This window comes from Shewanella profunda (assembly GCF_023283765.1).
In the GTDB taxonomy this organism is placed as follows: Bacteria; Pseudomonadota; Gammaproteobacteria; order Enterobacterales; family Shewanellaceae; genus Shewanella; species Shewanella profunda.
Map to the genome: position 1 here is coordinate 1 of NZ_JAKILG010000028.1, position 57,671 is coordinate 57,671.

At 45.2% G+C, this 57,671-nt stretch carries 50 protein-coding genes; 29 read left to right on the top strand and 21 right to left on the bottom strand.

Annotated features, from left to right (window positions below):
- Nucleotides 1–629: 629 nt before the first annotated feature.
- Together L2744_RS13535 and L2744_RS13540 are read right to left on the bottom strand one after the other, a co-directional pair.
- Entirely contained in the window at nucleotides 630–1,535 is a 906-nt protein-coding gene (locus tag L2744_RS13535) for a substrate-binding domain-containing protein (protein ID WP_248992402.1), read from the bottom strand.
- Between the two features lie 64 nt (nucleotides 1,536–1,599).
- Nucleotides 1,600–2,496 (bottom strand): formate dehydrogenase accessory sulfurtransferase FdhD, encoded by an 897-nt coding sequence (locus tag L2744_RS13540; protein ID WP_248992403.1) that lies wholly within the window; start codon nucleotides 2,494–2,496, stop codon nucleotides 1,600–1,602.
- Nucleotides 2,497–2,796: 300 nt separating this feature from the next.
- Between L2744_RS13540 and L2744_RS13545 the strand changes: the two genes are divergently transcribed.
- The 12 genes from L2744_RS13545 to L2744_RS13600 all read left to right on the top strand — a co-directional run bounded on the left by L2744_RS13545 (nucleotide 2,797) and on the right by L2744_RS13600 (nucleotide 16,501).
- On the top strand, nucleotides 2,797–3,261 hold the full coding sequence (locus L2744_RS13545) for a DUF3305 domain-containing protein (RefSeq protein WP_248992404.1): 465 nt from the start codon (nucleotides 2,797–2,799) through the stop codon (nucleotides 3,259–3,261).
- Nucleotides 3,261–3,923 carry a DUF3306 domain-containing protein gene (locus tag L2744_RS13550; RefSeq protein WP_248992405.1) on the top strand — a complete coding sequence of 221 codons (663 nt, stop codon included), beginning with the start codon at nucleotides 3,261–3,263 and terminating at the stop codon, nucleotides 3,921–3,923. The genes L2744_RS13545 and L2744_RS13550 overlap by 1 nt, the downstream gene beginning before the upstream one ends.
- 187 nt (nucleotides 3,924–4,110) lie before the next feature.
- Nucleotides 4,111–5,772 carry a 4Fe-4S binding protein gene (locus L2744_RS13555; protein WP_248992449.1) on the top strand — a complete coding sequence of 554 codons (1,662 nt, stop codon included), beginning with the start codon at nucleotides 4,111–4,113 and terminating at the stop codon, nucleotides 5,770–5,772.
- A 10-nt stretch (nucleotides 5,773–5,782) separates the two neighbouring features.
- Nucleotides 5,783–6,460: a TorD/DmsD family molecular chaperone gene (locus L2744_RS13560; protein ID WP_248992406.1), complete on the top strand. Its 678-nt coding sequence runs from the start codon at nucleotides 5,783–5,785 to the stop codon at nucleotides 6,458–6,460.
- Nucleotides 6,461–6,616: 156 nt separating this feature from the next.
- A complete protein-coding gene (locus tag L2744_RS13565; protein ID WP_248992407.1) occupies nucleotides 6,617–6,814 on the top strand; it encodes a twin-arginine translocation signal domain-containing protein in 198 nt (65 codons plus the stop codon).
- Between the two features lie 17 nt (nucleotides 6,815–6,831).
- Nucleotides 6,832–9,681 (top strand): molybdopterin-dependent oxidoreductase, encoded by a 2,850-nt coding sequence (locus L2744_RS13570; protein ID WP_248992408.1) that lies wholly within the window; start codon nucleotides 6,832–6,834, stop codon nucleotides 9,679–9,681.
- A gap of 26 nt (nucleotides 9,682–9,707) precedes the next feature.
- Entirely contained in the window at nucleotides 9,708–10,304 is a 597-nt protein-coding gene (fdh3B, locus tag L2744_RS13575) for a formate dehydrogenase FDH3 subunit beta (protein ID WP_248992409.1), read from the top strand.
- Between the two features lie 49 nt (nucleotides 10,305–10,353).
- Nucleotides 10,354–11,382 (top strand): formate dehydrogenase subunit gamma, encoded by a 1,029-nt coding sequence (locus L2744_RS13580; RefSeq protein WP_248992410.1) that lies wholly within the window; start codon nucleotides 10,354–10,356, stop codon nucleotides 11,380–11,382.
- Between the two features lie 386 nt (nucleotides 11,383–11,768).
- Entirely contained in the window at nucleotides 11,769–11,969 is a 201-nt protein-coding gene (locus tag L2744_RS13585; RefSeq protein WP_248992411.1) for a twin-arginine translocation signal domain-containing protein, read from the top strand.
- A gap of 17 nt (nucleotides 11,970–11,986) precedes the next feature.
- A complete protein-coding gene (locus tag L2744_RS13590; protein ID WP_248992412.1) occupies nucleotides 11,987–14,839 on the top strand; it encodes a molybdopterin-dependent oxidoreductase in 2,853 nt (950 codons plus the stop codon).
- Between the two features lie 29 nt (nucleotides 14,840–14,868).
- Nucleotides 14,869–15,438, top strand: a complete 570-nt coding sequence (gene fdh3B, locus L2744_RS13595) for a formate dehydrogenase FDH3 subunit beta (RefSeq protein WP_011791103.1) — start codon at nucleotides 14,869–14,871, stop codon at nucleotides 15,436–15,438.
- A 79-nt stretch (nucleotides 15,439–15,517) separates the two neighbouring features.
- Nucleotides 15,518–16,501 carry a formate dehydrogenase subunit gamma gene (locus L2744_RS13600; RefSeq protein ID WP_248992450.1) on the top strand — a complete coding sequence of 328 codons (984 nt, stop codon included), beginning with the start codon at nucleotides 15,518–15,520 and terminating at the stop codon, nucleotides 16,499–16,501.
- A 106-nt stretch (nucleotides 16,502–16,607) separates the two neighbouring features.
- Here the strand turns inward: L2744_RS13600 and L2744_RS13605 are convergent, their stop codons facing one another.
- From L2744_RS13605 to L2744_RS13615, 3 genes are all read right to left on the bottom strand, one after another.
- Nucleotides 16,608–18,665, bottom strand: a complete 2,058-nt coding sequence (locus L2744_RS13605) for a TonB-dependent receptor (protein WP_248992413.1) — start codon at nucleotides 18,663–18,665, stop codon at nucleotides 16,608–16,610.
- Nucleotides 18,666–18,972: 307 nt separating this feature from the next.
- Complete coding sequence (locus tag L2744_RS13610; RefSeq protein WP_248992414.1) at nucleotides 18,973–19,611, bottom strand: class I SAM-dependent methyltransferase; 639 nt, start codon at nucleotides 19,609–19,611, stop codon at nucleotides 18,973–18,975.
- Nucleotides 19,612–19,683: 72 nt separating this feature from the next.
- Nucleotides 19,684–20,037 carry a hypothetical protein gene (locus L2744_RS13615; RefSeq protein WP_248992451.1) on the bottom strand — a complete coding sequence of 118 codons (354 nt, stop codon included), beginning with the start codon at nucleotides 20,035–20,037 and terminating at the stop codon, nucleotides 19,684–19,686.
- Nucleotides 20,038–20,344: 307 nt separating this feature from the next.
- Between L2744_RS13615 and L2744_RS13620 the strand changes: the two genes are divergently transcribed.
- Nucleotides 20,345–22,465, top strand: a complete 2,121-nt coding sequence (locus L2744_RS13620; RefSeq protein WP_248992415.1) for a putative bifunctional diguanylate cyclase/phosphodiesterase — start codon at nucleotides 20,345–20,347, stop codon at nucleotides 22,463–22,465.
- Between the two features lie 362 nt (nucleotides 22,466–22,827).
- Here the strand turns inward: L2744_RS13620 and L2744_RS13625 are convergent, their stop codons facing one another.
- Together L2744_RS13625 and L2744_RS13630 are read right to left on the bottom strand one after the other, a co-directional pair.
- Complete coding sequence (locus L2744_RS13625) at nucleotides 22,828–23,433, bottom strand: tRNA-uridine aminocarboxypropyltransferase (protein WP_248992416.1); 606 nt, start codon at nucleotides 23,431–23,433, stop codon at nucleotides 22,828–22,830.
- A 120-nt stretch (nucleotides 23,434–23,553) separates the two neighbouring features.
- Nucleotides 23,554–24,762: a multidrug effflux MFS transporter gene (locus tag L2744_RS13630; protein ID WP_248992417.1), complete on the bottom strand. Its 1,209-nt coding sequence runs from the start codon at nucleotides 24,760–24,762 to the stop codon at nucleotides 23,554–23,556.
- 113 nt (nucleotides 24,763–24,875) lie between these two features.
- Here L2744_RS13630 and L2744_RS13635 point away from each other — a divergent pair, with 113 nt between their 5' ends.
- Nucleotides 24,876–25,847, top strand: a complete 972-nt coding sequence (locus L2744_RS13635) for a LysR family transcriptional regulator (protein WP_248992418.1) — start codon at nucleotides 24,876–24,878, stop codon at nucleotides 25,845–25,847.
- Between the two features lie 116 nt (nucleotides 25,848–25,963).
- Here the strand turns inward: L2744_RS13635 and L2744_RS13640 are convergent, their stop codons facing one another.
- A complete protein-coding gene (locus L2744_RS13640) occupies nucleotides 25,964–27,835 on the bottom strand; it encodes a methyl-accepting chemotaxis protein (protein WP_248992419.1) in 1,872 nt (623 codons plus the stop codon).
- A gap of 371 nt (nucleotides 27,836–28,206) precedes the next feature.
- Here L2744_RS13640 and L2744_RS13645 point away from each other — a divergent pair, with 371 nt between their 5' ends.
- Nucleotides 28,207–28,542, top strand: a complete 336-nt coding sequence (locus tag L2744_RS13645) for a hypothetical protein (protein ID WP_248992420.1) — start codon at nucleotides 28,207–28,209, stop codon at nucleotides 28,540–28,542.
- Nucleotides 28,543–28,555: 13 nt separating this feature from the next.
- Here L2744_RS13645 and L2744_RS13650 read toward each other — a convergent pair whose 3' ends face one another.
- On the bottom strand, nucleotides 28,556–30,010 hold the full coding sequence (locus L2744_RS13650) for a DUF4145 domain-containing protein (RefSeq protein ID WP_248992421.1): 1,455 nt from the start codon (nucleotides 30,008–30,010) through the stop codon (nucleotides 28,556–28,558).
- Nucleotides 30,011–30,044: 34 nt separating this feature from the next.
- Nucleotides 30,045–30,752: a hypothetical protein gene (locus tag L2744_RS13655; protein ID WP_248992422.1), complete on the bottom strand. Its 708-nt coding sequence runs from the start codon at nucleotides 30,750–30,752 to the stop codon at nucleotides 30,045–30,047.
- A gap of 188 nt (nucleotides 30,753–30,940) precedes the next feature.
- On the opposite strand from L2744_RS13655, the gene L2744_RS13660 reads away from it, so the two are divergent.
- Nucleotides 30,941–31,471 (top strand): DUF2780 domain-containing protein, encoded by a 531-nt coding sequence (locus tag L2744_RS13660; RefSeq protein WP_248992423.1) that lies wholly within the window; start codon nucleotides 30,941–30,943, stop codon nucleotides 31,469–31,471.
- Nucleotides 31,472–31,568: 97 nt separating this feature from the next.
- Complete coding sequence (locus L2744_RS13665; protein WP_248992424.1) at nucleotides 31,569–32,024, top strand: tellurite resistance TerB family protein; 456 nt, start codon at nucleotides 31,569–31,571, stop codon at nucleotides 32,022–32,024.
- 118 nt (nucleotides 32,025–32,142) lie between these two features.
- On the opposite strand, the gene yjeH is transcribed toward L2744_RS13665, so the two are convergent.
- A complete protein-coding gene (yjeH, locus tag L2744_RS13670; protein WP_248992425.1) occupies nucleotides 32,143–33,405 on the bottom strand; it encodes an L-methionine/branched-chain amino acid transporter in 1,263 nt (420 codons plus the stop codon).
- A 245-nt stretch (nucleotides 33,406–33,650) separates the two neighbouring features.
- Between yjeH and L2744_RS13675 the strand changes: the two genes are divergently transcribed.
- Nucleotides 33,651–34,082, top strand: coding sequence for an Lrp/AsnC family transcriptional regulator (locus L2744_RS13675; RefSeq protein ID WP_248992426.1), 432 nt, complete (start codon nucleotides 33,651–33,653; stop codon nucleotides 34,080–34,082).
- Between the two features lie 279 nt (nucleotides 34,083–34,361).
- Here L2744_RS13675 and nrfD read toward each other — a convergent pair whose 3' ends face one another.
- The 4 genes from nrfD to L2744_RS13695 all read right to left on the bottom strand — a co-directional run bounded on the left by nrfD (nucleotide 34,362) and on the right by L2744_RS13695 (nucleotide 37,009).
- Nucleotides 34,362–35,303, bottom strand: a complete 942-nt coding sequence (nrfD, locus tag L2744_RS13680; protein ID WP_248992427.1) for a cytochrome c nitrite reductase subunit NrfD — start codon at nucleotides 35,301–35,303, stop codon at nucleotides 34,362–34,364.
- On the bottom strand, nucleotides 35,300–35,986 hold the full coding sequence (locus tag L2744_RS13685; RefSeq protein ID WP_248992428.1) for a 4Fe-4S dicluster domain-containing protein: 687 nt from the start codon (nucleotides 35,984–35,986) through the stop codon (nucleotides 35,300–35,302). Before L2744_RS13685 ends, nrfD begins: the two co-directional genes overlap by 4 nt.
- Nucleotides 35,987–35,990: 4 nt before the next feature.
- Nucleotides 35,991–36,455 (bottom strand): cytochrome c3 family protein, encoded by a 465-nt coding sequence (locus tag L2744_RS13690; protein WP_248992429.1) that lies wholly within the window; start codon nucleotides 36,453–36,455, stop codon nucleotides 35,991–35,993.
- A gap of 77 nt (nucleotides 36,456–36,532) precedes the next feature.
- Nucleotides 36,533–37,009 (bottom strand): hypothetical protein, encoded by a 477-nt coding sequence (locus L2744_RS13695; RefSeq protein WP_248992430.1) that lies wholly within the window; start codon nucleotides 37,007–37,009, stop codon nucleotides 36,533–36,535.
- A gap of 411 nt (nucleotides 37,010–37,420) precedes the next feature.
- Here L2744_RS13695 and L2744_RS13700 point away from each other — a divergent pair, with 411 nt between their 5' ends.
- From L2744_RS13700 to menE, 5 genes are all read left to right on the top strand, one after another.
- Nucleotides 37,421–38,389: a LysR family transcriptional regulator gene (locus tag L2744_RS13700; RefSeq protein ID WP_248992431.1), complete on the top strand. Its 969-nt coding sequence runs from the start codon at nucleotides 37,421–37,423 to the stop codon at nucleotides 38,387–38,389.
- Between the two features lie 183 nt (nucleotides 38,390–38,572).
- A complete protein-coding gene (menD, locus tag L2744_RS13705) occupies nucleotides 38,573–40,294 on the top strand; it encodes a 2-succinyl-5-enolpyruvyl-6-hydroxy-3-cyclohexene-1-carboxylic-acid synthase (RefSeq protein WP_248992432.1) in 1,722 nt (573 codons plus the stop codon).
- Nucleotides 40,294–41,085: a 2-succinyl-6-hydroxy-2,4-cyclohexadiene-1-carboxylate synthase gene (gene menH, locus L2744_RS13710; protein ID WP_248992433.1), complete on the top strand. Its 792-nt coding sequence runs from the start codon at nucleotides 40,294–40,296 to the stop codon at nucleotides 41,083–41,085. The genes menD and menH overlap by 1 nt, the downstream gene beginning before the upstream one ends.
- Before the next feature lie 27 nt (nucleotides 41,086–41,112).
- A complete protein-coding gene (gene menC / locus L2744_RS13715; RefSeq protein WP_248992434.1) occupies nucleotides 41,113–42,207 on the top strand; it encodes an o-succinylbenzoate synthase in 1,095 nt (364 codons plus the stop codon).
- A gap of 1 nt (nucleotide 42,208) precedes the next feature.
- Nucleotides 42,209–43,624 carry an o-succinylbenzoate--CoA ligase gene (gene menE / locus L2744_RS13720; protein ID WP_248992435.1) on the top strand — a complete coding sequence of 472 codons (1,416 nt, stop codon included), beginning with the start codon at nucleotides 42,209–42,211 and terminating at the stop codon, nucleotides 43,622–43,624.
- A 150-nt stretch (nucleotides 43,625–43,774) separates the two neighbouring features.
- Here the strand turns inward: menE and rpoH are convergent, their stop codons facing one another.
- From rpoH to ftsY, 4 genes are all read right to left on the bottom strand, one after another.
- Nucleotides 43,775–44,632, bottom strand: a complete 858-nt coding sequence (gene rpoH / locus L2744_RS13725; protein WP_248992436.1) for an RNA polymerase sigma factor RpoH — start codon at nucleotides 44,630–44,632, stop codon at nucleotides 43,775–43,777.
- Nucleotides 44,633–44,867: 235 nt separating this feature from the next.
- A complete protein-coding gene (gene ftsX, locus L2744_RS13730) occupies nucleotides 44,868–45,833 on the bottom strand; it encodes a permease-like cell division protein FtsX (protein ID WP_248992437.1) in 966 nt (321 codons plus the stop codon).
- Entirely contained in the window at nucleotides 45,830–46,546 is a 717-nt protein-coding gene (gene ftsE, locus L2744_RS13735; protein WP_248992438.1) for a cell division ATP-binding protein FtsE, read from the bottom strand. Before ftsE ends, ftsX begins: the two co-directional genes overlap by 4 nt.
- Before the next feature lie 3 nt (nucleotides 46,547–46,549).
- Entirely contained in the window at nucleotides 46,550–47,995 is a 1,446-nt protein-coding gene (gene ftsY / locus L2744_RS13740; RefSeq protein WP_248992439.1) for a signal recognition particle-docking protein FtsY, read from the bottom strand.
- A gap of 216 nt (nucleotides 47,996–48,211) precedes the next feature.
- Here ftsY and rsmD point away from each other — a divergent pair, with 216 nt between their 5' ends.
- Entirely contained in the window at nucleotides 48,212–48,889 is a 678-nt protein-coding gene (gene rsmD / locus L2744_RS13745; protein WP_376711950.1) for a 16S rRNA (guanine(966)-N(2))-methyltransferase RsmD, read from the top strand.
- Complete coding sequence (locus L2744_RS13750) at nucleotides 48,873–49,169, top strand: DUF1145 domain-containing protein (RefSeq protein WP_248992440.1); 297 nt, start codon at nucleotides 48,873–48,875, stop codon at nucleotides 49,167–49,169. The genes rsmD and L2744_RS13750 overlap by 17 nt, the downstream gene beginning before the upstream one ends.
- Nucleotides 49,170–49,242: 73 nt before the next feature.
- On the opposite strand, the gene L2744_RS13755 is transcribed toward L2744_RS13750, so the two are convergent.
- Nucleotides 49,243–49,806, bottom strand: coding sequence for a NapC/NirT family cytochrome c (locus L2744_RS13755; protein WP_248992441.1), 564 nt, complete (start codon nucleotides 49,804–49,806; stop codon nucleotides 49,243–49,245).
- Between the two features lie 504 nt (nucleotides 49,807–50,310).
- Here L2744_RS13755 and L2744_RS13760 point away from each other — a divergent pair.
- The 4 genes from L2744_RS13760 to L2744_RS13775 all read left to right on the top strand — a co-directional run bounded on the left by L2744_RS13760 (nucleotide 50,311) and on the right by L2744_RS13775 (nucleotide 56,003).
- Nucleotides 50,311–50,751, top strand: a complete 441-nt coding sequence (locus L2744_RS13760) for a hypothetical protein (RefSeq protein ID WP_248992442.1) — start codon at nucleotides 50,311–50,313, stop codon at nucleotides 50,749–50,751.
- Nucleotides 50,752–51,020: 269 nt separating this feature from the next.
- The gene (locus L2744_RS13765) at nucleotides 51,021–51,281 is read left to right on the top strand and encodes a heavy metal-binding domain-containing protein (protein WP_248992443.1); all 261 of its coding nucleotides are present in this window, start codon (nucleotides 51,021–51,023) and stop codon (nucleotides 51,279–51,281) included.
- 21 nt (nucleotides 51,282–51,302) lie between these two features.
- Entirely contained in the window at nucleotides 51,303–52,844 is a 1,542-nt protein-coding gene (locus tag L2744_RS13770) for an efflux RND transporter periplasmic adaptor subunit (RefSeq protein ID WP_248992444.1), read from the top strand.
- 9 nt (nucleotides 52,845–52,853) lie between these two features.
- On the top strand, nucleotides 52,854–56,003 hold the full coding sequence (locus L2744_RS13775) for an efflux RND transporter permease subunit (protein ID WP_248992445.1): 3,150 nt from the start codon (nucleotides 52,854–52,856) through the stop codon (nucleotides 56,001–56,003).
- Nucleotides 56,004–56,096: 93 nt separating this feature from the next.
- On the opposite strand, the gene L2744_RS13780 is transcribed toward L2744_RS13775, so the two are convergent.
- Entirely contained in the window at nucleotides 56,097–57,668 is a 1,572-nt protein-coding gene (locus L2744_RS13780; protein ID WP_248992446.1) for a CehA/McbA family metallohydrolase domain-containing protein, read from the bottom strand.
- Between the last annotated feature and the right edge of the window lie 3 nt (nucleotides 57,669–57,671).

Sequence of the window (57,671 nt, forward strand, 5' to 3'; positions counted from 1 at the left end):
TCGTCAACTCAGGGCTGCGTATTCTACGCATTTCCCGTTTCGCGTCAAGGAGTTTTTAACAACTTCTTGCTGCAATTGAATTAAGTGCCATTCTCAACAGAGAGTAAGCTGTTTAATTCAACCTAACTCGTCAGCTTGCTTTCGCTGTCTGCCGTGTCAGTGGATGCGCATTATAGGCAGCAGAAGAATTTGTGCAAGCGCTTTTTAATGGTTTTTTGCATTTAATTTTTATACCTGAGCTAATCACATCATACCCACTAATTACTCACAAACTTATCCACAAAACTCACCTTTGATGAGATTCTTACCTTATATTTGTATAGCTGTCGTATCTAAAAGAGGCCGTACTTTTAGCAGGAAGCTAAATCCTTACCAAATAATAGTGTTAGCTAGCATAAGAATTTCTAAGATGATTACTTCCGGAGAAAGCAAGACTGAGATAGAACTTGAGTCGTACCTGAAAATGAAGGTGTTATCTCCTTTATATAAAGCGACAGACACCTTGGATGACATTTACTAAAATCGAAGTTTACTTAGAGCAGCCTTCCCACACCTTATTGACTAACGCTACTTATATATAAGTAGCGTGAAAGCCACTCGACTCATTCATCAGGGCTAAATTGAGTAGATTAACTGGCACTCCATAGTAGCTGCCCACAATCTGTAAGATCATAACCTCCGAGTAATGCAGCCATTTGCCTTGTATGGCCGCAGCTCAACATAGTAAAGAGTTGTTGCAACTGTCGACGGAAGTAAATACTTTGTGGCATAACAAAATCAAAGGACTCCTTCACTAAGGGGACAAAGCTTAAACCACTCTCCAAAGCTACTGACTGGCAACCAAAACCAATGTCAGCATCACCTCTGGCAATATACCCTGCAAGTTCACGCTCGCTATAAGCTGTTAGTAGAACATTGAGCTGATCTAATCGTGTACCTTGTTTTAACAACCAGTGCTCTAAATGCTGTTGACTTCCAGCTCCCCCCTGACGACTCACCCATCGCCACGGTAAGCTCACCACTTTATCTTCTTCTTGGCATCTGTGGTGCATATCTGCACGCATAATAAGCCCTTGTTGGCGAGAATAACCATGCACCATTATCCACTGCTGATGATTGTTATAACCTTTTAATAGCGCAGGATGGCGGATATTTCTATCTTCCATACTCCCCCAATGTAAGGTACAAACGTCAGCATAACCCTTAGCGAGCAACTCTAAGCCTAGGCGTGACCCTGTTGCGCTGTAGCTGATTAATTCACGGCTGCCGACCTGTGCCATCAAACGTGCCACTAGCATAGATAATAGTGGGTCGTCACTACCCGTAATAAGCAATCTATCAGTGAGCATACCGCTGTGGCATGAATCCATCACCCAACGGTCAATCAACACCTTAGGAAACAGCCATTTACCTGTGATTTTTGTAGCCGGTAGAATTCGGTCATTCGCCATGGCGTAGACTTTCTTCTCGTTAAGATCCAAATACTCGGCTACTTGCTTAGCGCTCATATAGACCAATTCACTGGCAGATGTCATCTTATATCCTTGTATCTAAATATCCGCTCTTTGTTGAAATACTGTATTTGTTAGAACGCCGAACTCAAGTTACTGGGTCAGAGTTCACATCAAATTGTAAATTTTCACTGCCGTGATATACCAAAAAATGACGTCCCTTCGCACGAGCTATGATAGTGATACCTAATTGCTGTGCGAGTTCTAAGCCCATTTGAGTCACGCCACTGCGCGACAGCAAAACTGGAATTCCCATCTTGGCAACCTTGATCACCATCTCTGAAGTAAGCCGGCCTGTGGTATAAAAAATCTTGTCGCCGCCTGGGTTTTGTCCAAGCCACATATCACCAGCGAGTGTGTCTACCGCATTATGGCGACCAACGTCTTCGACGAAGGCCATAATTTGGTCATCTTCGCACAGGCCACAGCCATGTACCGCACCTGCATTTTTATAGGTTTCATTATATTCGTTGATATTTTTCAATAAGCTATAAAGAGTGCTTTGCTTGAGGCTAGGTGTTGGTAACTTAATACCCTCAAGATCCTGCATAAAACTCCCGTAAACAGTCCCTTGACCACAGCCAGAAGTAACTGTTTTTTCAGAGAGTTTTTCATCAAGATCCGCCGTTTGTTCACGGGTAATCACTGCCGCAGAGTTCACATCCCAGTCGACTATTACGGAGTCCAACATGCTTACATCAGAAATAAAACCTTGGTTTTTAAGATAACCTAGCGCCAATGACTCAGGTTTTGCTCCGAGTGTCATCAAAGTTACAATCGGGCGCCAGTTCAAATAAACCGTTAATGGCCGCTCACACGCCACAAACTTATCGAGCACTTCCCCAGCTTCATTTACGGCCTTAACTGCAATAGTTAGGGGCACTTCAGCTTGGGTTTTCACAAAAGTAAACGGACGCTTAGTCTGTAAACTGGTATTATCCGCCATCGAACTTTTACCTGTAATAGTGCTGTTATCAGAAATCATAATCTTACCGCTTAACGAATGATGACCAGAGCATAGCAATATTTATACCTAGGTATAAAAGAAGGGCTAAAATGCGTGATCCGTCGCAATTCGATTTTTCTTTTTGGACGTTAATGTCCCAGACAAAATAATCAACAGGACAAAATGTCCCACAAAAACACTCGTTTTGATGATCTACTTCAAACTTATCCCCTATGTTTACTGGCATTAATATTGCAAAGACCTTTTATTGCAATTTGTTGGTAACACCGATCCGCAAAGTAAAAAATCGTCCACCAGCACAGTTGAAACGGAGAGACAATGCAGCATACAACAAGTGTTTGGCCTATGTACGTTTCACTCAAAAAAGTAGAGAAACAAGTTGGCCGCTGGACCTCAGTTAAATGGGAAATTGATCATTTACTTCCCACTACCCACGAAGCCCCTGAAGGGGCAACCTTAGTCCTACTCGAGTTGCACAAAGACGAACGAGCGAGCTATCGCCTCAATATCGATCTAGATAACGCTATGCTGTATTTAGTATGCGATGAAATGCCCGACGGTACTTGGGTTCCAGCTTTACTCTCGGCTGACCAAAACGTTGCTGCGGGCTGCCTTGAGGGAAATACTCCAGTGCTCAATATGCTAATGCCTGAGGCTATCGCTTGTTGGATTGAAGCCTTTATCACCCAATACGGTGAAGTCGAAATTTCAGCCCACCGGCGTAAACATGTCGATGGACGCAACAATCAAGGCCCAAGTAGCGATCCATTACGGAGAGATTAATGGCTGATAATACCCACAAAATAAGCGGACTTTTTACTCGCTGGACCCAACGCCGTGAACAAGTCGCAGCCGAGGAAGCATTAGAGACTAAACAGATACAGGATGTTATCGAAGATGAACTTGTCGACGTCGACACACAAACGGTAACTACTCAAGCCGCCACAGTATCCCAACAGTCTGAAGTTGAACATCAATCGCCGGACAATCCTAACCGCATGTTAACTGCGGAGGATTTACCTAATCCTGAAGAAATTGAGATAGGAGGAAGTTTTGCCAGTTTTATGGCTACCAATGTCGATCCAGCGGCAAAAACGGCAGCCCTTCGTGCACTTTGGAAACAACCGCATTTCAATGAGATTGATGGTCTTTTGGAGTATGCACTCGACTATAGCAATCAAACCAAACTCAGTCCTGAAGTCTCAGCCGAACTGGCTAAAAAGGTGTTCCGCTTTATGACTAAGGACAATGAAGAGTCAGACAAAGAAGCAACCTTAGTGAAAAACGAGCTGAATTCCGTACCAGAAACAGCGATGGGATCAGACAACGAGATCGAAACCGAATTGGCAGCAAAACCTTCAACGGACAATTTGGATGGGGAGATTGATGACCTACCCCAAAATGCACCAGAGCTTTCCGCTCAAGTTCATACCCGAGTTGTTTAACGTCAGTTTAGCTAATTTTAATGTCCACAACCTTGGTATGTGAATTGCTGTATAGCGCAGTAAAAGCTTAGATAAAAGCAGAAAAGGCAATGACTTACTTATTACCAACCGCCTAAATCTGCTCCAATACAGCAAAAAATAGAACAGCCCAAGTACTGTTCAGGAACGCAATGTGAGCACTTATTTGATGACCAATCAAACCCAGCATGCGCTGAAACAAGCGCGGCAAAATGTATTAGCGCAGACTCAGATTTTGCAGAATCTGATCCCGCCAACGGTAAGCTATACCACCGAAGGCACAGTGCTAATTATCGGCCCAGAGGATCTCGCTCGCCTAGCTGCGGACAAATTGTCCACTATGGCAAATCGAGTCATTTTAGCCAATGAAGCGATTACCAGCCAAGACGAAGCGCACCTAGAGCGTGTTATGGCTGCGGCAACAAATGTTGAAAGTTACTACAATAAACTGATTGGAATTAAAGGTTTTTTAGGCCAGTTCCAAGTCAACGTTGAACATCAAAATGGCACAGCAGAACTTAGCTTAGTGTCCATTAGAAAGCCTCACTTTGATCTTGTGCTCGATTTGAGCAGCACACCTTGTTTAAATTTAGAGATGCTCCCTCCTGGCTACTTCTACGTAGGTCAGGATGCGGCGAAGCTCGAAGATGCGCTAACACAAATCCCTGAGTTGGTAGGGCAATTCGATAAACCACGCTATGTAAAAATTAATCCAGATTTATGCGCCCACGACCGCAACGGCATCAATGGTTGTAATCGTTGCCTCAACTTCTGTCCCGCCGATGCAATAAACAGTGTCGCCAAGAAGATTGAAATTGATCCTTACCTTTGCCACGGTGCTGGCAGTTGTACAAGTGCCTGCCCAACAGGAGCTATCAGCTACGACTTGCCAACACCTCAGGCCTTATATTCTTATCTAAATAAAATCATCAGTCGCTTTCGCGAACAAGCCCAGACAGCACCCGTGATTTTATTCCACGACAATGCAGTTGGCGCCGACTTTATTTCTGAGGATCTAGCAGGAGATATTCTTCCTGTTGCTCTTGAAGAAATCACAGTTGCTAGCCTTGACCATTGGCTTTCTGCACTCGCTTGGGGCGCGCGCCAAGTACTTATTCTCAACACAGAAGCCACTGCGCCAACGCTCACCCAAATGCTCAAAGGTGAGCTATCGTTAGCCAATAGCATTTTAGACGAAATGGGTCAGCCACAGCGTATCAGTCTTATCGACCCTAGCATGCTCACCCATTTAGAATCGATGCTTGATATCAGCTTAGATTGGCCAATCATAGTACCGGCCGCATTTGTCTCAACAACTAAGCGAGATACTCTGTTTGAAGCAATAGACCACCTAAATAGCCAAGCGGGTGAAATCGATACTTGTCTAAGCATCACTAACGTCCCTTATGGCAAAGTTAGTGTCAATGTAGAGAAGTGCACCTTATGTATGTCCTGCGTCGCAATTTGCCCAACCATGGCATTACAGGATGGTGGTGACAAACCTGCACTACACTTCATTGAACAAAACTGTGTGCAATGTGGGTTATGTGAGGCGGCTTGCCCTGAAAAAGTCATTAGCCTTACCCCACAAATCAATTTTGATAAAGCTGCCCGTCAGCAACAACACACCCTGAAAGAAGAAGCCCCATTCGAATGTATTCGTTGCGGCTCTCCTTTTGCGACCCAATCTATGGTGCATCGGATGCTGGATATGGTCGGCGCGCATAGCGCATTTTCAGCTAATATTGAACGCTTGAAAATGTGTGGCGACTGCCGGGTAAAAGACATGTTTGAAGACATTCTTCAAGATCCTGAAAAGCAACTGCGATAAGAGATCCGTTATGACCGAATCCGTAAGACAAGTATCAGAAAACGATCAGTTGAGAGCCGATATCTATCAACTGCTGGCAGCACTATTACGCCGCCATCCTAGCCCTGAATTACTGCACTTTTTGGCCAATCTTGAAATCGATGCCAATGAAGATAATGCGATGACCAAAGCTTGGTTGTCACTGCAACTCGCCTCACAGCAGTTCACTAGTGAACAGTTAGAAGATGAGTATTTCGCCCTTTTCCTCGGTGTTGGATGCGGTGAAATTCTACCCTATGGCAGTTGGTTTATGACGGGTTCATTAATGGATAAACCTCTGGCACTTCTACGCCAAGACCTGATGCAACTGGGTTTTGAGCGCGAAGATAACGTCAAAGAACCCGAAGACCACGTCGCAGCCCTTTGCGAAGTCATGGGAACACTGATTCTAGAGGCACCAAGTTATCGCCAGCTGGCATTTTACCAACGCCATATTGGCAGTTGGGTTGGTCGCTTCTGTGACAATCTAGCTAAAGCCCCAAGTGCGGCTTTTTATGCCACGGTTGCACAACTGGCAAAAGCCTTTTTCGAAATGGAAGCCAATGCCTTTGAGCAACTAAGCCTAGATATTCCCGTGAATTGCCCCGGCAGTGCCGACTTGCAACCCGTCACCAGTGATGTTGAAAAGCAAGTGGAATTAATGAATTAAAATCAGATGCCTGCACATATAGGCATCGATGTGATGAAGTCAGTTCTGTAAGCGAAGGAGAATCCCATTCACCCTCGCCACAATAGCCTAGGCTTCTACAATAACCGAGGTGGTTGTCGTTTATGCCACTTTAACCCAGTAACACAAGGAGACACTATGAAGAAGCAAGCTTCCGACATGGGCCGTCGTCAATTGCTTAAAGCATTGGCACTCGGCAGTGCGGCAGGTGCGGTAGCCACTGTTAGCGGTCAGGCATTAGCCGCAGCGCCAACGGTTGAACCTATCGAACCTAAGAGCGAAAGCTACCGTGAAACCGACCATATTCGTTGTTACTATGCGTCGCTTAAAAACTAAATAGAGGAGAGTGTGTGATGCGATTAACCCGCAAAACAGATCAGGTTGTCGAGCCTAAAGCATCGACCCTGGGTCTCAATCGTCGTCAATTCTTAAAATCGGCAGGTCTTGCCACTGGTGGTATCGCCGCAGCATCTATGCTCGGCACAGGCATGATGCGTAAAGCAGAAGCTAAAGATATCCCCCACAACGTCCCAACTGAAGTTAAACGTACCATTTGTTCTCACTGTGCAGTGGGCTGTGGTATCTATGCTGAAGTACAAAACGGTGTGTGGACGGGTCAAGAACCTGCATTCGATCACCCATTCAACGCTGGCGGTCACTGCGCTAAAGGTGCTGCACTACGTGAACATGGTCACGGTGAAAAACGCCTGAAATACCCAATGAAGTTAGAAGGCGGGAAATGGAAAAAGATCTCTTGGGATCAAGCCATTAATGAAGTGGGCGATAAAATGGCTTCTATTCGCCAAGAGTCAGGCCCAGATTCAATCTACTTTATGGGTAGTGCTAAGTTTTCAAACGAACAAGCTTACTTATATCGCAAATTTGCGGCACTGTGGGGAACGAACAACGTCGACCATTCAGCCCGTATTTGTCACTCTACCACAGTAGCCGGTGTTGCTAACACTTGGGGCTACGGTGCGCAAACCAACTCAATTAACGATATCCGCAACTCTAAGTGCATCATGTTCATTGGTTCCAACCCCAGTGAAGCGCATCCTGTTGCCATGCAGCATATTTTGATTGGTAAAGAACGCGGTGCCAAAATCATCGTCGTTGATCCACGTTTCACCCGTACTGCAGCGAAATCTGACGAGTACGTGCATATCCGTCCAGGTACTGATATCCCCTTCATTTATGGTCTGCTATGGCACATATTTGAAAACGGCTGGGAAGATAAAGAGTTTATCCAGCGCCGTGTCTATGGCATGGACCGTATCCGCGAAGAAGTGAAAAAGTACACCCCAGAAGAAGTTGAACTGGTTGCGGGTGTGCCAAAAGCACAAATGTACCGCGTTGCCAAAATGATGGCAGAAACCAAACCCGGCACTATTGTTTGGTGTATGGGCGGCACACAACATCACGTGGGCAACTCTAACACTCGCTCCTACTGTATCTTACAGTTAGCATTGGGCAATATGGGTGTTCCAGGTGGCGGTACTAACATTTTCCGTGGTCATGATAACGTGCAAGGGGCAACTGACTTTGGTTTGTTATTCGATAACTTACCAGGTTACTACGGCTTAACCTCTGGCGCTTGGGCTCATTGGGCAAATGTGTGGGATCTGGATCCTAAATGGATATCTAACCGTTTTGATCAAAGTGAATACCTAGGCAAAAGTCCACAAACCTCTGCCGGTATTCCTTGCTCTCGCTGGCACGATGGTGTGTTAGAAGATAAAACCAAGATAGCGCAGAAAGACAATATTCGTCTGGCGTTCTTCTGGGGACAATCGGTCAACACGGAAACCCGTGGCCGTGAAGTCCGTGAAGCTTTAAACAAGATGGATACAGTGGTCGTTGTCGATCCATTCCCAACCATGGCGAGTGTTATGCACCAACGTCAAGATGGGGTTTATTTGCTTCCTGCCGCAACCCAGTTTGAAACCTACGGTTCAATATCAGCAACTAACCGCTCCGTTCAATGGCGTTCTAAAGTGATAGAACCCCTGTTCGAATCCCTGCCAGATCATGTGATCATGTGCAAACTCGCTAAGAAAGTGGGTATTGATCAAGAGCTGTTCAAGCATATCAAAGTCAATGGTGATGAGCCGTTAATTGAGGATATTACCCGCGAGTTCAACACTGGTATGTGGACTATCGGTTATACCGGACAAAGCCCTGAGCGTTTAAAAATGCACCAAGAAAACTGGGGGACTTTTGATGCTGACAGCTTAGAAGCACCCGGTGGCCCAGCTAAAGGTGAAACCTACGGCTTACCTTGGCCTTGTTGGGGTACACCAGAGATGAAACATCCTGGTACTCAAATTCTATATAACGAAGCCAAACATGTTAAAGACGGTGGCGGTAACTTCCGCGCCCGTTATGGTGTTGAACATGAAGGTAATAATATTCTTGCCGAAGGTACTTACTCTAAAGGCAGTGAGATCCAAGATGGCTATCCTGAATTTACCGCCGATATGCTTAAGCAATTGGGTTGGTGGGATGACCTAACCGAAGACGAGAAAAAACACGCCGAAGGTAAAAACTGGAAAACTGACATTTCCGGTGGTATCCAACGTGTGGCAATCAAACATGGTTGTATCCCTTATGGTAATGCTAAAGCCCGTTGTATTGTATGGACATTCCCAGACGATATTCCGCGCCACCGTGAACCACTTTACACACCTCGTCGTGACTTAGTCGCTAAATACCCAACCTACGAAGACCGTATGGTTGCGCGTCTACCGACCCTGTATAAGTCAATTCAAGATAAGGATTTTGCTAAAGACTTCCCACTGGCACTCACTTCTGGCCGCCTAGTGGAATACGAAGGTGGTGGTGAAGAATCCCGTTCTAACCCTTGGTTAGCTGAACTACAACAAGAAATGTTCATCGAAATGAACCCTGCGGATGCAGCGGATCGCGGTATTCGTGACGGTGACGATGTTTTTGTTCATGGCCCTGAGGGCGCCAAAATCACGGTTAAGGCTATGGTGACACCGCGCGTTATTGCTGGTGAATGTTTTATGCCATACCACTTTGCTGGGGTGTTTGAAGGCGAGAGCCTAGCGAAAAACTATCCGGAAGGCACAGTGCCTTACGTGATAGGCGAATCCGCAAACACCATTTTAACTTACGGCTACGATGTTGTGACTCAGATGCAAGAAACTAAGTCCAGCCTCTGCCAAATCAGCAAAGCCTAACCTACTTGATGAGGAGATAAGCCATTATGGCAGTCATGAAATTTCTATGTGACACCAAACGCTGCATCGAGTGTAACGGTTGTGTCACTGCATGTAAGAACGAAAACGATTCCGCTCTCGAGTGGGGTATTCAACGTCGCCGCGTGGTGACAATTAACGATGGTCAACCAGGTGAAGCATCGATCTCTGTGGCATGTATGCACTGTACCGATGCTCCTTGTATGGCCGTATGTCCGGCAGATTGCTTCTATCGTACCGATGACGGCATAGTGTTACACAACAAAGATACCTGTATCGGTTGTGGTTACTGCTTCTATGCTTGTCCATTTGGTGCACCACAATTCCCGAAAAAGACTGCCTTTGGTAGTCGTGGCAAGATGGACAAGTGTACTTTCTGTGCCGGTGGCCCAGAAGAAACCTTCTCCGATGCCGAGCGTAAAAAATACGGCGCAAACCGTATTGCCGAAGGAAAATTACCTATGTGTGCTGAGCTTTGCGCAACCAAAGCACTGCTTGCAGGTGATGCGGGAGTGGTATCTAACATCTACCGTGAACGTATGGCCTCCCGTGGCAATCCTAACGTGATTTGGGGCTACAACCCAAAAACCGGTGAGATTAACTAAGCAGAGCGAGGGTTAGGGAGTCATCCCTAACCTCTGGCAAGGAGTGACAATGTTAAACAAACAGTTAAACAAATCACTGCGCAGTCTGTTTGCTCTGTTAGTGCTAGTCATGGGATTGGGATTGGGTTCAGTAGTGAGCTCAAGTCCAGTTCAAGCAAGTGATCAGCAATCGAGTCAACAACAGGCGAAAGCGCAAACCAGCGATGCCGACCTTTGGCGTGCGGTAAAAGCAGGCGATGCCGGCTATACCACTGCTAAGGGTGTCGAAACTGGGGTGTTGATTAACGTTGCCGGTAACCAAGGTAAAGAACTGAGAAACGAATACGTAACGCCTCTCATGGCGTTAGCTGTCACTGGTGTGTTCGGTGCTTTCTTAGTGTTTTATTTGGTTAATGGTTCTTCAAAACTCAGCCATGGCTTTTCGGGCAAGTTAGTCGTTCGTTGGTCTAAGGCGGATCTGTGGATCCACTGGATCATGGCAACTAGCTGCCTAGCACTGATGTTTACAGGCTTAACCATAATGTTAGGTCGACATGTAATACAACCTATGCTGGGGCCCGATCTTTGGGCGACATTGATCTACGGCAGTAAAACGATTCACGATTGGGCGGGTCCCGTCTTTATCGCGGCTTGGGCTGTATGCGTAGTGAAATGGATGCCGCTTCAAACCTTTAAGATGTATGATCTAAAATGGTTTTTAGTGGTCGGCGGTTATATCAACTTTGGCCCGTTCAAAGGTAAACATCCTGACAGTGGTTTTGCCAACGCCGGTGAAAAAATGTGGTTCTGGACACTGACCCTATTTGGTCTATTTATCAGTGTGTCTGGCATCATGTTAGTGTTACCAGGCTTAGACTTACCACGGGAAGCCTCAATGGCTGCCCTACTGATCCACGCCATCAGCGCCATTATTCTGATTGCCTTTACCATAGTGCATATATGGATGGCGACGGTACTCAGCGAAGGTGGTATGGAGTGTATGAAGTCAGGTTACTGTGATGAAAACTGGGCAATCCAGCACCACAACCTGTGGTATGACGAGATCAAAGCTAACGGCAATTTAAAGTATAAAGACTAGGTAAAGCGCAGCTTTTATACCGCTAAAAACACCCCGCTTTGCGGGGTGTTTTTTATCTAGCCTGAAACATAATGTAAACAATCAACAATTTACATTGTAATAACACACAAAATTCCGTCATGTCTTGAGTGTGAATCCCCCTTGCAAACTATGAGCGAGTTAACGCTTTTGGATAACAGCGCTCTATTTGGAGTCCGCAAACTGTTCTAGATCAAGTCTCCATCGAGCAGTTCCCTCTATATTGCCCCCACGCGCGATGATTGACAGCGAACAAGATGATTTTATTATCATTTTCACTTCTAATCTTCACTTTTTGATAACACGTTCTACCCCAACGAAAAGCCGCGCCATTCCAATAAATATAAACCCTAATTTCAGGAGTCAGCATGAAGCAGCAACCCAGCGATTTATCTCGCCGCTCTTTGCTTAAAGCGCTCACCGTTGGCAGCGTAGCGGGTGCCGCTATTGCCGCAACAGGCATGAGTGTGGCACAGGCCAGCGAAAGCAGCACGGTAACCACAAAAAAATCAACCGGTTATCACGAAACTGCGCACATCAGCAGCTATTACGCTAGCTTGCGCAGCTAATCTAGGAGAAGTCAGCGATGAAGTTAACTCGCAAGTCCAATATTGCCCCAGTGGCAGACAAACCGGCGTTAGGCATTAGCCGTCGTCAATTTATGAAGCAAGCCGGTATTGCTACGGGTGGTATTGCTGCCGCATCACTTATGGGTACAGGCATGATGCGTCGCGTCGAAGCCAAAGAAGTGCCACATGATGCGCCAATCGAAGTCAAACGTACTATTTGTAGTGCCTGTGCCGTTGGTTGTGGCCTCTATGCCGAAGTACAAAATGGCGTGTGGACGGGTCAAGAACCCGCATTCGATCACCCATTCAACGCCGGAGGTCACTGCGCTAAAGGTGCGGCACTGCGTGAGCATGGTCATGGTGAAAAACGCCTGAAATATCCCATGAAATTGGTTGATGGCAAGTGGAAGAAAATCTCTTGGGAAGATGCCATTAACGAAGTGGGCGACCAAATGCTCAATATTCGTCAAGAATCTGGCCCAGACTCAGTGTACTTCATGGGGAGCGCTAAGTTTTCTAACGAAGGCTGTTACATGTACCGCAAATTAGCGGCTATGTGGGGCACAAACAACGTCGACCACTCTGCTCGTATTTGTCACTCTACCACGGTAGCTGGTGTTGCTAACACTTGGGGCTACGGTGCGCAAACTAACTCTTTCAACGATATTCAGAATGCCAATGCTATCTTCTTGATCGGGGCAAACCCCGCAGAAGCGCATCCAGTTTCTATGCAACACATTCTGATCGCCAAAGAAAGAAACAACGCTAAAATCATCGTCGTTGACCCACGTTTCTCCCGCACTGCGGCGCACTCAGATCTGCACTGTGCAATCCGCCCAGGCACTGATATTCCGTTTATTTACGGCATGTTATGGCACATTTTTGAAAATGGTTGGGAAGATAAAACCTTTATCAAACAGCGCGTATTCGAGATGGAAAGCATCCGCGCTGAAGCGAAAAAATTCCCACCTAAAGAAGTCGAAAATATCACTGGCGTCAGTGAAGAAGATGTCTATCAAGCCGCTAAATTAATGGCTGATAACCGTCCTGGCACTGTGATTTGGTGTATGGGTGGTACACAGCATCACGTCGGTAACGCCAACACTCGCGCTTACTGTATTCTCCAATTAGCACTGGGTAACATGGGCGTTTCAGGCGGCGGCACTAACATTTTCCGCGGCCACGATAACGTACAAGGCGCAACTGACTTAGGGTTATTATTCGATAATTTACCGGGTTACTACGGCTTAACCTCTGCCGCTTGGACTCACTGGACCCATGTATGGGATCTGGACATGGCATGGGTGAAAAGTCGATTCGATCAAACAGCCTACCTTGGCAAAGATCCAATGACTACGCCGGGTATTCCTTGTTCTCGCTGGCACGATGGTGTGTTAGAAGATAAGAGCAAGTTAGCGCAGAAAGATAATATCCGTATGGCGTTTTTCTGGGGACAATCGGTCAACACTGAAACCCGTCAACGTGAAGTGCGTGATGCCCTAGACAAGATGGACACAGTTGTTGTTGTCGACCCATTCCCAACTATGGCGGGTGTTATGCATCGACGTAAGAATGGCGTATATCTGCTACCTGCAGCGACACAGTTTGAGACTCACGGTTCAGTATCTAACTCAGGCCGTTCAATCCAGTGGCGTGAGCAAGTCATCGAGCCACTGTTCGAGTCTAAAACCGACATCGAAATCATGTACCGTTTAGCGCAAAAACTGGGTATTGCCGAGCAGTACACTAAACGTATCGCGATTGAAAATGGTTTACCTGTGATTGAAGAAATCACCCGTGAAATCAACCGCGGTATGTGGACTATCGGTATGACAGGTCAAAGCCCTGAGCGTATCAAGTTACACACCCAAAACTGGGGCACTTTCAGCAATAAAACACTGGAAGCCGCAGGCGGCCCAGCTAAAGGTGAAACCTACGGTTTACCTTGGCCATGTTGGGGCACGCCAGAGGCTAAACATCCTGGTACCCAAATTCTCTATAACCAAGCCAAACACGTGAAAGACGGCGGCGGTAATTTCCGTGCCCGTTATGGTGTTGAATATAAAGGTCAAAGCATTTTAGCTGATGGTACTTATTCCAAGGGCGCAGAAATTCAAGACGGTTACCCTGAATTTACTGCCGATATGCTCAAACAATTGGGTTGGTGGGATGAACTGACGGCCGAAGAAAAAGCTGAAGCCGAAGGTAAAAACTGGAAAACCGATTTGTCAGGCGGCATTGTACGCGTGGCAATCAAACATGGTTGTATTCCCTTTGGTAACGCTAAAGCCCGTTGTATTGTTTGGACTTTCCCAGATCAAGTCCCAGTACACCGCGAACCGTTATACACAGCACGTCGTGACTTAGTGGCGAAATACCCAACCTATGACGACATGCAAGTACACCGCCTACCCACACTTTATAAGTCAATCCAAGACAAAGATTTAAGCGGTAAGTACCCACTGGTACTGACTTCGGGTCGCTTGGTTGAATACGAAGGTGGTGGTGAAGAATCTCGTTCTAACCCATGGCTAGCTGAACTTCAACAGGAAATGTTTGTTGAGATAAGCCCTGCCGACGCTGCCGATCGTGGTATTCGTAACGGCGAAAACGTCTGGTTAGAAGGTGCCGAAGGTGGCCGTATTAAGGTGCAAGCTATGGTAACGCCACGCGTTAAACCCGGCGTGACCTTTATGCCATACCACTTTGCGGGTGTGATGCACGGTGAGAGTTTAGCGCCGAACTATCCAGAGGGCACAGTGCCTTACGTTATCGGTGAATCCGCTAACACTGCGCTGACCTATGGTTATGATCCTGTGACACAAATGCAGGAAACTAAAGCATCACTCTGTCAGATCGTTAAAGCGTAAGTGCAGCTTAAGCTAGGAGAATTGCCATTATGGCTACAATGAAATTTTTATGTGATACCAAGCGCTGCATCGAATGTAACGGTTGTGTCACTGCCTGTAAAAACGAAAACGACTCCGCTCTCGAGTGGGGTATTCAACGCCGCCGTGTCGTCACCATTAACGATGGTCAACGTGGTGAAGCCTCTATTTCTGTCGCCTGTATGCACTGTTCAGATGCTCCTTGTATGGCAGTTTGCCCTGCAAACTGTTTCTACAGAACAGATGACGGCATAGTGCTACACAACAAAGATGCCTGTATCGGTTGCGGTTACTGCCTGTACGCCTGTCCGTTTGGCGCACCACAGTTCCCGAAAAAAGGTGCCTTTGGTAGTCGCGGCAAGATGGATAAATGTACCTTCTGTGCCGGTGGCCCAGAAGAAAACCACTCAGATGCAGAACGCCAAAAATACGGTGCAAACCGTATTGCCGAAGGCAAACTGCCAATGTGTGCAGAACTGTGTGCCACTAAAGCCCTATTAGCGGGTGATGCTGAAGTTGTTTCTAGCATTTTCCGTGAGCGTATGGCTTACCGTGGTGCTAAAAACGCGGCTTGGAATTAATTCAGGTCGACAGGATCTGTCCACAAACTTAGCTTAGCGCCTACTTTGGTAGGCGCGACTAAGCGAGAGAGGATGTATGATAAACAAATGGTTCAAACACATAGGCTTAGTCATAGCACTGTTATTTAGTGCTGTGTGCTTAGCCAATGGTGGTGATGAACTGGCGACTCAAGTTCAACAGTCTGATGCGCAAATATGGGCACAACTGAAGGACGGCGCTCAGGGATACACTACCTCCCAAAGTGAGTTTCATGCTCAGCCAATTAATACCTATGATTTACGAGTATTAGCGCTGCGTAGCGACTGGTTAGCACCCGCCTTAATGGCAGCGCTATTCGGTATGATCATTATCTTTGTCTTATTTATCAAGGTGAATGGCATTTCCAAGCTACACCATGGTTTTTCAGGCAAGCTAGTGCATCGCTGGTCTAAGTTTGACGTTTCAATCCATTGGTTAGGCGCGATCCCGTGTTTACTGTTGATTTTAACTGGCTTAACACTACTGGCGGGTCGTTTCTTCTTCCAGCCTTGGTTAAGTGCAGGTATCTGGGAAGCAATAGTCTATGGTGCTAAGCAAATCCATGATGTGATGGCAATTCCCTTCATGATCGGTTGGGCATTAATGACTACCCTGTGGGCGAAAAACCAACTGCCAAAAATGTACGATGTAAAGTGGTTTTTGGTTGTGGGTGGCTACATTAACTTTGGCCCATTCAAAGGTAAGCACCCTGACGCAGGTTTTGCTAACGCTGGTGAGAAAATGTGGTTTTGGGCATTTGCCCTGTTTGGATTAGTGATTTCTGCCTCAGGCATGTTGTTACTCTTCCCTAACCTATTCGAGCCTAGCCGTACATTAAGCTTAATTGCACTGGTACTGCATTCAGTGAGTGCTATCGTGATCTGTGCTTTCTCTATCGTGCATATCTTTATGGCAACAGTGATGTCAGAAGGCGGTATGGAATGTATGGTATCTGGCTACTGCGATGAAAACTGGGCAACTCAGCATCACAATCTGTGGTACGACGAAATTAAAGCCAACGGTACCTTAAAGTATAAAGAGTGATACTTGTTGGTTAAGCTATAAAAATAAACCCTCCACGTTAGCTCGTGGAGGGTTTTTATTAGGGGGTCAAAAACTCAATATAAGTTTGTTCACTCTGCCAATAGCACTAAAAACTATACATCACTGAGACACCGATATTTCTAGGGTCGATAATCGCAGTGTAGCCATTAACATAGCTAGTGCTAGCAGGTTCATTAACCGTCATTGCTTGCTCGTCAAATATATTGTTGATAAAGCCACTGACTCTCCAATTATCTTTTAGATAATCAACACTTAAGCGAGCAACCACATAATCGCCTGCAACCCTTGATTCAGAGTTATCGATGTCAGCAAAATATTCACCCACATAGTTACCCGACAATCCTACGGAAAATGCATCATTCATCCAATACTTCACGCCTAGGTTAGCCGTTACATGTGGAGCAGAATTAAGCTGATTGCCCTCGACATCACCGTAGCTAGAATCGACTTTTTTAATCTCACTTTCGAGTAAACCCACGCCAGAAATTAACTGCCAGTTATCAGACAGCATTGCACTCAATTCGGTTTCTATACCATAAGTGACGGCTTTATCGACATTGGTAATTTTGCGGGCCTGATTTGTAGCTTGATAACCATCGAAATCGTTGTAAAACAAGTTAGCACTCAGGTTAACATTACCCCCTAAAAACATGCTGCGCGCACTGAGCTCATAGGTATCAACAAATTCCTCATCGTAGTAATAGTATTCACTTTCAGCTAAGGATAAAGCGCCGCCACCCGAATTGTAACCGCGGCGGGCACTAGCAGCTAACGTCGTATTATCCGTGATGGCATATTGCAACACTAACTTAGGTAAAGTGATGGTGCTGTCGTTGTCTAATTTTTCCTCGAGTTGGCTACCTCGATACAACATTGAAAAGTCCCGTTTTTGCTCATCGCGCATCACCCGACCACCCACAGTGACCCAAAGAGACTCGGCTAAGCCATAGGTTACTTCACCATAAACGGATACAGAGGTACTGCTGTCATCGCCCGAATAAACAGAGCTACCTGTACTGCCAAAGTCTTGGCTGCGCTCATAATATGCAAGGCCAACAAAACCATTAAAATCTCGGTCGTTTAAGCCAAAACTATATTTACCATCAAGGGTATAACTTTCATCTTTCATATCGACATATTGCTGAGCAGTCACTAGGGCTTCATAGGATTCAGAGCTCCAGTCATAGTCCATGTAGGCCACGACGAGATCTAAAGCCTTGCCGGAACCTAGGTCATAATCGAATTTTACTGAATGTGTAGTCGATTTTGTTTCAATATAACGTTGGATGATAGGCTCATAAGCCCATGGATCATCACCTGAAAAATAGTTACGACCCGAATCTCCTTTTTCATCGTTATAGGAAAAGCTATAAAGTACTTTGAGATCCTCGATGGCGCTCGGCTGCCATAAGAATTTGCCACGCCAGCGGTTAGTTATTAACTCGTTTTGATCGAACGTGGCAGGATTAGTGTCATATACCAAACCTTTATTGTAGGTCTCTCCAGTCACATTTTGACCACTGAGCCTAAACGCTAATTCATCGTCTAAAATGGGGCCCGATACCATTACCGCACTATCGATATAGTTATTCTGATCTCGATAACCTAAACGCGCAGCGCCATGCCAGTCAAAGGTCGGATCCTCTGTTTTAATAAACACAGTTCCCCCAATACTGTTGCGACCGTTGATAGTTGACTGGGGGCCACGAAAGACTTCAATTTGCTGTATATCCCATAAACCAGTATCACCGGTCAGATCGGCTACAAAAGGTTCGGCAACACCATCGACCAGCGTAGAAACCCGCGCTCTCGCACCACCAGTAAAGGAATTAAAGCCAGATGCAGATCCATTACCAGAAACGCCGCGGATATCTGGCACTGAACCACTCAATACCACAACGTTAGGAACTTCAGATAATGCATCCGATATAGATTGGTACTGACCGCTATCCAAAGCATCCTTGTCTATAACAGAAACAGACGAGGTGGTATCTTTTAAACTCCGCTCAATTTTCTCACCATATACGGTAATTTTTTCAATGGGTTCCGTTGGTTCAGCTTCTACTGCTGCATAAGTCGAAGATACCCCTAAACTCGAAATAATGGCGGCGATAATATTTCGCTTAAATACCCTGTGTTCCATGAAAACCCTCAAATTGACTGTGACTGATAGGAAACTGTTAACTAGAATTAACAGACGTTTAAGTTAAAATAACCTTAAATCAATTGCGAGTCATTATCATTTGTATTTAAATTTAAAGCTGTGATTAGCATCAAATTTGGAATACGACGGGGTAGCTAGATTTAGCATTTTAGGAGCCATGCGAGACGTAATTGGCGTTGCATTCCTTTGAACACAGATTAGCAAAGGTTAAAGTGAGTTATGGGCTAAATGACGGATTGATTGGACACAGGTGAAATTTATACAGACACAAAGGTATACCGCTGGCTCAACTGGGTTTGTGGAAGAACACAACATCTTTATCGACAATCTCCAACCTCCAATCATATTTGGCAGCAAGCCATGTGAAGGTCGCTTCGGAATAAAAATTTATATGGGTAGGATCATTTTTATAATGCCATGTGGAAAAAGCACTGCTACTTTGCACCCGCTTAGTCATCACAGCCAAAATCCCTTTCGGTTTTAATAGTTTATCTAGCTGTTCTAGCAAGCCAGCGGCATCACTTACATGCTCAATAACTTCGGTTAAGCTAATAAAATCATATTGGCGAGTCAACGTTGCAGGCTGATTAGCGTAGTAAAGATCGTAGTTTTCGACCTGATAACCGCGAGCCTTAGCCATCAAACTCAGAGCCATTCCCTCGCCGCAACCAAAATCGAGACCTTGGGCTGAAGGCTCAAAACGGGCGAGTAATGGTTCGAGTGTCCGGCTTAAAAAGCGCTGATAGCCAAGATCATGGGGAGAATTTTCGTGCTTATCATACTCAGCTTTTTCTGCCCTTGCTGAAAGATAAAACTCGGGCGGTACACTAACCAGTTGGCAAATTTGGCATTGCTCGTAACGGCGCTTTTTATCTTGATGATATGTAACTAACTCAGTGCTATGGCATAAAGGACAGATATTCAACAACAATTCCTACGGGTTGTGGGCAATATAAATTCAAGTTAATAAGCCATTACATGGTAATCAAGATAATAATCAAGGTTTAGGTATTTTTCGCTCTTTTGTGGCGGCATCTTTTGCTTCACGTAAATATTTCTGCTCGCGGCTCTCCCTTTCATCAAATTGTTTCTTTGTCTTTATTTTTTGCTGTTCTTCCCAATCACTCGATTGGGACTGTACTCTGATTTTATCTTCCCGCTCTGCCGTCTCTTTAGCTGCTTGTCGCGCTTTATCTAATTGAAGTTGCTCTAACTTTATGGAATCCCCTCGTGCCGTATCGGCCTTTTGCTCTAAGGTCAATCTAGGCTTTTGCTCATCAGATGCATTCGCAGTGGGGAAAAAAAGACTCAAAAACGATGCGAATAAAGCAAATGATTTAAATAATTTCATCATTCCCTGCTCCATTTATTCAAAATGCTAACCAATCGCCTATGTTATCACGCATACTGCAACCGATACTCAGCGCCCAACATAGCATAATATTTTATTAATTTTGGGTTACTCAGCATGGTTTACCCCATAATCAGGGCAAAGATAGGTCTTAAACTACAATTTTTTATTTTTCTATTTGAGTGAAACCCTAATTAGGTTTATTTTTAACCCCACTTAAATAATGTACTATTTAGACAATTTCTTTATAAACGAAATATCTACGGAATGGGATGTGACTCGTTAGGGTTACCAGGGAGTATCCTAAATGATTAGATGGCAACACTTGCTCAATAAACTCAGTACGGATGATCCCGTATTGCAAGAAAAGCTGTCTCTTTGGCAAACCCATCCAGATCAAACACCCCTAGCCATTATCCAAGGTTTTAGCTTTATTAGCGCCAACCGTGCAACGCTGAACTATTTTGGCACCCATTACGATGCATTTGTGAATGCAACACCCTATGACTTTTCACCGAGGATCCAATCTTCTGGCCGTAATAGTGTTGAATTCGCTAGAGAAATGATTCTCGAAGCTATCGCGGGTAATCATGTTGATTTCAATTGGTTACATTTAAGCCAACAAGGTAACGAATTACCAACACGTATTAACTTATACCGCTGCTATCTTCAACAACAGCCAGTGGTGCTAGTCGAGTTGCAAGCACTCAACCGCCGTAATCAAGTACGGGAGACTATCACTGATGGTTTTGCCCACATTCCTAAAGAAATACTATCAACAACTTTAGAGGAAAGTGCTGAAGCCGTTTATATTACGGATGACGATAATCGCATCCTCGCGGTGAATAAAGCAATGTGCCGTATTTGTGGATATAGTGCAGAGCAACTAATTAGCCATACCCCTTCAATGTTAGAGGCACGCAACCTTACCCAAGGTGAAGAAACGGACTGCCAACTGGCACTGAAACAGCGTGGTTCTTGGCAGGGCGAAACATTAAAAAAACGTTCAAATGGTAGCACTTTCCCTGCTTGGCAAAGTAGCCGCCGGATTGTTGTTAATGGGGAAACCCCCTACCACGTTAATATTTTTAGCGATATCAGCACCCAAAAGCTGTTGGAAAACCAACTCACAACCCGAGCCATGTATGATACGTTGACCGGCCTACCCAACCGTTTTCATCTAAAACAAATACTCAATGGTGCGCTGGAGAAGCTGCAAGCCGATCCCAATACTTTAGGTGCCTTGATGTTTTTAGATCTCAACGGTTTTAAAAATATCAACGACTGCTTTGGTCATTCGATGGGTGATAGGGTTTTACAATTAGTCGCAGCGAGGCTTGAAGCCGGTTGTATCGAAAAGGCAGATATTGCCCGTATGGGGGGAGATGAATTTACCCTCGTGCTGCAAGACTGTAGCTGTAAGGAAGAAGTTCAGCTCTTTGCTGAACAAATTCTTAGTCTATTTGACAGCCCTTTTGAGATCGAAGGACAAAAATTCTTCCTTGGCACAAGTATAGGTATCGCCCTCTTCCCAACCCATAGTGACCAAGCGGCACAGCTGATCAGTTTGGCTGATACAGCAATGTACTGTGCTAAAAAGAGTCCGCCACATTTAGTGTTTTATAACAAGTCGATGAGCCAAGCGGCTGAGATAAAGTTGAAACTGATTAATAGCTTAAGACATGCGCATAGCTTAAAACAGTTCAAACTCGTTTATCAGGCCATAGTGGACTTACACACAAACCAAACTATGGCAGCAGAGGCATTACTACGCTGGCAAAAATCCCCCACTGAGCACTATGAGGCTTCAGAATTTGTGCCACTACTCGAAGAAACGGGATTAATTGTTAGCATAGGCCAATGGGTGCTCGAACAAGCCTGCCAACAAGCAACACTTTGGCGAGCGAAATACCAATCTGATTTTAAAATTTCGGTTAATGTCTCGCCACTACAGCTAGAGCATGTAGATTTTGTTGAGCAAGTGATAAATGCCTTAGAAATGGCTGCGTTGCCCGCTGATGCGCTGATTTTAGAAATCACCGAATCAGCACTGCTGCGTCAACCTGAGCAGGCTAGACTGACGCTTAATCGCATCAAATCCTTAGGCGTTAGCATTGCCATTGATGACTTTGGTACTGGATTATCTTCACTCAGCCGTTTAGGCACCTTGCCTATTGATAGCGTAAAAATAGATGCAGAATTTGCCCTACGTTTAAGCGATATTTCTGGGCAAAAGCTCTGCTACGCCATAGTGCAATTAGCCCAAGCACTCGACATTCACTTTGTGGCCGAAGGCATTGAAACACAAGAACAAAAAGATATTATGACCGATATGGGACAAGGATTCGCTCAGGGATTTTTATTCGGTTACCCCAGTTCTGTTGAACACTTCACCCAAGCCTTTTTAGTCGAAAAACACATAGCCTAGCATCAAACTTGGCGTGTTGGTCGCCCTTACAGCCCCAAAAAGTTCACGGCTTGTTATTTGGCTATCGGAAACAACGGGATTATTTATGCTTGCGGTAAAACACTTAGGACGGGCTCGATAGCCCTGCCAGCACACCATCAAAAAAATGGAATCACTCCCCTGCAAAGCAATTGGCTGGCAAAGCTATCTCATCATTTGCAGTGCAAATGAATCGTCACTATTAAACCGCGTTTTGCATTAAGTTAGCGTGATCTGAATAAGACTTTTGCTAATTTTATTCGTACGAGAGCTCAAAAAATCGATAACTTAAAAGCACTTATCTATATCTAAATATTCTAACAACTTAACTCAGATGGTTGGATTCATTCACTAAATTTGCGGTAGCGCACCTGTATCTCAGGCGGCATCGCCTTTATACGCATCTCTACCATGGCATCAAAAGCAGCGATGACGAGCTCTACATTAAGCAAAGGGTCAAGTGCACTTAACATATAAGCGCTGGCTTCTAAGGTCGATAAACTATCGCTACGGCTTGATTTGCGGATCTTGTATCTTGACTCATAACCTTCAGCCAAATGCACTGCAGGGTACTCCGTTAACCAAGGATTAAGCTGCAGCATTTTAAATGCTTTACGCCATGTACCATCAAGTAACAACAACACACAATGGGAGGTAATACGTTGAGTTTCAACACTCACACTGTTATCCGAGGGATAGACAAGATAAATTGGCTTATCATACTTAGCTAAATCATTACGCAACTCACTAAAATCATTTTCATCTTCCCCTACGTATATTTGAGTCTCGGGCACTGCAAGGCTTAACACCCGCACGCTATTTTTCTTATGCTCTACTTCACTGGGATGTTGCAAAACCACTAACTGTGTCGAAGGAAAAATAGGCTGAATACTCCCACAAAGGCAGGTATTCAATGGATAGTGGCAAATAATACAATAGTGACGGGTCAAATCTGATTCTCTACTAAACCGTTTATCGCAGGAGTATATCAAAGGGTGATAAATGGGAGGGCATAAAAAATGCCCGCAGCTTATGGTCAAACTTGCTGCGGGCAAAGGGTGTTCTGATATTTAATGTGAAGGGTATAACTGCTCCTGATGCCAATGGTCGAAACGACTCAATCCCATCATCAATAATAAACCGATAGAAAGCACGCCCATCACTAAGGCAACCGCATAAGGTGCCGTTAAATTTGTTTGTTGAACGAGCCCTGTCAATACTGATGCACCGCTCATCTGAATAAATCCAAGCATGGCGGCTGCCGTACCAGCTCGCTCACCAAAGGCGGATAACGCCATACTAGTAGCAGGGCCGAGCAATAGAGCAAAACCAATACATAACACCATCATAGGTAGCATAAAGGCAAAAGCCCCGGCCATGCCCGCACTTGGACCAAATTGCTGAGCGCCAAGAATAAAGACCGTCGATAGCACAAGTAACGATAGCGCTAGGATCACAGTCGGGCGGTTACCTAACTTACGGATAACAATGGGCGCAGCAAAACAAGCCACAGTATTGACTAAAGCATTGAGGCCAAACAGACCGCTAAAGGCCAGTTCAGATAATCCTAAGTGACCAATCAACCACACTGGCGAATAAGATACATAGCTCAAAATCGCTGCCATAGCCGACATACAGGCAAAGGCATAAAACAAAAAATGGGTATTGCCTAATACTGGTTTATATCGGCCCCAACGGTACAAAGGTCCCGTTGTCACTGTGTTAGCAGGGCGAGTTTCGGGCAAACGGTAACCAATTACGAGCATCATCAACATGGCATATAAGGTCATAAAGACGAAGGTTGATCGCCAGCCAAATTGCATTGCTAGCAATCCACCTAAAGTCGGTGCTAGGGCTGGGATCACGCAAATGGCGCCATTTAAGTAACTGTAAATCTTGGTGCCTTCTTTTTGAGAATAGCAGTCGCGCACCGCGCTAAACACTACGATTGAAGTCGAACAGGCGGCTAAACCTTGTAATACGCGAGCAATTTGCAACCAATGAAACTCGATAGCCGCTGCGGCTAAAAGGCTGCTTGCGCCGTAAAGTAACACACCAAATAATGCCACAGGCCGACGACCATAGCGGTCAGCCAATGGGCCAATAAGCACTTGCCCCAACCCCATAGCAAATAAAAACAAGACGAGGGTCGATTGAACTTCACTGGCAGATACGGCGAATTCTAACGCCATAGTAGGCATCGAGGGTAAATAGATATCGATAGCCAATGGACTTAATAGCACCATAGACATGAGGATAGGTAACAGATTGCGCCGCATAAATAATCTCAGTTAAACAGTAAAAAGTATTTCAGTGGGCGCTATTTTAAATAAATCAAGGTATGAACAGAAATGGTATAATTTCCAAAGTGAATTTCCTTTTAGGAATATCTATGAACCTAGACAACTTAGCCAGAATCGATCTCAATCTACTGGTCATACTCAAAGTTCTCCTCGAAGAACAAAGTGTGACTCGCGCCGCTAGCCGACTGCATATTAGTCAATCGGCTCTAAGTAAGAGTCTGAATAGACTTCGAGAAACCTTAGATGATCCCCTATTCCAACGTACCGCCCACGGTCTAAAACCGACGGCGCATGCCCTGAATCTCGGGCAAAAACTGCCCAATATTTTGCAGGATCTGTATCAACTAACCCAACCCCCTACCTTTAATCCAGCAAGCAGCAACAGGCAGTTTTCCTTTGCTATGGTAGAAAGCGCCTACGAAACCTTAATCCCTTATTTTATTGGCCCATTACTGAACACAGCGCCCAATATCAAGCTGGATTCCTACGTCTGGACTGAAAAATCCATGCATGATCTACAGCAAGGGCAAATTGATTTTGGGATTTCTGGCCGCGACTTACACCCACTTTCAGAGCCACAGATAGACCGACTACCCGAAGGCATTGCCTGCCAAACATTGTTTACCGATCAGCAAGTGTGCCTTGTTCGAGAAGATCACCCATTAATGGCAGCCCTTATGTCAGCGCAATGGGATTTATCACTTTATCTCGATATGGCCCATGCACAAGTGCGCTGCGAAGGTAGTGATTGGTGGGCATTGGATTACTTTCTTGCGGATCTCGGCCATAGGCGCAAAATCAGTACTACAGTGCCAGATTTTTATGGTGCAGCCAGCGTGTGCGCCCACAGTGATTTAATTTTTACTCTACCCTCAAGTTTTGCTCGCCATGCCTGCCAACTTTATCCGTTAAAACAATTACCCTTACCCTTTGAATTTATGCCAATGGCCTATGTGCTATTGTGGCATCAACGTAATGATGAAGACCAAGGTCACAAGTGGATCAGAGAGACTATTTGTCGCAGTGTCGCCAAACTGTTTAATCCGCTCGATATCAGCTAACATCTTAAATTATCGTAAGATATTAAAAGTAATATATGCCGTTCCTGCTAATAAAAAGCCCGATAAAGCAAAAGCATTATCGGGCTTAGTATCAATCTAGCATTTAAAAATAGTGCTTAAAGGATAAAGGTTGCGACTTGGGCATTAAGATCGTTTGCACGCGCTTTAAGCGCCTTAGCCTGAGCTAAGTCAGCCATAGCTGAGGCAGTGATCTCATCGGTTACATCCTTAATCGCTACGGTATTTTGAGTGATTTCACCCGTTACTTGAGTTTGCTCTTCCGCAGCAGTGGCAATCTGCCCAGCCATATCTGAAATGACATTTACGGCCTGGGTAATTTCTTCTAAGGCTTTCGCCGCTGCGTTGGCATCTTCTACACTATTACCTGCAAGTGCTTGGCTACTCTCCATTAAAATCACCGCTCTTGCGGTGGTGCGCTGCAATGTTTCTATCGTGGTGTGAACTTCTTGGGTCGAATCTTGAGTACGACGCGACAGCACTCGAACTTCATCGGCTACCACTGCAAAACCACGCCCCTGCTCACCAGCACGGGCAGCTTCAATAGCGGCATTAAGCGCCAATAAGTTGGTTTGCTCTGCAATCCCTTGAATCGTTGCCAAAATACCTGAAATCGCCTGAGCGTGACGGCTTAAATCACCAATCACATCGGTTGCTTGAGAGACTTCGTTGGCCAGTGAGTTAATCGAGTTACGGGTTTTATGCACTAACTCTTTACCCTGTAAACTGCTCGTTGCCGATTGCTGCGCCGCTGTCGCGGTATTCTCAGCATTGGCGGCAATTTCATTAGTGGCACTCGCCATTTCAGTCACTGCGGTGGCAACCATAGCGACCTCCTGCTGCTGACGTTGTAATTCCGCGACCGAGGTTTGCGTGGTCGCGAGACTGCGTTCGGCATCCGCATCTAGCTCGGTGGCTAAGTGACGAATATGGCTGATCAGTTGATGCTGACTACCCACAAAACGGTTAAAGCTGTCGGCGAGTACGCCCACTTCATCTTGAGTGTCGACCTCAATACGCTGGGTCAAATCACCATTACCATCGGCGATGCGCGCTAGGGCTTGAGATACTCGGCTCAAAGGACCTAAAAGCATATTCACGAGCCAAGAGATCGCCAACACACTTAGCAATAACACTAATGCCGATAATCCCAATTGCATCAATAACAAACGGGCGAGCGGCGCTTCTAAGGTTTCCTTATCGAGCACTAATACCAACTCCCAATCAGTATTGGGTATATCAACGGCCCAAACTAACTTGTCACGGCCTTCATGTTCGAAGTACATAGGTAACAACGCGCCCGCCTTACGGCTTTGTTCGGGTAGATTATGGTTTAGATCGCTGTCAATATTGCTGATCGGTTGCATCGCCTTATTGGGATCTTTATAGGCAATAACAGTTCCATCCTTGTGCATCATAATGGCATAACCGTCTGCGGGTAACTTCATCCGATTCACGCTGTCCACCAGACTTGCAATCGATAAATCTGCACCAACAACGCCTGCAGGAATCGCTTGTGCCATAGTCACCACTAAGATGTTATAGGCCACATCCATATAGGGTTTAGTTAGAATAAGGCCGCGTTCTTTAATCGCTTGCTGATACCAAGGGCGGCTGCGCGGATCGTAACCCGTACGGTCGATACTTGGATCTGAATCCAACATTTTCCCCGTATTGGCGCCAAAATAGGTCAGTTGAAACCGACCCGATACTTGGGCCTGTTGCAGTGTATTTAGAGTATCGCCCTCAACCTTGCTTGCGAGTGCTCCAACAATATCTTGACGCCCAGAGAGCCATTCTTGAGTACGTTCCGCCTGTTGATCACCTAGACGCTGCACTTGCTCGAGACTGTTCTGTAATAGTATGGATTTTTGGCTGGAATAACCTTGCCATGACAATAAACCAATCACGAGCGAAAGGGCTATCACCACCGAAATGAGGATTTTCTGTTTGAGCGAGTATGAGTTCATATTGGCGTCTATTGTTAATAAAGCACAAAACAAGGGATGGCTAAGCAGACCAATCGGTATCGCTAACCCATTGCAATAAAATTGCATCGGCGGCAGAAAACCGATCAGAAATTAGGCAGAATTTTCGCATGTTTTGTATAGCAAACAAAGAAATCACTTTTAGAATCATGATCTACCATTCAGATAGAACATGAAATCAACTAATAAAATCAAGATAAATACATATCTTGTGGGTAATATTTACATTTAATAAAAAGTGACAACAAGGCGATATCGGTGGGCGTAAAAGAACGTAAATTAACCAAATTTAACGTGACCCATGGCTTTTTTTTATTGCACACTGAACGTCCACTGCTTATTTAGGAGTTCTTATGATTTATCAACAGTTCCAACAGAGCCCAATGCAGACCCGAATTTCTGGCCCACGGGCTTGGTTAGCGATGGCGATCGGTGTCACCCTTATCTGCCTATCGCTGTTCTTACTCCCTTTTGTACTTTTATTCGGTGCTATTGCACTTGCATGCTTAGTGTTATTTAGCCGTATTTATGTGGCGCGACAACTGGCAAAATTTAATCGAGCACAAACGCAGGCAAGAGAAAATAAAACCTCTGAATCAAAAAGTTATACTTCAACCCAGATAACTCGTGAACCGCACGCAACTCGTCATCAAGGGCGCACTTTTGAGCATCAAGAGGATGAGCATTAATTTAATGAAGGATTTAGGCGAGTAAAGTCTGTGCACGTTTAAGGCTGTGGATCTCAGCGGGATCTTCTGTAACTTCAAGTACCTTGTCAACTTGTAACGCCAATGAGCGCCAAAGAGGTTCGATAATATCGGCCTCTTTTTCATTGGCGTGGCGTCGGGCTAAATTCAACAATGCCGCAGCACCGACAACATCAATTCTCCCCAAAATACCATCGGCTAAAGCCATGCTCAGTTCAATCATTGCAGGTACGCTATGACCATATTTAATCATTTCCCGCAAATAATGCTCCGCTTGGGTTAAATCGCTACCAAAAGCATTATCATCATTGAGCATATGTTGCGCCCGCATAAACATGGCATCTAGTTGTCCCTGCTCTGCAGCTTCGGCCATCCAATATTCACTTACGATGGGATCCCGTGTACAACCATCGCCATTGGCGAGCATAAGTGCCAGATGGTATTGGGCATGGGGATAACCTGCCTGTGCGGCTTTATTAATAAAATGATAGGCTTGGGCTAAATCATTACGCTGATAATGTAGTACACCAAGATTTGCCATCGCTTCAGCTTGTTCGCCATCGGCAGCGCGCTGTAAATATTGTTGCGCCAACTGTAAATCCTGATCCAATGACTCACTGCCCACTAAGTAAAAATAACCTAAAAGCGCCATCGCGTTGACGACACCCGCCTCGGCAGCACTAGCAATGGCTTGTTCTCCTTTAACAATATCCGGCGCGCCTTGATAACCATGGATCAGTGCAACCCCATGCTCGTACAAGGCTTCCATATTCTTTGGTGCAGCAAGGGCAAACCAATAAGCCGCCCTAGCGAAAGTATCGGCAGCTTTGGCGCTAACATTGTTGGTTAGCTCACCATGTTCCACCAAAACATCATCAGCTTGATCGGCCCAGGAAAGCTCCTGATCTTTAAGCATCAAAGCTTTCGTTTTAAGTGAGATCCCCACTAAATATTGCGCCTTAGGATCATCCTCCATAACTGCGCGATAACAGAGATCTTTAACTGTTACAGAGTCGCTCGCTTCATACTGGTACTCGGGTGGATTCTGTCCTGCTACCTTAGGATATAAATGCTCAACTAATGCCAGCACATCTTTAATCGACTTTTGGGCTAACGCGAGCAACTGCTCTTGGGTAAGGTGGTATTTCTCGGGATGGGCGCCACGATTACCGTCAGCACGCAAACGGTGCAATGCACGGGTGGTCTTAACATCAATGAGGCGTTTTTGGTTTAATTGCTCGATGCGGTCGTACAAATTGGGGCTCGAAAACACAAGATGCTTATCTTGCCCCAGCAACTCGGTGAGCTTATGGGTAAAACTGCGAATATGCAGTAATGACTGAGTCGGTACATCCTTGACATAATTTTTCGCGCTGAGGTAATCATCAACAAGACTGGCTGAGAAACCTTGGATAAAATCACTATCCTTTATCACAGCCTTAGTCGCCATCAATGTTTACCTCTACAGGGAGCGTTAGTTTGCCTTATTCAACACTAGGCTTTTTATACACCATATATAAACGGAATAAGGCCAAGTTAACGAATAAGCCAATGAAGGACATAAAAGTATCCGCCAGCATTTGTAGAGGTAGCCCCCCCATAGCCGCAATACCCGACAACTGACTGCCAATCACGGCTAGAGGTAAATACAGCATTAATAATGCTATGGTTTTCAGTACAATAGGGCCACTAAAACTAAAACTTGCCTTAATGGCCTCGAGTGGCGTTAAGCGTTCAACCACCACCATAAAGTTCACATAGGCTAAACGGGCAAAAAGATAAAAACTAATCACCAATCCCACAAGCCACATTGGGCCAAAGGCCGCAAATAACATGACGGGAGCTAAAATCGCTAAACCAGAAAACACCCCAGCCAGTAATAACGGCGGCACGAAAGGTAAGCTCGCCTTCAATACTATGCCAGCTGAGGGATTATGTCCCTGGGAACGCAGCTCTAGAAATAAAGTTAAGCCGGCAATCAATACTGAAAAAGTGAGAAGCAGCAACATCATAGCGAACATATGTGGGGCGCCAAACTGAGGATTTTCTAGATCGGCTTTACTCATCTCGACCCCAAGCCATAGCTGGATACCCACTTGGATTAACAGCAGTGGCACAGTCAACATGGCAAGCTGCACGAGATGATTACGGAAAAAGTTATAGGCTTCGGTCAAAATTGCGGATAGTGACATACGACTTTCCAAAATAATTGAAATAAATTAACACAGAGAATTGCCGCTAGGATACCGAAAATCCCTGACCAATGCACAGCAGAAATCACCAGTGTGAACAGGAAATCACAGAAAACTACTGCAACAACTGCGACAAAGCCGTTAAACTGTCCCTTAATTGTGCGCAAAACCTTAAAGGACGCCTTAATATGAAACACTCCATCACACTAGCCATTCTCTTCAGCACTTGTATTATGGCCGCCCCGACCAGTGCCGGATGGTTAGACAATCTGGCTGGCACTCAATCCAAAACAGAAAAAGTAGTCGCAACTGCCAATGCAACCCAATCGAATGAACTCGTGGGTAATGTGATGTCTCAACTGGGCTTAAACCAAACCCAAGCAGAAGGTGGATTAGGTAGCTTATTAGGTTTAGCCCAATCAAGCCTTGGTTCAAACGACTACTCACAACTGGCTGCCAGTATTCCTAATGCCGATAGTCTATTAGCCGCGGCGCCTAAACTTAACGCTAACTCTGGCGTATCAGGTTTGTTATCAAAGGCGGGCGATCTCGGTTCATCACTCCAAGGTGGCGCTATGGTATTAGATGCCTTCGAAAAACTGGGGATCTCACAAGAACTAGCCATACCAATGATCAATATTGCTAAGTCATACCTTGAAACCAATGGTACTGAAGGCACATCGGATCTACTAATGAAAGGCCTAAATTCCTTGCTCTAATGGTAATGACTACCCTAAACCACCATGGTTTAGGGTGAACTTTCATAAGTTAAATCACTCTATTTAGTATCCCCTCTAGCATGAGAACAGCCTTTTTATGATTGCAAAATTAAGACGATTTATTCAATCACACGCTCAAGCAGTTTCCCCTGAAGATAAGGCTCATCAGCTTAAATTAGCCGCAGCCAGTATGTTACTAGAAGTGGTTTTTGCGGATGAAACATTAGCCGCAGAAGAAATAGCACTATTGCCTAAACTCCTTACTGAAACGCTGTCGATGACAAATGACGATGCTAACGCACTCATAGATGAGGCTAAAAGTGTGCAAGGTAATGCAACATCACTCTTTGAATTTACAAGCGCTATCAATGACGAATTTAGCCTAGAGCAAAAGCAACAACTGTTACTGGCGATGTGGCAACTGGCTTATGCAGATGGACAATTATCCCAATACGAAGACCAAATTATTCGCCGTACTGCCGATTTGCTGCATCTTAAACACAGTGAACTCATCCAGATGCGCAACCTTGCAATTAAAACGACACAAATCTAAAAATAGTCAATAAAATCAATTTTTAACCTATATTTAATTCAAGTATTTTGTCACAAAAAAGCCCTAAAATGCTCCACAAAAATCGAACACTTAGGGCTTATTGGCTAGAGCAATCAAATTAGTCGGGGATCAGTAAGCTTTGCTTGCGGCTTATATGCGTCTTTTGCCACCAAAGAAAAGGCGCGGCGACTATTATCAATACCAACACATAGGCCATGCTAGCACCTAATGCGATTCCTAGTGCAAAACAGAAACCACAACCTAATATGACTAAGGGTAAGTTTTGCTTCGGTAATAATTTGGCAGCAGCCAGCATAGCCATCAGATAAATAATCACAAAAACACCGTTGCTCCAAGCAATCAGATGCTCCAATTGCTGACCAGTAAGATAGGTTAATACCATCACACTCGCCATTACTGAGAGTAATGCCGCCAATGCACGGATTGGAACACCATGGTTATTTTTTACCGCGAAGAAGCGCGGTAAAATCCCATCGCAACTAAAACTCCAGATCAAACGTGCAGCACTCGCCGCATAAACGTTTACCGTTGCAAGGCCACTGGCAATGCCTAAAACCCCAATAACCTGAGCACCATACCCACCGAGCAATTCATCAAATACACCTATCATGGCAACACTTTGATCTGTAGGCACGAGTAAAATTAAGAAGGTACAGGCAACATAAATCACTCCCACGAGCATAGTGCCCATCATCATTGCTGGGATCATATCCTGCTGTGGTCGCCGAAAATCATCGGCGAGGTGGGTCATGGCTTCTATGCCTAAAAAACTCCAAAAAGCGATGCCAGCAGCAACCATTACCGTCGACATTTGCGGCATACCATGGCTTGCGAGCGAAGTCAGTTGCCCCGGCTGTACGCTAGTAGCACCAAACAACAGCACCACCACGGCAACGATGCACAGGGTTAAACCAAATTGCAGTTTGGCTGACACTTGAATACCCCGTAAATTGAGTAAAAATAATCCCAATATCACCAGAATTTCGCAGCCAACCTTAGCCCACCCTTCTAGCGGAATAAGTGCATTCACAAACTGAAAAGTCATCAAGATCGCGGCAGGAGCACCAATGGGCACCACCAGCAAAAAAATCAGACCAATAGTACGCCCCGCCGTGCGGCCAAACGCTTTTTCAACAAAATAGGCAGGACCTGCCGCATGGGGGAAAACACTCGCCAAACGGCCAAACACTAAAGCGACCGGAATAATGGCTAAGGTCAATAACAACCAGGCCACAAGTGCACCGGAGTGGGCTTTTTCTATGGTGATCTGTGGCAAAATAAATACCCCAGTACCCAATAAGGTGGTCGCCATTAAGCCAGCCCCTTGCCAACGACCTATAGTTCCGCTATTTGCATTCATCGTTAATATTCAGTGGTTTTTGAACCGTCAGTATAATGAGATTATGCGCTACAATCTGCCGTTAATTTCCGTGTTATTGATACCAAATTCAGGCAAAATGTCGGCAAAATACAGGATTTGCCATCAAAATCACTGTGACAAATCGAATGGCTGAATATGGGTTGAAATTTCACGTTGTAACACCAGGAGATAGTAAGATTTTAAATTGCATATACAACTAAAACACACTTATTTCGGAGCCCAACTTGGATAAGTTCGATACCGCAATCATTAACTGTTTACGCCAAGATGCACGCCAGAGCGTGTCACATATTGCTGAGCAAGTGAGTCTTTCCCGTAGTGCCGTTGCAGAGCGAATTAAGAAATTAGAGCTGTCGGGAGTGATCCGCGGTTATCAGGTACTCTTGAGCGAATCGCAAAAGGAAGGTGTATCTGCCTATTTTGAGATCCAACACCAATGCTCACGCTGTGCCGACGTGGTGCATGTATTCCAAGCAATTCCTGAAGTCATTACCTGCCGTGGCATTTCTGGGGAGATGGATTTACTGGTTTATGTCCAAACGCCATCAATGCGCCGTTTACATGAAATCCGTGAATATATTGATGCTCATACGGATATAATCAAAATCAAAACCCATATAGTGATGAGTGAGTGGATCAATAATTTAGGGGAATAAATCGAGTTTTGCCCCCGACAAGAAGCGCCACCCCTAAGGAATAAAGGTGGCGAAGCCCTTGTGGAGGCAGGGCAAAATACCTAAGTATAAAATATGGATTCCTTTCCCAGCGACCTCCCTGTGACAGCGGATCACGCGAGATAACCAATCTCCAATAGTTCAGTCATTGCTACTAGGGGGGTTATCTCACAGTGTTTTCCTTTAGACACTGCTTTTAGCAATCCGCCGAATTCCTTAACACTCGTATTGGTATACTTGCTAACAACCTATTCTGCCCTGTTAGGCAATTGTCATTTGCCCGGTGTAGAGGATAAAGTTTCGCAGTAACAGCACACCAATCAAACTAATACACGCTGTACCCGCCACATAGGCCCATTTACGCTTAGATGTTGCTGTCATAAATAGATTCATCGCTAATGGTCCAGATAAACCAAGACCGACGATACCTATCCAGAAAACCCATCCCCAGAAGCCATAGCCAATGGCATTAAAGGCGGCAATTTTACTTTGTCCACCGGTTAACACTAAGCCCATAAAGAAGGTAAAAATCAGCACAATCTCAACTAGGATCAGTGGAATTTCTACTTTATGGATAAAATGTACTTCTTTACCATTAGGGCTACCCTTCAGCAGTACGCCACCAAGTAAAGCAGATGCCGCTCCAGAAGAAAGTCCCGATGCCAAGAACAGCAAAGGCAACACTGGGTTTTTCAGCATTGGATACCCAGGTAAAGCCGATAATAGGAACCCTGTATAAGCCCCAAGTGCGAGGGAGAAAATCACTAACAAGCCAGTGGTTGACGCCTCAAAGCGAGCTAAGAGTGCCGTCAACTTAAGCACTATCGGGAAACGCTTTTCGCACCAAGCATCGACAGGTTTGCGGAAAGTAATACCTATCCACATAAACATAAACACTTGGTAAATCAGCAGAATAAGCACACCCATCGACATCACAGAAGTGGGGTTGTAAAACACCAGAATCTTCCAGAAATCGAACGGCTTAGTTAAGTCCAGTACCAAAATGCCAAGCCCTGCCATTACGGCAACGGGAGCCACAATACATGCAGCTTGCACAAAACCTGACTGATAGGCGTTATGTTTAAGCACAAAATGTTTTAACAACACGGCAAAAAACATAGCACCAGCTGAAACACCGGCTAAAAACAAGTAGATCGCAATCGGCCAATGCCAGACTAAGGTATCAAAATGCAGTGCGCTCATAATGTCACCTCCCCAGATTTTGCAACGATACGGAACAATTTAGGTCTCGTTCCGAGATCAACCTTAGCGCGCTGGGTTGGATTAGACCGCAGAACTTGAACAACCTCAGAAGTCGGGTCTTTTAAATTACCAAACACGAGAGCTTTTGTTGGACAAATAGCAACACAGGCAGGTTGTTTACCTTGAGCCAGGTTAGTTTCTCGGCAGAAATCACACTTATCCGCCGCACGGGTGACAGGATTAATGAAGCGAACTTGATAAGGACAAGCCGCAATACAATATTGGCAACCTACGCATTTCCACGCATCTACAGAAACGATACCCGTTTGTTTATCAATAAACGCGGCACCCGTTGGACATACATTCACACAGGGCGCATCTTCACAATGCTGGCAAGACTTGCGACTAAAGTGATAGAACTGATTAGGATATTCGCCAAAGGGGCCCGCTTGCTTAATTTCCAGCCTAGTAACACCTTCGGGAACATTATTCACTTCACGGCATGCCACTTCACATGCTCGGCAGCCAATACACTTAGTTTCATCATGGATAAGTGCATATTTCACATCAGGTTCTGCTTTAACGCTCCCCGATGCATTGACTGTGGCGAGAAGTGAGGCGCCAGATGCACCCGCTAATAAAGCACAGGTACCTTTAAGAAATCTTCTTTTTGAATTTTCCATAACCTTACTCCTGCTTGCCAGTGTGGCAACTGCTACACAGCTCACTGCGAACCTTTAGCGTCATATCAGCCATTGGATCCGTTGGACTATGTAATTTATGGCAGGCAGCACAAGGCACTTTTTTAGCGTGTACGTTATGTGTCCAATCCGCTTCACTGAGTTTTTTCTTGGTATGGCACTTCTGACATACACGAAGCTGAACCGGCAGATCCGACGCTTCTTGCATACCAAAGACCACCATATCATTTGGTTTTTTAGGGTGGTCACCCTTTTCTCCATGGCAGGAAGAACAGCTCATTTTCATCGCATCTTGGCCGTGATGCCCTAACATTTGACCGTTACGCTTGTGACACTTCATGCAAGCATCACTGTTAATTTGATTGGCTGGCTCAGCACTCATTGCAGAGAAGCTTAAAAGCAACGCAGCAGCACCTAAGCGTAACGACCACAGCCATTGTCTTTTGGACATAGGAAGTCCTCACATTTATCCGTAGGAAGGTAAAGAAGGAGTCAAGGCTCGGATAATTCCGAACCCGACGGTCAAGTTCACACTGCTAAAGCTTGCTTAAGACTCTGAGTATCCCACTGTTTATGCGGGTTCATTTCAATAAAACTGATATTGAATTTGGTAAACAGTTTTTTCAGTGGTGAGTTGGTTTCTTTACCAGAGTCACTGATAACCATTTTCACTTCAGATGAGTCATGGTCGATTAATACATAATCGAGCCGGCAGTCGTGATTTAATTCTGTATCATGGTGGTCCATTTCAAATACAGTGTCTAACGGTACATTACAACAAACATCGTATTTACCTTCGACAACTGTTTTTAATGATTTAAAAAAATTAAAACTTTGTTTATCAAACAGCACTGGTTTAAGTTTCATCTCATGATGTGCGGCTTCGTCAGGATCTGCTCTAAAAAACTTAATGCAAGTCATGACAAACATCACAAATACGAATGGTACTGCTACGAATAGCACGAAGTACATAAACGCATAGCTGAGAATGACTGAAGTATTCATACACGCCTCCAAAAACTAATTTATTTTTTGTTATCTCATTTAAAGCAACTTCAGTATTATTTGAAAACACTTATCTTTTCTTGACTACCATCACACTTGCAAATAACAATTTAAATATAAACAACAATTTACCAAACAAATCACATTGGCGTATTATGAAAATCTTAAATGCAGATATTAATATGTGATAATTCAACAATTGAAATTAAAGTAAGTAAATATCATTTATTAAAATTCCTAATTTTAATAAAAAGGCTTTTTAAATAGACAAAAAGTAAATACAAACCAGTTGATACACATAGATAAACTCTAGATCCTAAACTTGGGATTAATTTCACATATAAGTTTATTAACTAGCATCATAATTAGGCGTTGCTTTAAGTATTTACTCAATATTAAGGAATATAAAAAATGCATATTAGTAACATGGATAGCCTCGATATTCTGAGTTTAAAAATACTTGTTTCATTATATGAGAACAAGTCAGCAACCTACGTATCGAAGGCTCTAGACATTCCAGCACCTAAAATAAGCCGTAGCCTTAAAAACCTACGGGAAATTTTTGGCGACGAGTTATTTATTCGACGCAAATACGGTTTATTTCCAAATGAGTTTGCTACTCATTTATATCCAATTGCTAAAGAAGCTATTGAGTGTACGGATAAGTTCCAAAAAGCCAGAATGGCAAATACTCGTCAAGTTAAAACACATGTTGAAATTGCAGCACCTGGATTAATTGCCTATGCCTTTCCTAAAGCCTTGATGCAGGCTATTAAAGAAGAGCAGAAACCCATGCACATAAATATTAATCCTTGGTCTATGCATACGACTCAAGACATTATTAATGGTGATACAACTCTCGGTATTTGTTGCAATAAAAGTGTTGCCGATATCGCCGCATTTGGCGATAAGCTTCTAACGACACCACTGCAACACATGGATAAACTCTATCTGATTGCTAGTAGACATCATCCTATTTTTAAACGGGAAATCACCTTAGAAACCATCGCCGAATACCCTTATGTCAATACGGATCTTGGTAATCCCAGTACAAGATTGAGCCCTTATCAAGAGTTTTGCATAACAAATGGCATTAAACTCAATACTGAAATTACCATTACTAGTATTTCAAGTTTGTTTGAATATCTTGGCGAAAGTAATGCCGTCTCTTTATTGCCTTATCGGGTAGTCTACGAAATGGTGAGTGATATTCCTGACCTACATACGTGCCAACTATCCCAGTATGAAGCCGAACGTCTGTATGCAGATACCGAAGCACCAACGATTTTTTTAGTACAAAAAAATCAACCCAATGCACTCAATGAAGATTTAGTATGGTTAAGTGGAGAAATTAAAAAAATCGTCGACCGTATTATCTAGCCTAGTGATAGCGAAACACAGTCAACCGACAAGCCACCGATACAAGAGGTGATAGGCGTCTTATGCCTAAGCTTAGGCCCCACCTCCCACCATTTAATACGCCCAAGATTTGTTAAACCAAGCATACATCTTGCGGCGTAAACGCGTTACACTAAGCCCATCTTTATCCTAATAGATTCAGTTATGCGGACCGAAAATACAGCCACACTCAATCTTATTTGGGGCGCACTTATTCTTGAGGAACTTGCACGTATTGGGGTGCAACATGTATGCATGGCGCCGGGCTCACGCTCAACACCTTTAACCCTCGCTGCAGCCGAACAAACAAAGCTTAAACGTCACTTACATTTCGATGAACGTGGATTAGGGTTTATGGCCTTAGGTCTTGCGAAAGCAAGCCGTGCACCAGTCGCTATCATTACCACCTCAGGTACTGCCGTCGCCAACTTGTATCCCGCGATTGTTGAAGCTTGGTTGACCCATGTTCCTTTGATCGTCTTGAGTGGCGATCGTCCGCCAGAATTACTCGACTGCGGCGCAAACCAAGCCATAGTTCAGCCCGGTATTTTTGCTCATTACGCCAAGCAAGTTAACTTACCCACACCCGATGTGCATATAGCGCCACAGGCCTTACTGACAACCGTTGATGAAGCACTAGCGAATCAAACTCGTCCGGTGCACATAAACTGCATGTACCGTGAACCTTTGTATCCAAGTGAACTAGGGGCAGCCATTCTCGATACTGAATCGCCCTACCTCAAACCCTTACAAACTTGGCTGCAACTGTCACGCCCTTACACTCAATACGGTAAATATAAGCAATTTAGCAGTCCGAGCGACGATGCCATAATGCGTTTTGTCCACGGTAAAGGGGTGATTGTTGCCGGCACATTAACACCTGAACAAGATCCACAACAGCTCATTGCCCTGTCACAAAAAATCGGCTGGCCTCTACTCACAGATGCACAATCACAACTGCGCCAACACCCCGCTGCGATAGGAAATATTGATCAACTACTGCAACATCCAAAGGCACGTAATCTTTTGCAAGAAGCGGATCGCGTGCTGGTGTTCGGTGGCCGCTTATTATCAAAACGCTTGATAGGTTATTTAGCAGAGCAGAACTGGCACAGTTACTGGCAAGTGCTGCCCGAGCAGGACAGGCTCGATCCGAGCCACAATGCTAAACACGTTTGGCATGCGAATGCCGCGCAATTTGCAGCATTAAATTGGTATCGCTCCTCCTCCGCGAACTGGGCAAATACGTTAATTACCTATAACGATGAATTACATAACTTATTTGTTCGCAATATCGACCATGGCGAGTTTGGTGAAGCACAGGTCGTACGCGCCATCGCTAATACGCGTCCCTTAGAACAGCAGTTTTTTATTGGTAACAGCTTACCTGTACGTTTGTACGATATGTATGCCCCTGTAAGTTGCTGTACCGCTACCACCTATACTAACCGCGGCGCCTCGGGAATTGACGGTCTACTCGCAACGGCTTGTGGTATTGCAGCCCACGAAGGTAAACCCACCAGTTTGATCATTGGTGATTTATCCCAATTGCACGATCTTAACTCCCTTGCTATTGCTCGCAGTTTAACCAGCCCATTGGTGATCATTATCCTCAATAATGATGGTGGTAATATCTTCAACTTACTGCCAGTCCCTAATGAACAAGTTCGCAATGACTATTATCGACTTAGCCATGGCTTAGAATTTGGGTACGCCGCAGCCATGTTTAATTTGCCTTATAATCAAGTGGATAATTTAGCCGATTTCCTAGATAGCTATAACGAAGCGCTGGATTTTCAGGGGGCTTCTATCATTGAAGTCAATGTGAGTAAAACACAAGCCAGCGACCAAATCGCAGCGCTCAATCTTTGGGTGAAACAAAGCTAATGCCAATCCTAGCCCGCTACGGTGAAACGTCACTGCCGACCTTAGTGTTACTGCACGGTTTTTTGGGCACTAAGGCCGACTGGCTACCGTTAATGCCCACACTGAGCCAGTACTTTCATTGTATCTGTGTTGATCTACCTGGCCATGGTGATAATCAAGGGGAGTTAGCGCCAACCGAATTGGATGATGGATTTAGTCAATGCGTCGAAGATGTTATGGCGCGGCTTAATGGTCTTCATATTGACCGATTCCACCTCTATGGTTATTCCCTCGGCGGTCGTATTGCCCTACACCTTGCCAAGGCACATCCCCAAAGACTACTGAGTTTAAATCTCGAATCATGTCATCCAGGGCTTGAATTACTGGCAGAAAAAACCGCCAGATCCACGAATGATGCACTATGGGCTGAGCGTTTAATCAGACTGAGCAACCGGGATTTTTTGGCCTTGTGGTATCAACAGGCTGTTTTTGCCGATATGACAACAGCTAAGCGCCAAAGTGTTATTGATTTACGGGCAAGCGTATTAGATCAGCATCCCAAACAAAAGCTAAAACAGATATACCTAGCCACTTCACTTGCCCGACAGGCATCAATGTGGGATTTACCCTCACAATTAACCTGTGAGTGCCATTTTTTTGCTGGCACTGAAGATACCAAATTTTCGGCAATTGCCAAAAAATGGCAACTGCAAGCCCCCATTCTCGTCCATAGCATTAACGGTGCAGGGCACAACATACATCAAATGGCACCCACTGCATTAATCTCAAAAATAGTGGCCTTGTTAGGGTAATTTACCGAATAAGAATGTAGGAAGCATATGATTTTAACGTCGCTTAGCTTGTATCAATACCGACTGCCACTCGAGACATTGCTCCCCGTGGGTAAGCAACGAATCGACCACAGAGTAGGGTTAGTCTTGCAAGCCTGCACCAGTGCTGACGATCAATACCAACAGGTTGAAGTTGATATTGCCCCACTATCAGGTATCGATATTGACCAGCACGATATCATAGGATTTAGCCGTGAAAGCCTTACCCAAGTGCAAACTGCACTAACTGAGTTATTACCCCAGCTCTGCGGGCAAAACATCGATAAACTTATCGAGTTTTCCGAACAAAGTCCTTATCCTTCACTGGCCTTCGGCTTAAGTCTGCTGCATGCAAAATTAATGGGTAAACTCGGTACTGTTAGGCCACAAAGCACCACAATACCTTTAATTTATCATCCAACCGATGCAAGTAACGCACTGCTGGCTAACAAAATTGCTAACCTCAGCATGGATGTTCACTCAGTAAAAGTGAAAGTTGGGCAGACCTCAATCGAGGATGAGCTGAGTTTAATTTATGGCATTTTAGGTACACGGCCAGATCTTAAACTACGTTTAGATGCAAACCGTGGCCTTACCCTAGAACAAGCCATCGCATTTGCCGCTTGCTTGCCCTTAGACGCCATCGAATATATCGAAGAGCCTTGCCAGAACCCACAGGATAATATGGCATTTTATCAAGCCATCGGTTTGCCCTATGCTTTAGATGAGTCGCTAAATGATCCTGAATATCAATTTGAGATGCATGAAGGACTCACAGCGCTAATTATCAAGCCTATGCTACTCGGTAGTCTCGAAAAACTATCCAATTTAATCGACACAGCGCACAGCCATGGCGTGCGCTGTATTTTAAGTTCAAGCCTTGAGAGTAGTTTAGGTATCCATGATTTGGCACATTTAGCCACAATCCTCACCCCGGATGAAATCCCTGGTCTGGATACCTTAAATGCCTTTAGCCAAGATTTACTCATTTCATCGGGTAAAACCCAGTGCCTGACACTCCAGCAACTTGAGCTTATCGCGCAGCACGTCGCCCAGACAGAAACGGAAAGTGATAGCGAGTTTGCAGAAACAAAGGACGAGTAACGTGCCATTCGTCCCTGCATCTGTATCAAGCGCGATATCCCCCCTACACCGAGCTGCGAGGGATTTTCCACAGCAAACAGCCATTAAGCTGACTGGACAGGACATCAATTATCAGACGCTAAGCCAGCATATTATCGCCCTTGGTGAGCAATTAACCGCATCGGGTATTAAAGAAGGCGAACCTGTCGCCTGTATTTCAATCAATAACCTTGAAATGATCTGCCTATATTGGGCCTGTATCGATATCGGTGCGATATTTTTCCCGATTTCGCCACGTTTCCCAACCATGCAAGTTCAAGCCTTAATCGATACCCATCAAGTTGGTTATTATTGGAGCCCAACGAGTGACACGGCGCCGCGGCATTGCCGTCGCTTAGAGTTACAGTTCAATCTTATTAGCACTAGCTTAACTAAGCCGATAGATTTTAATCGCCCAACTAATGTGATTTTGACCTCAGGCTCGAGTGGTTTTCCCAAGGCAGCCGTGCATTGCCTAGCCAATCATATTGCCAATGCCGAAGGTGCACGCAGTTTAATCCCTTTAGAAAAGGGCGATGCTTGGCTACTCTCTCTACCTTTATTTCATATCGGCGGCCTTGCCATTCTTAATCGGTGCGCCTTAGTCGCTGCCAGTGTGGTCATGCCAGATCAAGCAATTAGCCTAAACCAGCAGATAGCGCGCGATAAACTAACCCATGTTTCTTTAGTGCCCGCCCAACTTATCAAGTTATTGGCGGACGAAAATACGAAACTTGAAAGTATCAAAGCATTGCTACTCGGCGGCGGCGCTATCGCTGTCGATTTACTCGAACAGCTTAAGCAGCGCAATATTGCGAGTTTCACCAGTTACGGCATGACGGAAATGGGCTCACAAATCACTACTGGCCCAGCCTTAAGTGATGGTAACAGTGGTAAGTTACTCCCCAAGCGCGAACTTAAAATAGAAGATAATGTGATTTGGGTGCGCGGCGAATGTCTGTTTATGGGCTACCTTACCTCGGAAGGAATCCAGCCTTGCGTTGATCAAGATGGTTGGTTTTATACTAAAGATCGAGGTGAATGGGACGAAAATGGCAACCTAAAAATTCTTGGTCGCATCGATAATATGTTTATCTGCGGCGGCGAAAATATCCAGCCAGAAGAAATTGAGGCGGCACTTAAGCAGCATCCTCTTATTGACGATGCCATCGTCTTTGCTGAACCTGATGCACAATTTGGCAATCTACCCGCAGCCATCATTCGCGGCAGTATAACCCATGATTTGCATACTAAAACTGGCGAACTCGAATCCTTTCTCGCCGATAAAATCGCCCGTTTCAAACGCCCACGCCGCTATTACCCTTGGCCTGAAGGTAGTGAGCAAACTGGGCTAAAGGTGAATAGAAAAACCTTAATTAATGAAATAAGAAAAGGCTAAATTTGCAAGAATTGAAACTATAAAAGTAGCTCCTATTCTATAAATTAATGCACTGGGAATAACCTGTTGTTAAAAGTGGATTATTTCAGCCATAAAAAAACCTGCCGTAGCAGGTTTTTTTATGGCTAAGTCACTTTCGCGTGACGCAGCTTAGGCTTCCATGCAGGCTTTTAGCTTGTTCATGGCATTTTTTTCAAGCTGGCGAATACGCTCAGCCGACACTTGGTAAGTCTCTGCCAATTCTTGCAACGTCGTTTTATTGTCATCTAACCAACGGGCACGCAGAATATGCTGGCTGCGTTCGTCTAAGGTTTTGATCGCTGACAATAAACGACCTTGGGCATTGGATTCCCAGTTGTCGTTTTCGATGTTTTCGGCTAAATCTGACGAATGATCTTCAAGATAATGAACTGGGGCAAAATCCTGCTCATCATCGTTATCACTGGTCAAATCAAAAGCGGGGTCCTGGGCTGCCATACGTGATTCCATTTCGGTCACATCTGCCTTAGACACACCTAAATTTTCAGCCACCATAGTGACCTCTTCATCGCTAAACCAACCTAAGCGTTTTTTCGCTTTACGGATGTTAAAGAACAACTTACGTTGTGCTTTAGTGGTTGCGACTTTAACAATACGCCAGTTTTTCAGCACATATTCATGAATTTCTGCTTTGATCCAGTGCACAGCAAAGGACACTAGACGCACACCAACATTGGGATCGAAGCGTTTTACCGCTTTCATCAGACCAATGTTGCCTTCTTGGATCAAATCCGCCTGTGGCAGACCATAACCTGAATAGCCTTTTGCGACATGCACAACAAAGCGTAAATGCGACATAATCAGTTGCTTCGCCGCTTGCAGATCACCGGTTTCCTGCAAACGCTTGGCTAACTCATACTCAGCCTCAGCGTCGAGCATACTGATGCTAGTCACTGAATGGATATAAGCTTCTAGACTACTACTGCCCCGTGGGACTGTCAGTGCCATTGATTGCGTTTGAAAGGTCATTCGCGCTCCTACTTTTCTTACTAAATACTTATCAAATATAAGTCGATTGTATTCTTGGGTTATTACAAAATACCGCCAAGAATAGGCTGACGAACTATCGGCTAATTGACAGAGTATGTCAACCTTCGCCCGTCTAGGGGGTTACTTTTAACCCCGTTGAGTAGACATTGCAAGTGAACAAAAGTTCATCGTTAACGTTTTTTGCCTATCCATTCTAGATTTAATTTATTGATAACTAAGAAGGTTCAATTGCCCGCAGATGTTGTCGTACGGATAAATACGAACCCAACCAGCCTAGGAAGGATGCTAACCCCACTAATTGTAGCAGCTCTAATAATGTGAGTGATTTCATTTCAAGTTGGCTGCCATACAAACCCAACAACTCAGCGAGCGCCGAGTCGAGATACCAAACGAGTAAATTAATAATAATCCAAGCTAATATGCCACCAATGACCCCATACCAAATACCGGTATAAAGGAAGGGTCGCTGGATAAAAGACTCGGTCGCTCCCACTAATTTCATCACTTCTATTTCGGTACGGCGGTTCATAATCGCCAAACGAATCGTGTTACCGATAACCAGCACGACGGCCAATACCAGTAAAGCGGCAATCGCCATCACAGTACGTTCGAGCAAGCGAACTACCGCCTGTAAACGCTCAAGCCATTCGATATCTAGGCGGCCAAAGCTAATTTCTGGTTCACGCTCTAATTTAGTTAATAGCTCACGTGCTCCCACAGGGGTGGAGTATCTCGGTGTAGGTGTCACAGTAATAACGGCTGGGAGTGGATTTTTATCAAGGTAAGCCAAGGCTTCACCAAAGCCAGATAGACGCTGGAACTCCTCTAAGGCTTGGTTGCGATCGATATACTGCACCTTGTCCACTTCGGAGTAAGTACGGATGCGCGTTAGCAGACTCTGGATCGTTTGCTCACTGCGATTTTCATCAATAAATAATGAGATCTCTGCGGCGCTGTTCCATGAACTGGTAATAGTCTCAGCGTTTTTAACTAAGACCTGTAGTGCTGCTGGTAAACTTAAGCTCACGCCCAGCACCGCCATGGTCATTACCGATGAAACGGGATTACGCCACAGCTCGCCCATACTCGCCATTGCCTGCTGTGCGTGCCGGATAAAAAACATCACAATCCGACCCGATATCGGCAATTTACTGCGGGTTAACTTCGCTTTATCGCTCATTGCCCTTCACCTCTATTGGTCGGCGCACTGCGTGCGTGCACGCTATGGTGGAGCTCTTGTGCGCCCAACATTCGGCCTTGTTTTAAGGTGAAAGTGCGGTACTTCATCCGCGCAATCAGCCCCAGATCATGGGTAGCAATTAATACGCTAGTGCCCGCATCGTTAAAGGTTTCAAACAGACGCAAAATATCCATCGATAATTTGGGATCTAAGTTACCCGTAGGTTCATCGGCGAGCAGCAAAGGGGGTTTGTTCACAATCGCACGGGCGATGCCCACACGCTGTTGTTCACCACCAGACAACATAATTGGGTTATGGCGTTCTTTGCCATATAAACCGACCATGTCGAGTGCACCAGCCACCCGCTTACGGATTTCTCCGTGGGAAAACCCTTCAATCACCAAAGGCAGAGCCACGTTGTCGAACACGCTACGGTCCATCAACAGATGATGGCTTTGGAAAATCATGCCGATATTACGGCGTAAATAAGGCACATGCTTAGCACTAATTTTGGCAATATCATGGCCGTTAATCGCGACTCGACCCGTTGTCGCCCGTTCGATAACGGTGATCAATTTCAACAGCGTACTTTTACCCGCACCCGAGTGGCCGGTTAAAAATGCCATTTCACCTTGCTGTAGGTGAAAATTGACATCTTCCAGCGCCATTTGGCCGCCAGGATAAATCTTACTGACCTGCTGAAAATCAATCATAAATTAGCTATCCGCTTTTTCTTGAGTGAACAAGGCATCGATAAACTCTTTTGAATTAAAGGTCCGCAAATCATCAATTTGCTCACCGACACCTATGTAACGGATCGGAATGTTAAACTTGTCGGCAATCGCAAATACCACGCCACCCTTAGCCGTTCCATCTAACTTGCTGATAGTAAGACCCGTTACACCCACGGCTTCTTGGAATAACTGCGCTTGACTGATGGCATTTTGCCCCGTGCTCGCATCCAGTGTCAGCATAACCTCATGTGGCGCTTCTGGGTCGAGTTTCTTCATCACCCGCACAACTTTCTTTAACTCTTCCATCAAGTGGGCTTTATTTTGTAGACGACCAGCAGTGTCAGCGATCAACACATCTACTTTACGCGCCTTCGCGGCTTGCAGTGCATCGAACAATACTGAGGCACTGTCCGCGCCAGTATGCTGGGCGACGACGGTAATATCGTTGCGTTGTCCCCACACCTGTAATTGCTCTACCGCTGCTGCGCGGAAGGTATCACCGGCGGCTAACATCACCGATTTACCTTGGCTTTGATATTGTTTAGCCAATTTGCCGATAGTGGTAGTTTTACCCACACCATTGACGCCGACCATTAAGATCACAAATGGGCCATTGGCATTGTCGGGCACTAACGGAATAGCGACGGGATCGAGTGTTTTTTGCAACTCATCGCGCAGTAAATCATATAGAGCCTCAGCATCTTTAAGCTGCTTACGTGATGCATGCTCGGTCAACTTTTTAATTAATCGCGTTGTAGTTTCGACGCCAACGTCAGCAATCAGTAACTGTTCTTCAAGCTCATCGAATAGATCATCATCAATCTTTTTGCCGCGAAATAGGCCAATAAAACCACTACCAATGTTTTCACTGGTGCGCATCAAGCCGCGTTTAAGGCGAGCAAATAGTCCTTCTTTCACTGGCCTTGCCTGTGGCTCTGGCTGCAATTCGGTGACAGGTTCAGTGGTTTGTTCAGCTTCGGCTTGAACTAATTGCTCTGCAGCGGCTTGCTCGGCCGCTAACTGCTGTGCTGCCAATTGTTCTACGATACGTTGCTCTGCTTCTAACTGTGCGGCGGCTAACGTCTCTGCGGTATGCTTTTCGGCCCTGAGTAGTTCTGCGGCCAAACGTGCTGCTTCGGCTTGCTGCTTAGCGAAGTCCAGCGCTTCAATTCGCGCATGCTCTAGGGCAAATTGCTCTGCTTCGGCTTTTATCTGTGCTTGTTCGACAGCGAATTGTTCCGAAGCCTGTTTTTCGGTGTGAGCTTGACCTTCGGCCCCTGCAGCCAAACGTTGCGCCTCTGTTTGTTCCTGCTCCAAAGGCTGTGCTGCATCAGTATCTTGTGTTGGAGTAACGACTGGAGTTTCAGCGACAACCTCATCTTGTGACTTATCTTTACGAAACCAAGAGAATAAACCTTTCTTTGCCATGTGTGATTCCAGCGCTCTACTTCAGTATTGAATTTTGAATAAGACCCTGATGTTATACCAGATTACCTTGGCAATTACGCCCAAAAAGTCAGCAATTAGCTAAGCTCTCTTAGCCTTCTCACCTTTTCGTGAGACTTTGATATAAAATAGCGGTCTTTATTAAGGTGGCATAGTCTACCACTTTCTTTCTTCAGGCAAAATCACGGGGGAGCTTTGATTAAGAACCGAGCGGCCAATCATAGTGCGGTCAAACATAGTGCGACCAAAAATCCAGCTGCCAAAAATAAACTGGGCACAGGCCAAGTGCGGATCATTGCTGGGCAATGGCGTTCGCGTCGTTTACCTATTCAGGATCTCGATGGCTTACGTCCAACAACAGACAGAGTACGGGAAACACTGTTTAACTGGCTTGCCAATGACATAGTGAATGCTCGTGTGCTCGATTGTTTTGGTGGTAGTGGTGCACTGGCCTTCGAGGCATTATCTCGCTATGCCAGCTTTGCCAAGATTATCGAGTTGCAACGCACCGCTGCCATGCAGTTAAAAGACAATCTACAGACCCTAAAATGTGACAAGGCCGAAGTACTCAATGCCGATACGTTAGTGGTGCTGCAAAGGGGCTGCGAGCAAGGCTTTGATGTGGTGTTTATCGACCCTCCTTTTCGTAAAGGTTTAGCTGAAAAGACCATTCAACTGCTCGACACCCATGACTGGCTCAATGATGGCGCTTTGATTTATGTCGAAATCGAGTCTGAATTATCCCAGCTCGCCATTCCACCTTGCTGGCAGGCCTTAAAAGAAAAGAATGCTGGGCAAGTGAGCTACCGTTTATATCAATATCAAGATGCAGACACGGCTAAGATAGAAGAGGAAAACCATGCCCTTGCTGATTAACTTAGGCAAAACCATTACGCTAGTTGCTTGGCTGATGATGATCTATAACCTCATCATACCATTTGACGGTAATGTAGCGATTATTTTGAATATTTTGCTTGGGATTACCAGCATGATGCATTGCTTCCAAGTGGCAATCTTCCATATGCTGTTTAAGAACTTGCTGCCGCTAAATAAAAAAGATTATCTGCAAGTGTTTATCTTCGGTATTTTTAGCCTGTTAGTTTATCGTCAACGTGTTTTAGCGACGACAAATGCGCAGGAAAATTATCAGCAATGAAGAGTTATAATCCAGGCAGCAAAAAGCCCTCAAAAGAGGGCTTTTTAGCTAAATAACAAATTGTTAAAACCTATTATCCTTTTGGATAGGGGTGAGCTACACCTTTATGGCAGTCAACACAGGTTTTTCTGGCTTCTGCATCTTTCTTGAAGTTATTGGTGTGCATTCTGACAGCCATTTTGCTCATGGTTTCTGGCTGGTTTTCATAGATGCGAGTATGGCAGTGTTGACAGTTAGCAGAGTCATTGCTGCGGAAATACTTGAGTGCCAGATCGGCTTGCTCTTTACGATTTTCATCCAGCCAAGCTTGTGTGTTAAAACCATCAATAGTTAAGAAACCATATAAGTCTTTAGATACAATGATTTTTTTAATCAAATAATCCACGGGACCATGTGGTAAGTGACAGTCTTGGCACTGAACAGTCACACCCGCACGACCACCACCATGGGCAGATGCCAGTACTTCATCCTTAAGTGAATGGTTGCTGTGACAGGACATACAGAACTCATCCGTACTTGTCGCATGTAAGGTTTGTTGGGTTGCGAAATAACCTACCACGCCGATAACAATACCGACGACCATTAGCGCCAGAATTGAATATTTTACGCTAGGTTTAAAGAGTGCACGCCAGTTCATTACTCTATCTCCAAAATTGCTAAAATTAGTTTTTATAAGACTAGTTTATGTTATTTCACTTATTAGAAATTTGATTCTAAGCCGAAAAACACCCATTAAATTAAACTTAAAAGCGCAAAATGAGACATGGCTCTAACAATAAGAATAACAATTGGCTAAAACCAGCACTTGGCAACGTATTAATATACTTTAACCAAAGCTAATTTAATCACCCAAAAATCTCAAGTTACCGAATTTTGGCAAAAATAAATCAATATGTTTATAAAGTTATTTTCACAATGTGAAATTGTGATCAACATCACACATTAAGGCGTTTGTACGACCACAAGGATCAACCACTTATGAAGAACGCTGCCGATTGATGACCAAATGTGCCGTATCATCATCGTAGTTAACCTGGAATAGTGAAAAGGAAAGGACTTGGCATTCGCTGAAATGTGAGTTAACGCATTGCAGCAGAATGTCTCTGTGCTAGAATCGAACTGTTCATTATTTGGAATACTTATGCATCAAACTCTTAGCCGTTATCTATTCGTCATATTCACTTTACTCGCACTTGTCGGGCAAGGTGTTGTGTCTAATGGTCACGCTATGGTGCCGCACACTATGGATATGAGTGCGATGAATCATAAGGTTGCGAATCAAGGAATGGACCACACTGCAATGATGCAAATGAACACAGAGAACACTTCTGACTCCCATTCAATCGCCAACGCGGATTGCTGTAACGATAAAATGCTTCCCGGCGCAAAGCAGCATTGCTGTGATGGCACCACGTCATGTGCAAATGATTGTGGTCATTGTTTGACGATTTCAGTAGCTGGTACTCTTTTTAGCCCACACCTCTGGCCAAGTGTGAGTTTGAGCGATACCGCAATGGCCACTCCTATGCCTCATTTCCACTCTATCTCTTTGTCATCGGCCTTCAAACCACCGATAGCCTAGCCTCACTTTGCCCTAAATGGGCTAATCAGCCCTTAGTAAAAGTTAAGCTAAAACGAGAATTCGGTTAGCCCAAAGCTAACACCCAATTTAGCCGTTTATTGTGGTGCCATATTGTCAATATAGGCGCCCGAGCCCAGCAAAACGCGTATTACTGAGCAGTTTGCTAATCTTTAGTGTCATCCGCCATTTGAGGCGAATACCTTTGATTAACATGCTCACTATCGTTTTATGCGCTCATATTCGGCCGTTAATCCGATGGAGTGAACTATATGAAAATATTAATAAATCTTGCCTTAATTGCCTTATTGATAACCAGCACTAACTCGTTCGCTACGGCTACGGTGCACGAACATCAGCATGACAATGTCAGCCCACAGGAACAAGCTCACACCCATATTTGCCCCATGCACCCTGAAGTGACAGGCAGTAAAGAGGACACTTGCCCTAAATGTGGTATGAACTTAGAGCCAAAGGCGGTAGAAGCAAAACCGGCTGAAGGTGTAGTGAAAAACGCACACAAACACCACTAAGCTTTGCTGGAGATGAGGTATATGAATCCATTTAAAACCGTAAAAAAGCAGGGGCCAAATGCAGTACTGATCATGAGTAGCTTACTCATGGGCGTACCTTTGTTGAGCCATGCCCAACTATCGAATGAACAGGCATCCGTGCCGGCCACAGCCGCCGAGCATGATCATGCATCGAAAACAACCCCATTAAATCAGGTAAAAACCTACACTTGCCCAATGCATCCCGAGGTGCTCAGTCATGAGCCTGGTCGCTGTCCAAAGTGCAATATGTTTTTAGTTGAAAAGGAAGGGGAAGAGGCTAATTCAACAGACCCACATGCGGAACATCAGCATGCGGATCCGTTAGCGACAGACAATGGGCAAACCTCGACCGCAAAAGCCGCGAGTCAAGTGTTCGATACGCCCACACCTAAGGTTGGCAACCTAGTTAAAAAAGCGAACCAAGAAACAACAACTAAGTATATTTGTCCTATGCATGCCCACATCATCAGTGATGTACCCGGCACTTGCCCCATCTGTGGCATGAACTTGGAAAAAGTCGAAACTGGCGGAAATACCCAAGAAATCAATATCAACGTCTCTGGCAGCATGCAACAAGCGCTCGCCATTAAAGTCGCTAAGGTTGAGCGTGACACTCTGTGGAAATTTGTCGAAACCGTTGGCCAAGTCGATTATAACGAGAGCCAAATTACGCATATCCACGCCAGAGTAACGGGTTGGGTAGAAAAACTGATGGTCAAATCCATGGGGGATACGGTCAAGAAAGGGCAACTACTCTACGAGATCTACTCACCGGATTTAGTGAACGCCCAGGATGATTATTTACTCGCCTTAGATACAGCCAAAACTTCGGGCAACCAAAGATATCAAGATCTCGTCCGTAGAGCGGGGTTAAGGCTGTCGTTCCTTGGGTTTAACGAGCAACAAATCAAACGATTAACCGACTCGCGCCAAACCCAGTATCGCGTGCCCTTTTATGCCCAGCAGGATGGGGTTGTCGAAACACTCTCTATCCGTGATGGTATGTATATTGAGCCATCCACCGAGGTGATGTCGTTAGTTGACCTCTCTAAGGTATGGGTGATTGCCGATGTGTTTGAAAATGAACAAAGTTGGATAGTAAAAGGCCAAGAGGCCGAAGTGGCGGTTCCCGCGATGAACTTAAGCGGGATCAAAGGCACCATAGATTATATCTATCCAGAGCTCGATCCTGTCACCCGCAGCTTACGCGTGCGCATAGTGCTAAATAACTCCCATGTTTCCCTTAGGCCCAAAACCCTCGCTAAGGTCTCGCTTTTTGGTGGCCCAAATAAGGACACACTAGTGATTCCACAGGAAGCCTTAATCCAAACGGGTAAACAGAATCGCGTGATAGTAAAACAAGACGACAATAGTTTTGCCGCCAAAGTCGTGACCGTCGGCATGATGAGTCAGGGTAAGGCAGAGATTGTCTCGGGTTTAACCGAAGGTGAACGTGTGGTGATCTCGGGGCAATTTTTACTCGACTCCGAGGCCAGCCTTAAGGGCAGCTTAATGCGTTTAAGCAGCGGTCATCAGCACTAGGAGCGCGGCATGTTAAAATACATTATCGAAGCCTCCATCAGACAACGATTTATGGTGTTGATCATCGCCATAATGATCACTGTCTGGGGCATACAAGAGTTGCGCAAAACGCCACTCGATGCACTACCGGATCTATCGGATGTGCAAGTGATTATTAAAACTTCCTATCCTGGGCAAGCGCCTAAATTGATAGAAGAGCAAGTCACTTATCCTCTGTCTACCGCTATGCTGGCAGTACCCGGTGCTAAGACAGTGCGTGGCTATTCCATGTTTGGTGACTCCTATGTCTATGTGATTTTTGAAGATGGCACAGATATCTACTGGGCGCGCTCGCGGGTGCTCGAATACTTAAGTCAGATCAGCAGTCGATTGCCACAGGGCGTACAACCGTCCCTTGGCCCCGATGCCTCAGGTGTGGGTTGGGTATTTGAATATGCGCTGGTCGATCGCTCCGGCAGTTTAGATTTATCACAGCTCAAGAGTCTGCAGGATTGGTATCTCAAGCTTGAATTACAAAGCGTTGCAGGCGTATCAGAAGTCGCAACCGTGGGCGGCATGGAGCAAACCTATCAGATAGTGCTCGAACCCGACAAGATGGCTATCTATAAACTGGATATCGCCAGCATCAAAAATGCGATAGAAAAATCCAATAGCGAGGCGGGCGGCTCAGTCATTGAAATGGCTGAAGCTGAGTATATGGTGCGCGCCAAAGGCTATCGTCAGACCCTTGAGGATTTCCGCGAAATTCCATTAGGCATCACCAGTCCTTCTGGCACGGGTCTATTACTCAAGGATGTCGCCACCGTGCGCAAAGGCCCGGCCTCACGCCGTGGTATTGCCGAACTCGACGGTGAAGGTGAAGTCGTCGGCGGCATTATCGTGATGCGTTACGGTGAAAACGCCCTAGCGACCATAGATGCCGTGAAGGCTAAACTGGAAGAACTGAAAGCCGGTTTGCCCGATGGAGTCGAAATCATCCCCACCTACGACAGATCCCAATTAATCCTTAATTCCGTTGATAATTTATTCAGTAAGGTCGTCGAAGAAATGCTAGTGGTAGGGCTGGTCTGCCTGCTGTTTTTACTGCACGCACGCTCGACCTTAGTCGCCATCATCACCCTTCCACTCTCGATACTCATCGCCTTTATCGTAATGAATAAGATGGGGGTTAACGCCAACATTATGAGCCTTGGGGGTATCGCGATTGCCATAGGCGCAGTTGTAGACGGCGCGATTGTGATGATTGAAAACCTGCACAAACATTTGGAGCAATTTCACGCCGAACATAACCGAGAACCCGATACCAAAGAGCACTGGCGCATAGTGACAGAAGCCTCAACCGAGGTCGGCCCAGCACTATTTTTCTCTTTAATTATTATTACGTTAAGTTTTGTACCTGTGTTTGCACTCGAAGCACAGGAAGGCCGTTTATTTGCGCCGCTGGCATACACTAAATCCTTTGCTATGGCAGCCTCGGCATTGTTGGCAATTACGCTGGTGCCGATTTTAATGGGCTATTTTATTCGCGGGAAAATTCCGAGTGAAAATAAAAATCCCATCAGTCGCTTCCTGATCGCCTTATATAAACCATCGCTGAATCTGGTACTTAGGTTTCCAAAGGTCACCCTTACCTTAGCCTTAATTGTATTCGTGAGCGCTTGGTATCCGATGACACGTATGGGCAGTGAGTTTATGCCCGAGCTAGAAGAAGGCGATTTACTCTACATGCCAACCGCTTTACCTGGGATCAGTGCCAGCAAAGCCGCCGAAGTGTTACAGCAAACGGATCGTTTGATCAAAACAGTCCCTGAAGTTGCTCGTGTATTTGGCAAAGTGGGCCGGGCCGAGACAGCAACCGATCCTGCCCCCTTAACTATGCTCGAAACCACGATCATGCTTAAACCCCATGGGGAATGGCGCGATGGCATGACCTTAGATGGTATCATCGCCCAATTACAACAAACGGTGAAAGTGCCGGGGATCACCAATGCTTGGGTTCAACCCATCAAAACCCGTATCGATATGCTCTCGACTGGGATAAAAACCCCCGTTGGCATTAAGATCACCGGCGCCGATGTCAACGAACTACAAAGCCTAGGAGCAGAAATAGAGGCCATTCTCAGTAGAGTGCCACACACTAAGTCGGCCTATGCTGAACGCAGTGGCGGCGGGCGTTATATCGATATCACCCCTAAACTCGATGTGGCCGCACGTTATGGTATGTCATTGCAAGATATTCAAGATGTGGTGCGTTACGCCATTGGTGGTATGGATATTGGCGAATCGGTACAAGGGGCGGAGCGTTACCCTATCAACTTACGTTATCCCCGTGAGCTACGGGATAATATCGAGAAGTTGCGCGAGCTGCCTGTGATCACTAAATCGGGAAATTACCTGCCACTGCGAAATTTAGCGGATATTGAGATCACCGATGGCGCACCTATGCTCACCAGTGAAAACGGTCGCTTAATCTCTTGGGTGTTTATCGATATTGAAGGCACCTCTATCGGCGAATACATTACTACCGCCAAGCAAGCGTTAAATGCCGAACTCAAGGTGCCACCGCGTTACAGCTACAGCTTCGCTGGGCAGTACGAGTACATGCAGCGAGTCGATGCAAAGCTTAAGCAAGTGATCCCTATGGCATTAGCGGTCATTTTCATTCTGCTGATGATGACATTCGGCTCCACTATGCAGGCGAGCATCATAATGCTGAGTCTGCCCTTCGCCTTGGTCGGCAGCACTTGGCTCCTGTATCTACTGGATTACAACATCTCGGTCGCGGTCGCCGTGGGTATGATCGCCTTGGCTGGTGTCGCCGCTGAGTTTGGGGTGATCATGTTGATCTATCTCAACAACGCCATTAAGCATAGGCAAGAAAAGAACAACTACCATACAGTAGCCGATCTAAAGGAAGCATTAATCGAAGGTGCTGTTATGCGCATTAGACCTAAGGCGATGACAGTTGCCACTATTTTCTTTGGTTTACTGCCCATTATGTGGGGCGCGGGTTCGGGGAATGATGTGATGCAAAAAATCGCCGCACCTATGGTGGGTGGCATGGTGACTGCGCCAATACTGTCGCTGTTTGTCCTGCCCGCCCTCTATCTGCTGATTTACTCGCGTAAGCTAAAGAAAGATGCCGCGCATATGAACTAACGACTGCATATCTCTAATAAAAATCCCCCAAACGATAATCACTTGGGGGATTTTATGATCCTACTCAGGCTATTTAATCACCTTTAAAGAGGCTTATTTGCTCGTATTAACAAACACAGGGTTGGAATAAAACCACAGATCATCATAGTTACGGTCATTAATTTTGTTATACCAAGTTTGCACCGATTCATCTTCGGCTTGATTAATCACAGCGGACTTTAAAGGATTGCCCTTTTCAGTCAGATTGGCTTGGTTGTAATCTAGATTAGTGCCACGTAAACGGAAATATTGATGCTTATCAGCGATAAAACTGTAGCTCATGCTGTAGTATCCATCGGCGTCTTTTTGCCAATCAGCACTGGTAAAGGTCTTAACGACTAAGGTTGAATCGTTAGTTTCCTTTTCATATGCCGTTGTACCCGCTTCAGCGCGCGGACCCACATTACCCGCAATCAAGTCGATATGATGCACGCCAGGATTAACTCCCGCATAAATTTCATTACCGATATCTGATTCTTTATTATTAACAGTGGGGCTTTTAAAGCGAATAGAAAGAGTTAACTTATCACCCGCTTTCGCCACCAAAGTTTGCCCCATAGTGACGCTATTACTACTACTTTCAAGCTTAAAATCCAAGGCATCGATCAGATCACCAAATACAGAAAAGCTATTCCCCGAACGCAAACCGTCCAAGAGGGCTTTAGTGTCTTGACCATCGACCCAAGTATAACTTTTAGCATATTCACCTGGATAATAACTGCTTGCATAAGGTGGGCGTGTTTTAAAGTGGATATCAGAGTTACCCATATTCCAAATCTGACGACCTTCGCCTAACAGCGCATCCCACCAACCACCAACCTGTGCAACCACAGGGTCAACCCCACCATATACACCACTACTGCGCTCAGCATAATCGCCGCGATTACCACTAAATTGTCCACCAACCAGACCTTCAACTAAAAAGAAAACATTGGGAGCGGCATCATTCAGCTCCCTTACATCTTTAATGGTGTAGCTGGTTAAATAGCGACGAGGGTGATTTAACATGCCGTAGCTACTATCAGGATAGTGAGTCTCTAGCCACGTCAAGGCAGCGATGGCATCTTGGTGAGTCTGATTTTGACGGGTGTCACCCGCAGCCTCCCAAGCGGCAATATCTTTAGCATTAAAGTCTTCGATACTATTTTTACTACTAAATCGATATTCGAACGTCTTAATTGCCGCAAGGACTTCGGACTCATCGCCTAGAATACCGATATTAAAATGTTCGTGGGTAGGCATATCCCACTCGAAACTCGAGTAGGCAAGTTTGCCCTCATATTTAGACATAGAGGACTTAAGGCCGGGATTTTCATACTGAATAAGTGCATCGTAAAAAAGCAACCCACCCAAATCGTTGTCATCATTATCTTGGCTGTTATCGCGCATGTGATTTGATAATGCGACATAGTCTAAATTGAAGTCATCAAACGCCCACCTCAAGATATCAGACTGGGTTTCGCGGGCATCCTGCGAAACCGCGGTATGCACATGCAAGTCACCCTTTAACCAACGCCCCGTGGGTTCAATAGGTGTCGGATTAGTGTCTTCTGAGTCTGAATTACAACCAGATAGCACCATAAGAGAAGACAATAAAACCATATTTAGCTTGATCACTTTACGCACGAA

Bases quoted from the DNA above. Each gene is read 5' to 3' on its own strand.
- L2744_RS13685 (WP_248992428.1), bottom strand. From the start codon at position 35,986: ATGGAAAATTCAAAAAGAAGATTTCTTAAAGGTACCTGTGCTTTATTA.
- L2744_RS13755 (WP_248992441.1), bottom strand. From the start codon at position 49,806: ATGAACTGGCGTGCACTCTTTAAACCTAGCGTAAAATATTCAATTCTG.
- L2744_RS13545 (WP_248992404.1), top strand. From the start codon at position 2,797: ATGCAGCATACAACAAGTGTTTGGCCTATGTACGTTTCACTCAAAAAA.
- L2744_RS13570 (WP_248992408.1), top strand. From the start codon at position 6,832: ATGCGATTAACCCGCAAAACAGATCAGGTTGTCGAGCCTAAAGCATCG.
- L2744_RS13635 (WP_248992418.1), top strand. From the start codon at position 24,876: ATGAACCTAGACAACTTAGCCAGAATCGATCTCAATCTACTGGTCATA.
- nrfD (WP_248992427.1), bottom strand. From the start codon at position 35,303: ATGAGCGCACTGCATTTTGATACCTTAGTCTGGCATTGGCCGATTGCG.
- L2744_RS13660 (WP_248992423.1), top strand. From the start codon at position 30,941: ATGAAACACTCCATCACACTAGCCATTCTCTTCAGCACTTGTATTATG.
- L2744_RS13655 (WP_248992422.1), bottom strand. From the start codon at position 30,752: ATGTCACTATCCGCAATTTTGACCGAAGCCTATAACTTTTTCCGTAAT.
- L2744_RS13750 (WP_248992440.1), top strand. From the start codon at position 48,873: ATGCCCTTGCTGATTAACTTAGGCAAAACCATTACGCTAGTTGCTTGG.
- ftsE (WP_248992438.1), bottom strand. From the start codon at position 46,546: ATGATTGATTTTCAGCAGGTCAGTAAGATTTATCCTGGCGGCCAAATG.
- L2744_RS13630 (WP_248992417.1), bottom strand. From the start codon at position 24,762: ATGCGGCGCAATCTGTTACCTATCCTCATGTCTATGGTGCTATTAAGT.
- L2744_RS13590 (WP_248992412.1), top strand. From the start codon at position 11,987: ATGAAGTTAACTCGCAAGTCCAATATTGCCCCAGTGGCAGACAAACCG.
- L2744_RS13615 (WP_248992451.1), bottom strand. From the start codon at position 20,037: ATGAAATTATTTAAATCATTTGCTTTATTCGCATCGTTTTTGAGTCTT.
- menC (WP_248992434.1), top strand. From the start codon at position 41,113: ATGATTTTAACGTCGCTTAGCTTGTATCAATACCGACTGCCACTCGAG.
- L2744_RS13540 (WP_248992403.1), bottom strand. From the start codon at position 2,496: ATGATTTCTGATAACAGCACTATTACAGGTAAAAGTTCGATGGCGGAT.
- L2744_RS13765 (WP_248992443.1), top strand. From the start codon at position 51,021: ATGAAAATATTAATAAATCTTGCCTTAATTGCCTTATTGATAACCAGC.
- L2744_RS13550 (WP_248992405.1), top strand. From the start codon at position 3,261: ATGGCTGATAATACCCACAAAATAAGCGGACTTTTTACTCGCTGGACC.
- menH (WP_248992433.1), top strand. From the start codon at position 40,294: ATGCCAATCCTAGCCCGCTACGGTGAAACGTCACTGCCGACCTTAGTG.
- L2744_RS13770 (WP_248992444.1), top strand. From the start codon at position 51,303: ATGAATCCATTTAAAACCGTAAAAAAGCAGGGGCCAAATGCAGTACTG.
- L2744_RS13620 (WP_248992415.1), top strand. From the start codon at position 20,345: ATGATTAGATGGCAACACTTGCTCAATAAACTCAGTACGGATGATCCC.
- L2744_RS13640 (WP_248992419.1), bottom strand. From the start codon at position 27,835: ATGAACTCATACTCGCTCAAACAGAAAATCCTCATTTCGGTGGTGATA.
- L2744_RS13690 (WP_248992429.1), bottom strand. From the start codon at position 36,455: ATGTCCAAAAGACAATGGCTGTGGTCGTTACGCTTAGGTGCTGCTGCG.
- rpoH (WP_248992436.1), bottom strand. From the start codon at position 44,632: ATGACCTTTCAAACGCAATCAATGGCACTGACAGTCCCACGGGGCAGT.
- L2744_RS13585 (WP_248992411.1), top strand. From the start codon at position 11,769: ATGAAGCAGCAACCCAGCGATTTATCTCGCCGCTCTTTGCTTAAAGCG.
- ftsX (WP_248992437.1), bottom strand. From the start codon at position 45,833: ATGAGCGATAAAGCGAAGTTAACCCGCAGTAAATTGCCGATATCGGGT.
- L2744_RS13760 (WP_248992442.1), top strand. From the start codon at position 50,311: ATGCATCAAACTCTTAGCCGTTATCTATTCGTCATATTCACTTTACTC.
- L2744_RS13605 (WP_248992413.1), bottom strand. From the start codon at position 18,665: ATGGAACACAGGGTATTTAAGCGAAATATTATCGCCGCCATTATTTCG.
- menD (WP_248992432.1), top strand. From the start codon at position 38,573: ATGCGGACCGAAAATACAGCCACACTCAATCTTATTTGGGGCGCACTT.
- L2744_RS13560 (WP_248992406.1), top strand. From the start codon at position 5,783: ATGACCGAATCCGTAAGACAAGTATCAGAAAACGATCAGTTGAGAGCC.
- L2744_RS13700 (WP_248992431.1), top strand. From the start codon at position 37,421: ATGCATATTAGTAACATGGATAGCCTCGATATTCTGAGTTTAAAAATA.
- L2744_RS13580 (WP_248992410.1), top strand. From the start codon at position 10,354: ATGTTAAACAAACAGTTAAACAAATCACTGCGCAGTCTGTTTGCTCTG.
- yjeH (WP_248992425.1), bottom strand. From the start codon at position 33,405: ATGAATGCAAATAGCGGAACTATAGGTCGTTGGCAAGGGGCTGGCTTA.
- fdh3B (WP_011791103.1), top strand. From the start codon at position 14,869: ATGGCTACAATGAAATTTTTATGTGATACCAAGCGCTGCATCGAATGT.
- L2744_RS13775 (WP_248992445.1), top strand. From the start codon at position 52,854: ATGTTAAAATACATTATCGAAGCCTCCATCAGACAACGATTTATGGTG.
- fdh3B (WP_248992409.1), top strand. From the start codon at position 9,708: ATGGCAGTCATGAAATTTCTATGTGACACCAAACGCTGCATCGAGTGT.
- L2744_RS13565 (WP_248992407.1), top strand. From the start codon at position 6,617: ATGAAGAAGCAAGCTTCCGACATGGGCCGTCGTCAATTGCTTAAAGCA.
- L2744_RS13665 (WP_248992424.1), top strand. From the start codon at position 31,569: ATGATTGCAAAATTAAGACGATTTATTCAATCACACGCTCAAGCAGTT.
- ftsY (WP_248992439.1), bottom strand. From the start codon at position 47,995: ATGGCAAAGAAAGGTTTATTCTCTTGGTTTCGTAAAGATAAGTCACAA.
- L2744_RS13645 (WP_248992420.1), top strand. From the start codon at position 28,207: ATGATTTATCAACAGTTCCAACAGAGCCCAATGCAGACCCGAATTTCT.
- L2744_RS13650 (WP_248992421.1), bottom strand. From the start codon at position 30,010: ATGGCGACTAAGGCTGTGATAAAGGATAGTGATTTTATCCAAGGTTTC.
- L2744_RS13535 (WP_248992402.1), bottom strand. From the start codon at position 1,535: ATGACATCTGCCAGTGAATTGGTCTATATGAGCGCTAAGCAAGTAGCC.
- L2744_RS13695 (WP_248992430.1), bottom strand. From the start codon at position 37,009: ATGAATACTTCAGTCATTCTCAGCTATGCGTTTATGTACTTCGTGCTA.
- L2744_RS13555 (WP_248992449.1), top strand. From the start codon at position 4,111: ATGACCAATCAAACCCAGCATGCGCTGAAACAAGCGCGGCAAAATGTA.